Source organism: Sinomonas sp. ASV486 (genome assembly GCF_030908215.1).
GTDB classification, from domain to species: domain Bacteria; phylum Actinomycetota; class Actinomycetes; order Actinomycetales; family Micrococcaceae; genus Sinomonas; species Sinomonas puerhi.
This window is the reverse complement of sequence record NZ_JAVFJK010000002.1, coordinates 1-56,591: the sequence shown is the minus strand read 5'-3', so window position 1 is coordinate 56,591 and position 56,591 is coordinate 1. Positions and strand designations below refer to the sequence as shown.

The 56,591-nt window shown below is 68.4% G+C and carries 48 protein-coding genes, 2 rRNA genes and 2 pseudogenes (1 of these 52 running past the window's edge); 35 read left to right on the top strand and 17 right to left on the bottom strand.

Going from position 1 to position 56,591, the window contains the following annotated elements:
- Nucleotides 1-929, bottom strand: the 5' portion of a protein-coding gene (locus RBS60_RS02985) for an alkaline phosphatase family protein (RefSeq protein ID WP_307956042.1). Its footprint begins 394 nt before the window's first position; 929 of the gene's 1,323 nt are visible here — the first part of the coding sequence; it begins with the start codon at nucleotides 927-929; the stop codon falls past the left edge of the window.
- A 119-nt stretch (nucleotides 930-1,048) separates the two neighbouring features.
- Between RBS60_RS02985 and RBS60_RS02980 the strand changes: the two are divergent.
- The 6 genes and pseudogenes from RBS60_RS02980 to RBS60_RS02955 form a co-directional block, all read left to right on the top strand.
- Nucleotides 1,049-1,522: pseudogene (locus RBS60_RS02980) on the top strand (MarR family winged helix-turn-helix transcriptional regulator); the annotation flags it as partial.
- 170 nt (nucleotides 1,523-1,692) lie between these two features.
- Nucleotides 1,693-2,460: pseudogene (locus tag RBS60_RS02975) on the top strand (SGNH/GDSL hydrolase family protein).
- Between the two features lie 80 nt (nucleotides 2,461-2,540).
- Nucleotides 2,541-2,945 (top strand): metalloregulator ArsR/SmtB family transcription factor, encoded by a 405-nt coding sequence (locus tag RBS60_RS02970; RefSeq protein ID WP_307956041.1) that lies wholly within the window; start codon nucleotides 2,541-2,543, stop codon nucleotides 2,943-2,945.
- Nucleotides 2,942-3,934: a TIGR03086 family metal-binding protein gene (locus tag RBS60_RS02965; RefSeq protein ID WP_307956040.1), complete on the top strand. Its 993-nt coding sequence runs from the start codon at nucleotides 2,942-2,944 to the stop codon at nucleotides 3,932-3,934. The genes RBS60_RS02970 and RBS60_RS02965 overlap by 4 nt, the downstream gene beginning before the upstream one ends.
- A complete protein-coding gene (locus tag RBS60_RS02960; RefSeq protein WP_307956039.1) occupies nucleotides 3,927-4,391 on the top strand; it encodes an SRPBCC family protein in 465 nt (154 codons plus the stop codon). Before RBS60_RS02965 ends, RBS60_RS02960 begins: the two co-directional genes overlap by 8 nt.
- A 56-nt stretch (nucleotides 4,392-4,447) precedes the next feature.
- On the top strand, nucleotides 4,448-4,891 hold the full coding sequence (locus tag RBS60_RS02955; RefSeq protein ID WP_307956038.1) for an SRPBCC domain-containing protein: 444 nt from the start codon (nucleotides 4,448-4,450) through the stop codon (nucleotides 4,889-4,891).
- 79 nt (nucleotides 4,892-4,970) lie between these two features.
- Here RBS60_RS02955 and RBS60_RS02950 read toward each other — a convergent pair whose 3' ends face one another.
- The 4 genes from RBS60_RS02950 to RBS60_RS02935 form a co-directional block, all read right to left on the bottom strand.
- Nucleotides 4,971-6,122 (bottom strand): FAD:protein FMN transferase, encoded by a 1,152-nt coding sequence (locus RBS60_RS02950; RefSeq protein ID WP_307956037.1) that lies wholly within the window; start codon nucleotides 6,120-6,122, stop codon nucleotides 4,971-4,973.
- Nucleotides 6,106-6,636, bottom strand: a complete 531-nt coding sequence (locus RBS60_RS02945) for an FMN-binding protein (protein WP_307956036.1) — start codon at nucleotides 6,634-6,636, stop codon at nucleotides 6,106-6,108. Before RBS60_RS02945 ends, RBS60_RS02950 begins: the two co-directional genes overlap by 17 nt.
- Nucleotides 6,633-8,087 (bottom strand): ferredoxin reductase family protein, encoded by a 1,455-nt coding sequence (locus RBS60_RS02940; RefSeq protein ID WP_307956035.1) that lies wholly within the window; start codon nucleotides 8,085-8,087, stop codon nucleotides 6,633-6,635. Before RBS60_RS02940 ends, RBS60_RS02945 begins: the two co-directional genes overlap by 4 nt.
- 206 nt (nucleotides 8,088-8,293) lie before the next feature.
- A complete protein-coding gene (locus tag RBS60_RS02935) occupies nucleotides 8,294-9,121 on the bottom strand; it encodes an enoyl-CoA hydratase-related protein (protein ID WP_307956034.1) in 828 nt (275 codons plus the stop codon).
- A 211-nt stretch (nucleotides 9,122-9,332) separates the two neighbouring features.
- Between RBS60_RS02935 and RBS60_RS02930 the strand changes: the two genes are divergently transcribed.
- Nucleotides 9,333-11,105 carry a DUF222 domain-containing protein gene (locus tag RBS60_RS02930; protein ID WP_307956033.1) on the top strand — a complete coding sequence of 591 codons (1,773 nt, stop codon included), beginning with the start codon at nucleotides 9,333-9,335 and terminating at the stop codon, nucleotides 11,103-11,105.
- An 81-nt stretch (nucleotides 11,106-11,186) separates the two neighbouring features.
- Here RBS60_RS02930 and RBS60_RS02925 read toward each other — a convergent pair whose 3' ends face one another.
- Nucleotides 11,187-12,503, bottom strand: a complete 1,317-nt coding sequence (locus tag RBS60_RS02925) for a nucleotide disphospho-sugar-binding domain-containing protein (protein WP_307956032.1) — start codon at nucleotides 12,501-12,503, stop codon at nucleotides 11,187-11,189.
- A 54-nt stretch (nucleotides 12,504-12,557) separates the two neighbouring features.
- Between RBS60_RS02925 and RBS60_RS02920 the strand changes: the two genes are divergently transcribed.
- Genes RBS60_RS02920 through RBS60_RS02905 form a run of 4 tightly spaced genes read left to right on the top strand, consistent with a single transcriptional unit; the run spans nucleotide 12,558 to nucleotide 16,214 of the window.
- Nucleotides 12,558-13,199, top strand: a complete 642-nt coding sequence (locus tag RBS60_RS02920) for a TetR/AcrR family transcriptional regulator (RefSeq protein WP_307956031.1) — start codon at nucleotides 12,558-12,560, stop codon at nucleotides 13,197-13,199.
- Nucleotides 13,200-13,255: 56 nt separating this feature from the next.
- Nucleotides 13,256-14,356, top strand: a complete 1,101-nt coding sequence (locus RBS60_RS02915) for a glutathione S-transferase C-terminal domain-containing protein (protein WP_307956030.1) — start codon at nucleotides 13,256-13,258, stop codon at nucleotides 14,354-14,356.
- Nucleotides 14,353-15,135, top strand: a complete 783-nt coding sequence (locus tag RBS60_RS02910; RefSeq protein ID WP_307956029.1) for a gamma-glutamyl-gamma-aminobutyrate hydrolase family protein — start codon at nucleotides 14,353-14,355, stop codon at nucleotides 15,133-15,135. Before RBS60_RS02915 ends, RBS60_RS02910 begins: the two co-directional genes overlap by 4 nt.
- Nucleotides 15,132-16,214: an enoyl-CoA hydratase/isomerase family protein gene (locus RBS60_RS02905; protein ID WP_307956028.1), complete on the top strand. Its 1,083-nt coding sequence runs from the start codon at nucleotides 15,132-15,134 to the stop codon at nucleotides 16,212-16,214. Before RBS60_RS02910 ends, RBS60_RS02905 begins: the two co-directional genes overlap by 4 nt.
- A gap of 15 nt (nucleotides 16,215-16,229) precedes the next feature.
- On the opposite strand, the gene RBS60_RS02900 is transcribed toward RBS60_RS02905, so the two are convergent.
- Nucleotides 16,230-17,147, bottom strand: a complete 918-nt coding sequence (locus RBS60_RS02900; protein WP_307956027.1) for an alpha/beta hydrolase — start codon at nucleotides 17,145-17,147, stop codon at nucleotides 16,230-16,232.
- A gap of 121 nt (nucleotides 17,148-17,268) precedes the next feature.
- Here RBS60_RS02900 and RBS60_RS02895 point away from each other — a divergent pair, with 121 nt between their 5' ends.
- On the top strand, nucleotides 17,269-17,931 hold the full coding sequence (locus tag RBS60_RS02895; protein ID WP_307956026.1) for a TetR family transcriptional regulator C-terminal domain-containing protein: 663 nt from the start codon (nucleotides 17,269-17,271) through the stop codon (nucleotides 17,929-17,931).
- Between the two features lie 57 nt (nucleotides 17,932-17,988).
- Here RBS60_RS02895 and RBS60_RS02890 read toward each other — a convergent pair whose 3' ends face one another.
- The 5 genes from RBS60_RS02890 to RBS60_RS02870 form a co-directional block, all read right to left on the bottom strand.
- Nucleotides 17,989-18,849, bottom strand: coding sequence for a hypothetical protein (locus tag RBS60_RS02890; RefSeq protein ID WP_307956025.1), 861 nt, complete (start codon nucleotides 18,847-18,849; stop codon nucleotides 17,989-17,991).
- Between the two features lie 135 nt (nucleotides 18,850-18,984).
- A complete protein-coding gene (locus RBS60_RS02885; protein WP_307956024.1) occupies nucleotides 18,985-20,598 on the bottom strand; it encodes an aldehyde dehydrogenase family protein in 1,614 nt (537 codons plus the stop codon).
- A complete protein-coding gene (locus RBS60_RS02880; protein WP_374049217.1) occupies nucleotides 20,595-21,866 on the bottom strand; it encodes an acyl-CoA dehydrogenase family protein in 1,272 nt (423 codons plus the stop codon). Before RBS60_RS02880 ends, RBS60_RS02885 begins: the two co-directional genes overlap by 4 nt.
- A 157-nt stretch (nucleotides 21,867-22,023) precedes the next feature.
- Nucleotides 22,024-23,211, bottom strand: a complete 1,188-nt coding sequence (locus RBS60_RS02875; protein ID WP_307956382.1) for a CoA transferase — start codon at nucleotides 23,209-23,211, stop codon at nucleotides 22,024-22,026.
- 197 nt (nucleotides 23,212-23,408) lie between these two features.
- Nucleotides 23,409-24,872: an aminotransferase class III-fold pyridoxal phosphate-dependent enzyme gene (locus RBS60_RS02870; protein WP_307956022.1), complete on the bottom strand. Its 1,464-nt coding sequence runs from the start codon at nucleotides 24,870-24,872 to the stop codon at nucleotides 23,409-23,411.
- A 144-nt stretch (nucleotides 24,873-25,016) separates the two neighbouring features.
- On the opposite strand from RBS60_RS02870, the gene RBS60_RS02865 reads away from it, so the two are divergent.
- From RBS60_RS02865 to RBS60_RS02845, 5 genes are all read left to right on the top strand, one after another.
- A complete protein-coding gene (locus tag RBS60_RS02865) occupies nucleotides 25,017-26,438 on the top strand; it encodes a PucR family transcriptional regulator (RefSeq protein ID WP_307956021.1) in 1,422 nt (473 codons plus the stop codon).
- A gap of 150 nt (nucleotides 26,439-26,588) precedes the next feature.
- Complete coding sequence (locus RBS60_RS02860; protein ID WP_307956020.1) at nucleotides 26,589-28,106, top strand: MFS transporter; 1,518 nt, start codon at nucleotides 26,589-26,591, stop codon at nucleotides 28,104-28,106.
- A 57-nt stretch (nucleotides 28,107-28,163) separates the two neighbouring features.
- Entirely contained in the window at nucleotides 28,164-29,429 is a 1,266-nt protein-coding gene (locus RBS60_RS02855; RefSeq protein WP_307956019.1) for an amidohydrolase, read from the top strand.
- Nucleotides 29,430-29,603: 174 nt separating this feature from the next.
- Nucleotides 29,604-30,374 carry a GntR family transcriptional regulator gene (locus tag RBS60_RS02850; protein ID WP_307956018.1) on the top strand — a complete coding sequence of 257 codons (771 nt, stop codon included), beginning with the start codon at nucleotides 29,604-29,606 and terminating at the stop codon, nucleotides 30,372-30,374.
- 15 nt (nucleotides 30,375-30,389) lie between these two features.
- The gene (locus tag RBS60_RS02845) at nucleotides 30,390-31,094 is read left to right on the top strand and encodes a cache domain-containing protein (protein WP_307956017.1); all 705 of its coding nucleotides are present in this window, start codon (nucleotides 30,390-30,392) and stop codon (nucleotides 31,092-31,094) included.
- A gap of 68 nt (nucleotides 31,095-31,162) precedes the next feature.
- Here the strand turns inward: RBS60_RS02845 and RBS60_RS19605 are convergent, their stop codons facing one another.
- A complete protein-coding gene (locus RBS60_RS19605) occupies nucleotides 31,163-31,393 on the bottom strand; it encodes a three-helix bundle dimerization domain-containing protein (RefSeq protein ID WP_374049203.1) in 231 nt (76 codons plus the stop codon).
- 179 nt (nucleotides 31,394-31,572) lie between these two features.
- Between RBS60_RS19605 and glgX the strand changes: the two genes are divergently transcribed.
- A complete protein-coding gene (gene glgX, locus RBS60_RS02840) occupies nucleotides 31,573-33,732 on the top strand; it encodes a glycogen debranching protein GlgX (protein ID WP_307956016.1) in 2,160 nt (719 codons plus the stop codon).
- A gap of 584 nt (nucleotides 33,733-34,316) precedes the next feature.
- Nucleotides 34,317-35,813 (top strand): amino acid permease, encoded by a 1,497-nt coding sequence (locus RBS60_RS02835; RefSeq protein ID WP_307956015.1) that lies wholly within the window; start codon nucleotides 34,317-34,319, stop codon nucleotides 35,811-35,813.
- A 91-nt stretch (nucleotides 35,814-35,904) separates the two neighbouring features.
- Here RBS60_RS02835 and RBS60_RS02830 read toward each other — a convergent pair whose 3' ends face one another.
- On the bottom strand, nucleotides 35,905-36,684 hold the full coding sequence (locus tag RBS60_RS02830) for an IclR family transcriptional regulator (protein ID WP_307956014.1): 780 nt from the start codon (nucleotides 36,682-36,684) through the stop codon (nucleotides 35,905-35,907).
- A gap of 132 nt (nucleotides 36,685-36,816) precedes the next feature.
- Here RBS60_RS02830 and RBS60_RS02825 point away from each other — a divergent pair, with 132 nt between their 5' ends.
- From RBS60_RS02825 to RBS60_RS02795, 7 genes are all read left to right on the top strand, one after another.
- Complete coding sequence (locus RBS60_RS02825; RefSeq protein ID WP_307956013.1) at nucleotides 36,817-37,653, top strand: ABC transporter ATP-binding protein; 837 nt, start codon at nucleotides 36,817-36,819, stop codon at nucleotides 37,651-37,653.
- Entirely contained in the window at nucleotides 37,650-38,501 is an 852-nt protein-coding gene (locus RBS60_RS02820) for an ABC transporter permease (protein WP_307956012.1), read from the top strand. The genes RBS60_RS02825 and RBS60_RS02820 overlap by 4 nt, the downstream gene beginning before the upstream one ends.
- Nucleotides 38,502-38,541: 40 nt before the next feature.
- Entirely contained in the window at nucleotides 38,542-39,657 is a 1,116-nt protein-coding gene (locus tag RBS60_RS02815) for an ABC transporter substrate-binding protein (protein ID WP_307956011.1), read from the top strand.
- Complete coding sequence (locus tag RBS60_RS02810) at nucleotides 39,638-40,945, top strand: CaiB/BaiF CoA-transferase family protein (RefSeq protein ID WP_307956010.1); 1,308 nt, start codon at nucleotides 39,638-39,640, stop codon at nucleotides 40,943-40,945. Before RBS60_RS02815 ends, RBS60_RS02810 begins: the two co-directional genes overlap by 20 nt.
- Entirely contained in the window at nucleotides 40,942-41,934 is a 993-nt protein-coding gene (locus RBS60_RS02805; RefSeq protein WP_307956009.1) for a hydroxymethylglutaryl-CoA lyase, read from the top strand. The genes RBS60_RS02810 and RBS60_RS02805 overlap by 4 nt, the downstream gene beginning before the upstream one ends.
- Nucleotides 41,935-42,020: 86 nt before the next feature.
- A complete protein-coding gene (locus RBS60_RS02800; RefSeq protein WP_307956008.1) occupies nucleotides 42,021-42,428 on the top strand; it encodes a cation:proton antiporter in 408 nt (135 codons plus the stop codon).
- Nucleotides 42,350-43,591, top strand: coding sequence for a cation:proton antiporter (locus RBS60_RS02795; RefSeq protein WP_307956007.1), 1,242 nt, complete (start codon nucleotides 42,350-42,352; stop codon nucleotides 43,589-43,591). The genes RBS60_RS02800 and RBS60_RS02795 overlap by 79 nt, the downstream gene beginning before the upstream one ends.
- 78 nt (nucleotides 43,592-43,669) lie before the next feature.
- On the opposite strand, the gene RBS60_RS02790 is transcribed toward RBS60_RS02795, so the two are convergent.
- Nucleotides 43,670-45,718 carry an acyl-CoA dehydrogenase family protein gene (locus RBS60_RS02790; protein WP_307956006.1) on the bottom strand — a complete coding sequence of 683 codons (2,049 nt, stop codon included), beginning with the start codon at nucleotides 45,716-45,718 and terminating at the stop codon, nucleotides 43,670-43,672.
- 91 nt (nucleotides 45,719-45,809) lie between these two features.
- The gene (locus RBS60_RS02785) at nucleotides 45,810-46,550 is read right to left on the bottom strand and encodes an alpha/beta fold hydrolase (protein WP_307956005.1); all 741 of its coding nucleotides are present in this window, start codon (nucleotides 46,548-46,550) and stop codon (nucleotides 45,810-45,812) included.
- A gap of 118 nt (nucleotides 46,551-46,668) precedes the next feature.
- Here RBS60_RS02785 and RBS60_RS02780 point away from each other — a divergent pair, with 118 nt between their 5' ends.
- Nucleotides 46,669-47,154, top strand: coding sequence for an SRPBCC family protein (locus RBS60_RS02780; protein ID WP_307956004.1), 486 nt, complete (start codon nucleotides 46,669-46,671; stop codon nucleotides 47,152-47,154).
- Between the two features lie 107 nt (nucleotides 47,155-47,261).
- On the opposite strand, the gene RBS60_RS02775 is transcribed toward RBS60_RS02780, so the two are convergent.
- Nucleotides 47,262-47,906, bottom strand: a complete 645-nt coding sequence (locus RBS60_RS02775; protein WP_307956003.1) for an NAD(P)-binding domain-containing protein — start codon at nucleotides 47,904-47,906, stop codon at nucleotides 47,262-47,264.
- Between the two features lie 179 nt (nucleotides 47,907-48,085).
- Between RBS60_RS02775 and RBS60_RS02770 the strand changes: the two genes are divergently transcribed.
- From RBS60_RS02770 to RBS60_RS02735, 8 genes are all read left to right on the top strand, one after another.
- Entirely contained in the window at nucleotides 48,086-48,439 is a 354-nt protein-coding gene (locus RBS60_RS02770) for a metalloregulator ArsR/SmtB family transcription factor (protein WP_307956002.1), read from the top strand.
- On the top strand, nucleotides 48,432-48,920 hold the full coding sequence (locus RBS60_RS02765) for an SRPBCC domain-containing protein (RefSeq protein WP_307956001.1): 489 nt from the start codon (nucleotides 48,432-48,434) through the stop codon (nucleotides 48,918-48,920). Before RBS60_RS02770 ends, RBS60_RS02765 begins: the two co-directional genes overlap by 8 nt.
- A gap of 232 nt (nucleotides 48,921-49,152) precedes the next feature.
- Complete coding sequence (rpmB, locus tag RBS60_RS02760; protein ID WP_307956000.1) at nucleotides 49,153-49,389, top strand: 50S ribosomal protein L28; 237 nt, start codon at nucleotides 49,153-49,155, stop codon at nucleotides 49,387-49,389.
- Entirely contained in the window at nucleotides 49,389-49,559 is a 171-nt protein-coding gene (gene rpmG / locus RBS60_RS02755; protein WP_307955999.1) for a 50S ribosomal protein L33, read from the top strand. The genes rpmB and rpmG overlap by 1 nt, the downstream gene beginning before the upstream one ends.
- A 4-nt stretch (nucleotides 49,560-49,563) precedes the next feature.
- Nucleotides 49,564-49,869: a 30S ribosomal protein S14 gene (gene rpsN, locus RBS60_RS02750; RefSeq protein ID WP_307955998.1), complete on the top strand. Its 306-nt coding sequence runs from the start codon at nucleotides 49,564-49,566 to the stop codon at nucleotides 49,867-49,869.
- A 139-nt stretch (nucleotides 49,870-50,008) separates the two neighbouring features.
- A complete protein-coding gene (locus RBS60_RS02745; RefSeq protein ID WP_307955997.1) occupies nucleotides 50,009-50,656 on the top strand; it encodes an MBL fold metallo-hydrolase in 648 nt (215 codons plus the stop codon).
- Nucleotides 50,657-51,299: 643 nt separating this feature from the next.
- Nucleotides 51,300-52,830: ribosomal RNA gene (locus RBS60_RS02740) — 16S ribosomal RNA — on the top strand.
- 543 nt (nucleotides 52,831-53,373) lie between these two features.
- Nucleotides 53,374-56,493: ribosomal RNA gene (locus RBS60_RS02735) — 23S ribosomal RNA — on the top strand.
- Together the 16S and 23S rRNA genes form the textbook arrangement of a ribosomal RNA operon.
- Nucleotides 56,494-56,591: the final 98 nt, after the last annotated feature.

Genomic DNA, 56,591 nt, shown 5'->3' with positions numbered 1-56,591 from the left:
GGGACGTGGTCATAGCAGCCGCCGTGCTCGTCGTAGGTGACGATGAGGAGCGTCTTGGCCCAGCCGGGCCCCGAGCGGAGCGCATGGTAGGTGTCGAGGATGAGCTGCTCGCCTGCGGCCATGCTGTAGTTGGGGTGCTGGCTGTTGCCAGTCGAGCTCCAGCTGGGTTCCACGAAGGCGAAACCCGGGAGCGTCCCCGCCGCAGCGTCGGCCTGGAAGTCCTTGAATAGGCCGATGTTCGCTGCCGGGGCCTTCTGGGTGTCGGGGAAGTTGAGGCGCGTGAGCGGCGGCTTGCTGTATCCGTAGATCTTCCACGGGATGCCGTGCTGGCCGAGGAGCCCGAAGATGCTGGGGACGGTGTAGGACTTGGTGACGTCGTCCATGTGGCCCTGGCTCGTCCCGGCACAGGTGAAGGCGCGGTTCGGCATGGTCTCGGTAGGCACGGAGCTGAACCAGTGGTCGCACACGGCGAATCCGCGCGCGAGCCCGCTCAGCACCGGCAGGGTGTCCGGCGCGTAGCAGCCCATGATCCAGTTCGGCGCCGTTCCCGGGACCACGTACCACTTCTTCGCCTGGTTGTCCTTGATGGCCTGGGCGTAGTCGGTGACGAATCCGGTCATCGTGGGGGCGGCACCGGGGGCCGGCTGCGTGGTCCCGAAGAGCTGGCTGTTGGCCTTCGCGAACCCTTCGCCCGGGTCCGCGCCGGGCATGAAGTACGCGTCCGGGGTGGTCGGGGCGATGGGGTAGACGGGCACGGGCTTGCCGTCTGTGCCAGGGCAGCTCTCGGTGCCCGTGAGCCCCTCGAACGGCGCCCCGCTCGGCGAGACGTTTCCCGAGCCGTGGTAGAGGTAGCCGAGCATGTGGTCGAACGATCTGTTCTCGAGCATGAGGACCACGATGTGGTCGATGCCGGCGAGTCCTGGAGCCATGGCTGTTCCTTCGCGCTGGGGTCGGTGGAGCCTGCGACGTCAGGCTAGGGCCCGCGGCAGCCCGCGCGGAACGGTCCGCGCAGCCGGTTCAGGATGTTCACAGCCTATGCTTGGTATCCGTGACGGAACCCCGTTGGCTGACCGCCGAAGAACGCCGGGCCTGGCTGGCCCTGTTGAGCGTGAGCACCCTCCTGCCTGCTGCACTGGATGCCCACTTGACCCAGCTGAACAAGCTCTCCCTGTTCGACTACAACGTCCTCGCGATGCTCTCCGAGGCCGAAGGGCGTCTGCTCCCGATGAAGGAGCTGGCATCGCGCACCTCGTCGTCGCTGTCGCGGCTTTCGCACGTTGTGACCAAGCTCCAGGCACGCGGCTGGATCGACCGCCGCCCCTCGCCCGACGACGCCCGCGTCACCACCGCCCATCTGACCGACGCCGGGTGGGAAACCATCGTGGACCTCGCCCCCGACCACGTGGAGCGGGTGCGGCAGATCGTCCTCGACCCCCTCGACCCGCAGGACGTGGCCCGGTTGGCCGAGATCGCGGAGAAGATTGTTGGCAAGCTGCAGGCGGACCACTGGATCTTCCGGGACCAGGTCCGGATCGAGGGCGAGCGTCCCAAGGCTGCGCAGGCTGGGGCGACAGAGCCAGCCGGGAGGGCGGCGCCGGCTGGGGCCGCCGAGCTGACATCTGGGACGACAGCGCCCGCCGGGACGACAGCGCCCGCTGCCGAAGCCGAGACGCACGACGGCGAGGCCACACCGTGAGCGTCGACTTCACCACTCGCTTCGTGGCTCTGGGCGACTCGTTCACCGAGGGCGTGGGCGATCCGGACGCGTCCCGCCCGAACGGCGTGCGGGGCTGGGCCGACCGGGTTGCGGAGCAGCTCCAGGCTGCGGACCCTGCAACCGGCTACGCGAACCTGGCGATCCGCGGACGCAAGATCCGCGCGATCCTGGCCGAGCAGATCGAGCCGGCGCTCGCGCTGCGGCCCACGCTTGTGACGCTCTATGCGGGCGGGAACGACATCCTGCGGCACAAGGTAGACATCGACGCGCTGCTGGAGGACTACGACGCGGCGGTCGCCCGGCTCGTCGGGGCGGGGGTCCGCGTGCTCCTCTTCACTGGGTTCGACGCAGGCTCCTCGAAGGTCTTCGGAGCCATGCGCGGACGGACCGCGATCTACAACGAGCAGGTCCGCTGGATCGCCGAGCGCCACGGCGCAGCGCTGGTTGACTACTGGCGGTTCCATGAATTCCAGGACTGGCGCATGTGAGACACCGACCGCATGCACATGTCCTCCCTCGGCCACGCGACGATGGCCAACCGGGTACTCAGCGTCCTCGAGCACGAGGGCCTCGCCGACGTCCCAGAGATGCCGGAGCTGCCCGTCCTCAGCCGTGTTGAGCAGCTGAGGGCCAATGCCGTGTGGGTCCGCGAGTTCGCGGGGCCCTGGGTCATGCGCCGGCTCACGGGCCGCTCCTCGGGCGACGGCCTGAGCCCGAAGTACCCCATCCTCACCCGCCTGTAGAGCTCATTCCAGGCACTGGACCGAAGGCATGTCCCTCCGACCCGTTGACTTAATACGTTAGTGATGGCTAACGTATATTCATGCCCGATCTCCTGGAAGTCGCTGCGGAGCCTACGCGCCGCCGCATCCTCCAGCTGCTCGCGGCAGGGGAGTCCGCGGTCACGCCGCTGTCTGATCGCTTTGCGGCGACGCGATCCGCCATCTCCCAGCACCTCCTCCTCCTCGCGGAGGTGGGCCTCGTCGAGGTCCGCAAGGAGGGCCGCAACCGGCTCTATCGGCTATCGGCCAAGGGCATGGCCCGCCTGCACGAGCAGGTAGCCGTGTTCTGGACGAACGAGCTCAACCTCCTGGTCGCAGACGCGCACGCCCTCGCGGCGTCCGGTCCGGCTCCAGGGCCTACAGGCCAAACCGCATCAGAAGGCCAGACCCCATCCGAAGGCCAGAACCTATCCGAAGGCCAGACCCCATCCGAAGGACCGTCATGACATTCGCACAGACCGTGTTCCTGCCCGTCACTCCGGACGAGGCGTTCGGCCTCGTTACCCAGCCCGAGCGCCTGCGCCGCTGGATGACCATCACCTCCCGCATCGACCTGCGCGCAGGCGGGGACTTCCGCTGGACCGTTGTCCCCGGCGCCTACGCCGCAGGCACCGTCACCGAGGTCGAGCCCGGGCGCCGGATCGCCTTCGCCTTCGGCTGGGAGGGCCACGGAGAGGTGCCGCCCGGGTCCTCGGACCTCACCATCACGCTCGAGCCTGCCGAGGGCGGCACGAACCTCACCCTCGTCCACGCTGGTTTGAGCCCAGCGCAGGAGGAGGATCACGCCCAGGGGTGGACGCATTACCTCGGCCGTCTTGCGGCACTTGCAGGGACGGGCGATGCAGGCCTCGACGTGTGGGTCCAGCCCGAGCACTTCGACCAGATCGCGGGCGCGGACGCATCGTTCGCCGTCCTCGACCGGGTACTCGCCGCCGTGACGCCCGACGCCGCCGCGCGCCCCACGCCGTGCGAGGACTTCAACGTCGCTGCCCTCACCGACCACCTGCACGGGAGCATCGTGAGCATCGGTACGGCCATAGGCGCCCAGTTCCCTGCTGAATTCCCGTCCTCGTCGGTGACGTTCGACGCCGAGGCGCGCCTCGCCGTCGTCATCCAGCCGACGCTCGAGGCGCTCGCGCACCGCGGCCTTGACGGCACGGTTGACATGGGCTTCGCCGTGATGCCCGCGACGAGCGTGGCCAACATCCTCAACATCGAGCTGCTCGTGCACGCGTGGGACTACGCGTCGGCGCTCGGGCGAGACCTCGAGGTCTCCGCCGAGCTGTCCCAATACGTCCTCGGGCTCGCCGAGGAAACCATCACGGACCAGGTCCGGGCGAGTGGCTCGTTTGCCGGGGCCAAGCTCGTCGACGAGTCCGCTCACGCACTCGACCGCCTCGTTGCCTTCACCGGGCGGGTGGCCTCCCGTGGCTGAACGTCTCGCTGGCCGCCGGGTCGATGTCGAGGTCGCGACGACGATCGCGCGGCCGTGCGCCGTCGTCGCCGCCTACGCCGCGGATCCGGACAATGCGCCCGAGTGGTACGCGAACATCCGCTCCGCAGTATGGCGTACACCGAAACCACTGGCGGTCGGAAGCGAGATCGACTTCCGCGCCCGGTTCATGGGCCGCGACCTCGCGTACACGTACCGCGTCGAGGAGTTCGTGCCCGGTGAACGACTCGTCATGGCGACCGCGCAGGGGCCGTTCCCGATGCGCACCACCTACACGTGGGCCGTTGACCACTCCGGAAGCACGGTCATGACGCTCCGCAACGACGGCGCGCCGCGCGGCTTCGCGGCCCTCACGGCTCCGCTCATGGAGGCGATGATGCGGCGCGCCAATGTCAAAGACCTCGCGCGGATCAAGGACATCCTCGAGGCGCGGGGATAGCCACCAAGGGACCCACGACCAAGAGAGGGCCCCACGCAGAGAAGAAGGACACGGAAATGGTCGACATCCTGCATCGCATCGGAGTTGCCAAGTCGTCGCCGGACGACGTCTACGCGGCGCTCACAACGATCGAGGGGCTCTCCGGCTGGTGGGCCCGCAACACGACGGGAAAAACGGACGTGGGCGGCGTGATCGCCTTCCGCTTCGTCCCCGGTGGCTTCGACATGAAGGTCATCGAGTCGGTGCCCGGGAAGAAGGTCCTCTGGGAGGTCGTGGACGGCCCGGCGGAATGGATCGGCACCCATGTGAGCTGGGACCTCAGCCAGGCCGGCGACTACACGATCGTGCTGTTCGCCCACGAGGGCTGGGCAGAGCCGGTCGAGTTCATGCACCACTGCAGTACCAAGTGGGCCACCTATCTGCTCAGCCTCAAACAGCTGCTCGAGTCCGGTGCCGGTTCGCCCGACCCGGACGATCAGCAGATCAGCGACTGGCACTGACCCGCCCGAACCCCGGGCCTTTCTGGTCACGGTCGGCAGTCAGGCCGGCGCCTCAGCCGGCGCGTTGCACCGACACGCCCTACGCCGCGCTCGGGGCGCGGAATCCAGGCGTGGCGAGCAGCGCGCCGTCGTGCGTGACGACGAGCACGTCCACGTCCCAGCGGGCGGTGACGGTATCGAGGGTCGCGCGGCCGCCGGCCACGATGGCGGTGGCCAGGACATCGGCCGTGACGACGTCCGACGCCGCGACGCTCACCTGGACGAAGTCCGGGCGCTGGGCGCCGCCTCCAGCGCGGCGGATGCCGACCGTCCAGATGTGGTCGCCGCGCTCGGCCGAGCCAGATGTCGCGAGGGCCAGCCGCGGCGCGCGGCCGGACACTGCGCGGCCGGACAGCGCGCGGCCGGACAGCGCGCGGCCGGACAGCGCGCGGCCGGACACCGCGGGGCTGGTTCCCATGCCTGGGGCCGCGCCCATGACCGCGTCCATGACCGAGTCCGGGGCCGCCCCCGTTCCACCCAGCGGGTAGGCGCCCAGGAGTGTGCGCCTATCCCCTGGGTCCACGATTCCCGCGAGCCACGCGGAGGCCCCAGCGCCCCCGCGTGGCCCGCCGTCCCGGGAGATCGGCGGTCGAGGTGTCGGCGAGCCGGACACGAGCACGTCCCCACCCGCGTTGAGGCACCAGTCCGTGAGGCCGAGGGCCGCGAGGGACCGCCCCGCCTCGGCGATCGCATAGCCCTTGACGAGTCCGCTGAGGTCCAGGAGCCCGTCCGGCCGCTCGGGCGTGAACGCACCATCGGTGCGCCGCCGCCAGCGGATGGCGTCCGCATACAGGTCCCGCATGAGCGGACTCGCTTCCATGAGCGAGAGCTCACCGCGCGCGATCCGGCTCGCCTCTGAGGTGGGCTTGTAGAGGCTGAACTGCGCGTCGAGGCCGGCGAACTGGTCCTCGACGACGGCTGTGGCCGCTTCGAGCCGGTCGACGACGGCCTGCGCGTCGCGCGCGGCGGCAGAGCCGGCGGTAGAAGCCTTAGAACCCGTGTCGGTGTCGCCTGACAGCACAGGACGAACAGCCGAGCCTGCATCCGCTGCACCGGCCCCCACGGGGATCGTGAGGCTCACGACCGTCCCCATGCACACGAACGTCCTGGCCTGCAGGGCGGGCTCTCCGGAACCGGGGAGGGACGGCTCGCCGGGAGCCTGCACGGGCGTGGGATCAGAGATGGGCTGCATCGAGGGCCGCCTGGAGGGAGGTCAGGTAGGCATCGGAGGTGATGGTTGCCCCGCTGACGGTCTGGACGTTTGCCGACTGTGCCTGCAGCACCTCGGAGCGCAGGATCGGAGCGGCCGTGGCGCTGATCATCTGCGACCTCATCTCCGCGTCGGTGAGGTGGAGGGCCGTGACCTCGGTAATCTTGCCGCTCTGGACGGTGATCTGCACCTGGACATTTCCGAACCTGGTCGAGACGGCCTTCCCGGCATACGTCGTCTGGGCCTTGGCCTGAGAGCCGGTCGTCTGGCTCGCGCTCGTGCCGGACGAGGTCCCCGAAGAGGCGGAGCCCGAGGTGCCGGACGCGCCCGAGGTGCCGGACGCCGTCGTGCTTCCGGTGGTTCCCGTCGTGCCTGTCGTCCCTGCGGCCCCGCCGGCGGTTGCCTGCGCTTCGAGGGCCTGGGCTCCGGCCTGCCAGCCGACGGCGAGGATGCCGAGGGAGGCGAGGGAGGCTGAGATTGCTGCTCGTGTTCTCACCAGTCGAACCTTTCGCGATGGAGCTGGGCATCTGCGGCGCCGGAGGCCTTCGCGTCCGCGAGGACGGCGTCGGACCAGTCGCGGGGCCCGCAGACGTAGATGTCGGAATCAGTGAGTGGGGGTGCGCCTTCGGGGAGATAGTCAGTCAGGTGCAGGCCCGACTGGTGGCGGGGGAGCCATGACTTGCCGCGGGCGCGGTGCCCCACGAGCTCGTAGAGCACGGCCCCGCGCGCCCGGCAGAGGGCGGCGATCTCGTCGCGGAGGTAGAGCCGGCTCGGGTCGCCGCCGCGCAGGATCACGGTCGCGTCACCGGGGGCGAACTCGGCCCGCTCGAGGAGCGCGCGGATCGGGGTGATGCCGATGCCCGAGCCGACCATCACGAGGCCGGGCCGGGTGCGGGACGAGTGGGCGAAGTTGCCGTAGGGGCCTGCGAGAGCGACCTTGGTTCCCGGCCGGATCCGCAGGAGTGCCGCCGTGCCGCGGCCGAGGTCGCGGACCGTGATCCGGATGCCGTAGGGAGCGCCGCGGCCGCTCGGTTCTGCGGAGAGGCTGAACGGGTGCGCGTGCCACCACACGCCCGGGGCGAGGAAGCGCCAGATGAAGAACCTTCCGCCCTCGCCCGTAAGCTCGGCCAGGCGCAGGCCCGTCATCTCGATGCTCACGACGCCGGGGGCTTCCTCGATCACGCGGGTCACCGTGAGCTGGTGCCTCCACGTGCGGACCAGCGGTGCCACGACGCGGAACCCGACGAGGGCCACGACCACTGTCCAGTAGAAGAGCTCCCAGTAGAGCCGCTGCCAATGGCCCTCGGCGAACAGCCCGCCCACGCTGAACTGGTGGGGGAGGCCGGTCAGGACCGCGGCGTAGGTGAGGAGGTGGATGGCGTGCCAGAACTCGTACGGCATCTTGCGCCGCACAGCGACGAGCGAGGTCACGACCACTGCGATGAACAGTGCTATGGAGACGAACGCGAGCCACATGTCCGGAACGAGGTTCCACAGGGACACGGCCTCGGCGATCGGGTTGAGGCCCTCGGAGGCGCCGTAGCCGAGGAGCAGGAACACCATGTGGGCCAGGATGAGGTACAGGGAGGGCTTGCCGAGCTTTCCGTGGACCGACATCGCGTGGTCGTGCCCGATGGCCCGGTCGATCCACGGGAGGCGCGCCGCGAGGAGCATCATCACGAGCACCAGGTCGGTGCCGATGAGTCCGGCGATGATTCCGATCGCCGTGAGTGCCTGGGGCACGGTGCCGAACTGCCCGGCCGCGCCGTCCGCAAGGTAGAGCGCGACGGCAGCTGCCGCCGAGCCCCACGCCGCGACCGAGAGCAGATCGGCACCGAGCAGACGACGCCGGCCCCGCGCCCTGAGCTCACGGCCCAGAGCCGCGCGTCCGGTCGCTAGGGGAAGCGCCTGGGTGGGTGGCTGGGGGGTGGGAAGTGTCGCCGTCATGCCTACAACTCTGCTGCCGCACCCTTTCGATTTGCTGTGGGGGGGCTTGTTGTCGGCAATGGGTGCTTGAATCGTCAACCGCTGCCCGCTGGGCTTGCGGTCGGGTGTGAGGGGTTGCATCCGGCGGGTCCACGGCCATCCGGAGCGTCTGTGACGGCGAGCCGCGGCCTGAGCCAGAGCCCCCCGCGCCCCCACCTCCGGGGCGCCTACCTTCCGATGAAGACGGCCTTCCTCTTCTCGAGGAACGCCGCGGTGCCCTCCCGCATGTCGGCGGTCGTGAAGGCCTCGCGGAACGCCTCGGCTTCGACCTCGAGTCCCTTGCTGGTGCGGCGGCCCACGGCCCCGGCGATCGACTGCTTCGAGAGTCCGACGGCGAGCGGGGCCTTCCCGATGACCTCGGCGAGCGTGGCGCGCGCCGCCTCGAAGAGCTCGTCCCGCGTGGGAAGGACGCGGTTCACGAGCCCGAGGCGCAGCGCCTCGGCGGCGTCGACCTGGCGTCCCGTGTAGATGAGCTCCCGGGCGGGACCGAGTCCCACGCGCTGGGGGAGACGGACCGATCCGCCGAAGCCCGGCACGAGGCCCAGATTGACCTCGGGCTGGCCGAACCGGGCGGCTTCGGAAGCGTAGATGAAGTCGCACGCGAGAGCCAGCTCGCAGCCGCCGCCAAGCGCGAAGCCGTCAACCGCAGCGATGACAGGGACCGGGACCTTCTCGAGGAGGAGGGTGACGGCGTGCATCGACCGGCCGTATTCGGAGGCGGTGTCAGGATCCATCGCTGACATTTCACGGATGTCCGCGCCTGCAACGAAGGCCTTGCCCCCAGCGCCGGTGACGATCACGCCGCGAACCGGCCACCCGGCGTCGTGCGTGCAGGAATCCTGAATCGCAGTGAGCGCCTTCCATAGGTCCGCCACGACCTGCTGGGACAGCGCGTTGAGTGCCTTGGGGCGGTTCACCGTGAGCGTCAGGACATGGTCCGTGAGATCGAGTTCGAGGGTTTCGTAGGTGCCCAGGTCAGGGGTGCTGGCATTCATGGTCAGGTCCTCGCCGTTGATTCCTGTGGTCCACGTCCCACGCTAGCGGGCGGGGCCCTGTCCGTGAAACTGGGTCTCACCGCTCTCTGATCAGGGCGCTCTGATCGACGCACTGCGGACGGCTTCCGCTGGGTGGGACCGCCCGGATCGGGTTCGTTCAGGGATGGGCGGGGCGCTGAGAAATGTCGGACCCCAGTGGTGGGATCGAGTCATGGACAGGTTCACGGGTTCGGCGCACGACGGCGGGTGGTCGCCGCGCAATGTCGGCGCACCCGCGCTCGGGCCCGTTCCCGAGGATTCATGGGCGAGCGCGTACCCGTGGCCTTCATACCTCGACGATCCGGCGGCAGATCCGGGGCGCGCGGACTTCGATGAGTGGGCCGCGGAGGCGGAGGCGCAGACTTCTGAGGCGCGGATTCCCGCGGCGCGGACGGCCGCCGGGCTCGAGGAGCGCGGCTCCGAGGGCTTCGATGTGGCGGATCTCGAGGAGGCCGGGGCGCTCTACACGGTTGTTGATGCCAACGGACGCGACGTGACCGGGTTCGGTCCCGAGAGCCTCGACCCGGCGGCGGTCGATCCCGCGCTGGCCGAGGAGCTCCCTCCGGCCGCGCTCCGGGCCGAACTGCGCGTCCGGCGGGTCGAGATGCTCGTGGGCGGGCTGTCCCGGCATCAGGCCACCGAGGCCCAGATTCACGCTGATCGGGCCCGGGACGTCCGTCGGATCGCCATCCTGCTGGGCGCAGAGTCCGAGGATCCCCACGAGCGCGTCCAAGCTCCGTCACTGGCCGCGGCGGAGGTCGCCGCCGAGCTGTCCCTGCCTCCGCGGGCCGCGAGAGCGCTCGTGGCCGAGTGTCTGGCCCTGACCGAGACCTACGCCGCACCGCTCCTCGCCGCGATGGACGATGGCGAGCTGGATCGTCCTCGCGCTCAGACCATCCTGCGGGCGGCCGTGGCTGTTCCGGTGTCCGCAACCTTGGAATTCATGACGCGCGCGGTGGCACTTGCGGTGGCTGGCGGCGAGGACGGGCCGCTCCCTTCACTGCCTGCCCTTCAGTGTGCCGTACGCCGGCTGGCTCAGAAGTACTCGTCCGAGACGTTCGAGGAACGGGCACGCATTGCGCGTGATCATCGTCGGGTCGACATCGAGCCCGCTGACGACGGCATGTGCCATCTCTCCGCCTGGCTTCCGCTGGAAGATGGGGCGGCGATCGACACCCGTCTTCAGGCGATTGCGCGCAACCAGCCCGCCGACGACCCCCGCACGGTCACGCAGGCCCGTCTCGACGCCTTCACCGCCCTTCTCCTCGCCCTCACCGGTCCCGATGCGGGTGGAGGTGCGCCGTCCCCGCGAGGAGGAGTGCGCACCGAGCTCGTGGTCACCGTTCCATTGGCCACCGTGGTGCCGGTGGTCCGCCGGCGTCAGCCGCCCGAGGCCGGTGTTGAGGAGGGACCACGCGGGGCCGGTGTTGAAGAGGCATCACGCGAGGCCGATCCTGACGGAGCATCACGCGCGGCCCGTGCTGAGGAGGCGTGGGAGGTCGCGTTCGACCGCGAGCCCGGCGAGATCCTCGGCTATGGGCTCATCTCCGCGGCGGCGGCTCGACGCCTCGCCGCCCGAGCCAGCACGTGGCTGCGCATGCTCGCCGACCCGGACACGGGCGAGCCTCTGGCCCTCGGGCGAAGCCGATATACCCCGCCGCCCGTGCTCCGAAGACAAATCGTGCTTCGGGATGCGAACTGCCGTTTCCCGGCGTGCGATCGCCCCTCCGCGCACACCGAAGTGGACCACACCCTCGAATGGGCACGGGGCGGCAGCACAGAGCTGACCAATCTCGCACTCTTGTGCCCCGAACACCATCGACTCAAGACGATTGGTGTGTGGAACGCGGAACAGGGTTCGCACGGCGGCACGATCACGTGGACGTCTCCCCTGGGCCGCACCCACGTCACCACCCCCGGTGAGCCCAAACCGCCGCCCTTCTGATCTGCCTCACGTCGTGCGCCATCTGACCGCTTCCCACGGTGCGACATCCGCATCGCGTGTTCAGACGCGTCATAACGCAGATCAGTTCGGCTGGCTTGAGCCATCCCAGGCGCCCCGGATGACCGGGCTTTGCGTCCGGCCGAGCTGCTCGAGGAGGTCCGCACCCTCCTCGGCGGGACGATGGGAGGCCATGTCGTCGGCGATGCGCCGGCCGTTGGCTCGGTAGTGGGGATCGGTGTCAAGGGCCTCGAGGGCCCGGCGCATTTCTGCGGCGGAAGGACGCTGGGGAAGACGGATGCCAGCCCCGGACCACGCAACGCGCGCGGCCACTTCAGGCTTGTCCTCGGAGCCGGCGGCGACCACGATCGGCACGCCTTGGGCCAGCGCCCGCTGCACGCCGCCATAGCCGCCGTTGGTGACATAAGCGGTCACGTGGGGCATCAGTGCCGCCATCGGGACGTAGCCTTCGATACGCACATTCGAGGGGAGCGGGTCGGGCAGCGGGAGCGAAGCGTCCGCTCCTGCAACGATCACGAGCGGGTCCTTCCCTGCGAGGGCCTCGACCGTGGCACCGATGAGATGGTCATCGACATTAGTCACGGTTCCTTGGGTCACGAGCACCACCGGCCTGCCCGACGTTGCCTCGTCCCACCATTGCGGCCGTTTGGGCAGCGTCCGATCCGCGGTCAGGAGGGGGCCGATGAAATGGACCTGTGGAGGCAGGTCTGAGCGGGGATACTCGAACGACTCAGCCGTGTCCTGGAGGTACAGGTAGGGGGTGGCGAAGGTGTCCACCATGTCGCGTCCCTGTCGCGGCAGCCCCACCGACGACCGGACGTCGTCGAGGTGCCGGCTCACGGGACCGAAGATGATCCGGCGGTGCGCAGCGGTGAGCACGGCGTTGCGGGCCCGGCCGATCGGGCCCGGCAACGGCGGGAGCCCCAGGCCCATTGGCGCGGTGTCTCTGCTGTAGATGCCCAACACCGTTGTGCCGATGTTCGCGTGGGGCACGCCGTGCAGCTCGCTGAACCAGCGCGCCGCGAACGAGAGCGCATTGCCGAGGACCACCTCGGCGCGGAAGCCCGCGTGGATCTCCCCTAGGTCGGCGAGGGCCGGCGGAGCGCCGTCGATGAAGAGCTTCGAGAACGCCGTGCGGACTTGGGCGACGCCGCGCGTGGTGCGCAGTTCAGGCACGACGTCGTACGGCTTGGTCACGCTCCAGTCCGGGCCGCTCCGAAGGGGGAACCACTGGGCGCCGGAGCCCTCGACCAAGGTGCGGAAGGCCGCCCCCGTGTACCACGCGACGTCGTGCCCGCGGCGGACGAGCTCGGCGACCAGCACCGATGTAGGAAGCATGTGGCCCGTCACGGGGGTGACTGCTACCAGGAACCGTGTCATCGCGACTATCCTCGTTCCATATCTCTCTATTTAATATAAATGATTGGATCGAATATGGTCGAAGTCAAGGGGCGACGAGACTACAACAGCAGCCGGCGCCGCGAGCAGGCCGAGCAGACGCGGCGCGACATCATCAATGCGGCCCGTGGGGAACTGTTCGCCAACGGCTACACGGGGACGTCCGTGGCGGGAGTGGCGGAGGCCGCGGGGGTGTCCCCGCATACGGTATACAAGGCGTTCGGCGACAAGGCAGCCCTGGTGAAGACCGTGATCGACGTCGCCATGGCCGGAGACTTCGACGAGACGCCGGTGCCTCAGCGCGAGCGTGCGCAGCGGATCTTCGCGGAGCCGGACCCGGCGGCCAAGATCGATCTGTACACGCGCGGCCTCGCCGAGACGCTTGGGAGATCCGGCCGCCTCCACCTCATGGTGAAATCGGCCGCCGAGGCCGATCCCGCCGTGCGGGAGCTGTGGAACAGGCTCCAATCCCAGCGCCTCGCCGGAATGCGGCGGCTCGCGCAGCACCTGGCCGAGGCGGGCTGCCTCGCCGACGGGGTCATCGCCGAGGACGCCCGCGACGTCCTCTGGGCCTATAACTCGCCGGAGCTGTTTGAGCTGCTCGTTGTCAAGCGCGGTTGGGACCTCGACCGCTATCGCGACTGGGTTGCGAAAGCTCTCATTGCGGCCCTCCTCTGAGCCGACCGCTTCCCGCGGTCGCGAAGACTGTCAGCCCATGGCGTTAGGCTGACCGCATGGCGACGGAGCAGCCCCAGACCCGCAGCGAGTTCAGCACCAAGGGTGCCTACGTGCATTCGGGCGAGGAGTTCACGCGGGACACGAACTACATCGAGGACCGGATCACCCGCGACGGGACCTTTCCTCCGGGCAGCCCCGCGCCCGACGGCGCATTGGCCTGGCCCGTCGAAGCCGGCCGCTACCGCCTCGTCGCGGCGCGTGCCTGCCCGTGGGCCAACCGGACCGTCATCGTCCGAAGGCTCCTGGGTCTGGAGGACGCCATCTCGCTGGGCCTCCCTGGCCCTACCCACGACGTCCGCTCCTGGACATTCGACCTCGACCCGGACGGCCGCGACCCCGTGCTCGGCATCGAGCGCCTCCAGGAGGCCTACTTCCGCCGTTTCCCCGACTACCCGCGCGGCATCACCGTGCCCGCCATCGTTGATGAGGCCAGCCGCGCCGTCGTGACCAACAACTACCCGCAGATCACCCTCGACTTCTCGAGCGAGTGGTCCGCGTTCCACCGGGACGGTGCGCCGGACCTCTACCCGGATGCTCTCCGCGAAGAGATCGATGAGGTCAACGCGCGCGTCTTCACGGAGGTCAACAATGGCGTCTACCGCTGTGGCTTCGCGGGGTCCCAGGCCTCCTATGACCGCGCCTACGCCCGACTCTGGGACGCGATGGACTGGCTCGAGGACCGACTCATGGGTCAGCGCTACCTCGTCGGGGACACGATCACCGAGGCGGACGTGCGCCTCTTCACGACGCTTGCGCGCTTCGACCCGGTCTACCACGGCCACTTCAAGTGCAACCGCAACAGGCTGACCGAGATGCCGGCCCTGTGGGCCTATGCTCGCGACCTGTTCCAGACGCCGGGCTTCGGCGACACGATCGACTTCGTACAGATCAAGCAGCACTACTACATCGTCCATGAGGACATCAACCCGACGAAGATCGTTCCCGCCGGCCCGGATCTGGCGAACTGGCTGACCCCGCACGGCCGTGAGGCTCTGGGTGGCCGCCCCTTCGGCGACGGCTCTCCGCCAGGGCCGCCGCCCGCGGGAGAGCGCATCGCCGCAGGCCACAACCCGTTGTATCCGGGCGACCGGGCATGACCGCGGACAGCCAGCGCGCTCCGCGAATCGCGGTCACGTGGGCGGCCACCGCGGCGTCGCACGAGCCATGGTTCCACGAGGAACTCGCCACCTTGACCGCCAATGCCGTGGCGGGCCTTGAAGCGGCGGGCGGCGACGCCGTCATCCTCGACGCGGCGGCGGGCGGCCTGCCGGACGCGGAGACGTTCGACGGCGTGCTGGTCATGGGCGGCGGCGACGTGGACCCCGCGCTGTACGGGGGCGATGCCGCGCACCCCACGATTGATGGCGTGGACCGCGCGGCGGACGACGCCGAGGCTCGCCTCGTGCGCGACGCCCTCGCCGCGCGCCGCCCGGTCTTAGGAATCTGCCGGGGGCTCCAGCTCATCAACGTGGCCCTGGGCGGGACGCTGCACGAAGATCTCGGCGCGGGGGGACCGCACCGCAACCACGCCAACCCCCAGGGGCCGATGGTGCTCCACGACGTGGCGATCGAACCGGGCACGAGGCTGTGGGGGATGCTCGGGCACACGGCGACCGTCGTGTCCGGCCACCATCAGGCGGCCGCTCGCGTCGGCGCCGGGCTGCGCGTGGCGGCCACGGCGCCTGACGGGGTGATCGAGGCGCTCGAGTCCACTGATCGGGACTCGTGGCTGGTCGCCGTCCAGTGGCACCCCGAGGACGCCCAGACTGCGGCTGATGAAGGGGCGGCCGAACCCGCCCAGCTCGCCGCGATCGTAGGCGCGTTCGCCAGCGCGTGCCGGGAGCGCTCGGTGCGGGGTCGGGAGGCGGTGCGATGAGCCCGCGAAGCCTGGTCCAGCGCATCCGAACCGAGGTCCGGGGCCCGCTGGGCATCCTCACCCTCGACCGGCCGAGCGCCCTCAACTCCCTCGACCACACCATGGTTCTGAACATGGGGCACGCCCTCGAGGAGTGGGCCGATGCGCCCGAGGTCCGGGGCGTCGTCGTGCGCGGTGAGGGACGTGGACTCTGTGCGGGCGGCGATGTGCGGACCCTCCGGACGGGGCACGACGAGGACGCCGTCGCGTTCTGGGGTGATGAGTACCGGCTCAACGCGCTTATCGCGGAATACCCGAAGCCATATGTGGCTCTCATGGACGGGATCACGATGGGCGGCGGCCTCGGGATCTCGGCGCACGGCTCGGTGCGGGTCGTGACCGAGCGGACGAGGGTCGCGATGCCGGAGGTCCGCATCGGCTTCACGCCGGACGTCGGCATGGCGAAGCTGCTCGCGGCCGCGCCGGGGGAGGTCGGGATCCACCTCGCGCTCACGTCGTCGACGGCGACCGGCGCCGATGCCCTGTACTTGGGTTGGGCCGACCACTTCGTGCCGTCCGAACGCCTCGGCGAGCGCGGAGAGGAACTCATCGCGGCGCTCGCCGCGCGCCTCGCCGAGTCCGACGCCGCCGGCCCGTCCGCCTTCTCGGTGACGCACGACGTCGTGCGGGGCCTGGCGTTGGATCCCGCGGATCCGCGGATGGCTGCCCCGCTGGCGGCCGAGCGCGAGTGGATCGACGAAGCCTACGCGGGCGGCGACCCACAGACGATCCTCGACCGGCTCGACGAGCTCGCGTCCGACGGGCAGGAGGGGGCGCGGGCGGCCGAGGAGGCGATACGCGCCGCCTGCCCGTTCTCCGTTGTGCTCACGCTCGAGTCCCTGCGCCGCGCAGCCGTCCTGGATCTGATCGATGTGCTTGCGCAGGACCTGCGGCTCGGCGCGTCGCTCATCGGGCGTCACGATATGCGCGAGGGCATCCGCGCCCTCCTCGTCGACAAGGACGGAGCGCCGCACTGGTCCCCGGCGCGGATCGAGGACGTCGATCCGGCCGAGGTCCGCGCGGCGTTCGGCGGGGACTAGCTCGACTCGCTGGGATCAGCCCGCGACGAACCGTGTGATCTCCGCGAGCACGCGCTCGTCGGCCAGAATCCGCTGGTGGCCGAGGCCGCGGGTCGAGAACTGCGAGGCGTGGCCCGCGTTGGCGGCGACCAGACGATCGGCCTCGGTCAAGGGCACCCGGCGGTCGGCGGCGTCGTGCACGACGAGCAGCGGAACCGACGCGGGGAGAGGACGCTGCACCGCGGAGAACCGCCCGTAGACGTCGGGCTCGAGCGGGAAGATGCGCCGGGCGAAGCGCTCGCGGAGGGCGGCGGCCGCCGCCGGCCCCAAGCCAGCGGCAGCGGCGAAGGACGCGACCAGGTGGTCGGCGTCGCCCATCCCGGAGACCGTGACGACGCGATCGGCCACCAGCCCTTCCGAGATGGCTACGAGGGCGGCGAGGGAACCGAAGGAGTGGGCGACGACGGCGCGGAACGGGCCGTGCCTCCGTTCGAGCTCCGCCATGGCTCCGATGAAGTCGAGGATGTACGTGCCACGGCCGGGCGCGTCGCCGTGCGCCGGTGCGTCAAAGGCGACTGCCGCCACACCGGCGTAGCGCAGCTCCTGCACGAGCGCCGCGAACTGCGAAGCGCGGCCGCCCCACCCGTGGACGAGGAGGACGGGCCGATCGCCCGAGCCCCACGCGTACGCGACGGCCTCCCCGCCTTTGCCGTGCAGCCCCGGCACCGGTATCCGGGACCGTTCGGAGATGAGGTGGGTCTGCTCCTCCTCGGTTTGGACTGTGCGACGGGGGCCGACGCTCATGAAGAACGGCAGTGCCGCTGCGGCCGCGGCCCTCGGTGGGAGCAGGCGGATCGCGTCCAAGGCCGACCTGAGCGCAGCTTCCCGGATAGTGGCGGGTCGGCGGACGGTGGCAGGGCCTGCTGCTGTTCCTGTGGCGGCTTGAGCGGACATGACACCCTCCCGAGTTGATAACTATACGGACGGTCGTGCTAATTTATTTCTGTACGGTCGATCGTACTCTTTAAGTGCGGATGTTCAAGAGCAGAATGCGGCGAATGCAGGGAGGCCGACCATGACGACGGTTGAAGGCACGGTCCACGTGGATGGCCGCCGAGCCCGCGGTGAGCAATCGCGTCGGGCTGTGCTCGCGGAAGCGATCAACCTGGCCTCGGTTGAGGGCCTCGAGGGCCTGTCGATCGGGCGGCTGGCGACGGCCGTCGGGGCCAGCAAGAGCGGCGTCGGCGCCCTGTTCGGGACGAAGGAGGCGTTGCAGGTCGCCACGGTCGGTGCGGCGCGCGAGATCTTCGTGGAGCGCATCCTCATGCCCGCCGGCGACGAGCCGAAGGGCCTGCGGCGACTGTGCGCCATCGTGCGCCTCTGGCTCGACTACTCGCGCAGCCGGGTGTTCGTGGGTGGCTGCTTCTTCCAGGCCACGGGGGTCGAGTTCGACTCGCAGCCAGGGCCGGTGCGCGATGCGCTTGCCGATGCCCTCCGGGACTGGGACTCCTATCTCGCCCATGCGGTCCAGACGGCGATGGATCTTGGCGAGCTGCCCGGTTTGGACGACGCCGCGCAGCTCGCCTTCGAGATCGATGCGGTGTTCAACGAGGCGAACAACCGCTCGCTGCTCCTGGACTCGAACGAGCCCTATGGGCGTGCGCTGAAGGCGATCGAGGCGCGGCTCGCCTCGGTTGGCGCTGACCCCGCAGCGCTCGCCGGGCTGAAGCTCGCCTAGATCCTGAGCGCGAACTCCCGAGAGCAGCCGCGTTCACCGGCCCCCACGCCGAGTTCCCTACTGCTCTCCCATGACCTGGGGCTCGGGCAGAGCAGCGAGGGCAGGATGGCTCCGGAGAGCATCGCGGCCCTGGAGCGATGCGGTCGCGAAGACGCACACGGAGGCACCCTCGTATCCGTGGAGAAGCAGCGGCGCCGTGTCGTGGAACTCAAGGATGAGTGTGGCCCCCAGTGGGTCCGGGTAGCTCGCGCTGACTGCTCCAAACGGGAAGCTCAGCCAGCGGCCGCCAGTTCGGCACATGACCCTGCGATCCGTGACAAGAGTCCGCACCGTCTGCTGCTCGCGCCACATGGCCTGCGCTGCAGCCTCCGCCCTGTTTCGGCGAACCGTGTTCCCCACGGCGTTCCCGATGAGAGCGGCGGCCACGAACGAAGGCTGGCCCACGGCGAACATCGATGACTGGGTGAAGCCTCCGTGGGTCCCATACCAGCGGGAGTACTGGAGGGGGACGTCCATGAGGAGCACTTCCCCTTCCCCGAGCATTACGTCCCACGGCTGGAGGCGCAGCGGCTGACCGCCGTCGGCGAGGGAGGCCTTGAGTGCCACAGCTCGTTCGAAGCCGCCGCGGTGCGCAGCCTCGTGATCCATGCGCAGTCTCTCAGCCCTCGTATGCCACCCGGCGCGCCTGCGTACCATCCCGAGGGCTTGGACGACGTGAACAGCCATCCAGACCGCGCAGACTGCCATGGCCGCCAGAATGGCCAGATATATCGGGTAGACCCAGAGTTCACGCGTGTCTTTCCCGACGATGTTCTCGATGGTCTGGCCGACCACGAAGAGCACGATGAGGGCTCCGAGCGGCCAGAGGAGCCAGAGCAGAAAACGAGCTGTTGTCCGGACTTTCGGTGTTTGTTCCATAGGGGCCCCCCGATGCAGTGCTTCCTTCGCTGAGGGCCGAGTGGCCCCGCTCGGATTCTCTCAGCCAGGGCGACGGGAGGCCTGTCACACGGCGCCGATGTGGATGACGTGCCGTGCCGGCCTCCCGTCGGGACGTCAGCCCCGCAGGTACACCGTCGTGGTGTGGGTGAAGAACTCCTTCGCTGCTCCGCCCTGCTCCTTGGGCCCGTAGCCCGACTTCTTCGCGCCGCCGAACGGGACGTGCGGGTCCGCGCCGGCGGACTCGGAGTTGACGTGGAGGATGCCGACGTCGAGCGTGTCCACAGCGTCGAGCGCAGTGGCGATGTCGCGGGTGAACAGTGCTGCCGTCAGGCCGAACTCGGAGTCCTCCGCGAGGGCGAAGGCCTCCTCGGTCGACGCGGCGCGCCGCACCGCGAGCACTGGGCCGAACAGCTCCTCGCGCCAGGCGATGTTGGCTGGCGCGGCGGCGGTATCGGGGGCGCCGGCGGAGTCGGTGGACGACGCCGCGTCGCCGACTCCCGCTGCCTCGCCCGGGATCTCGAGGATCGTCGCCGGGACGAACGCGGAAGGTGCGGCCCCGCCGTCGTGCGTCGCGGCTTCCGGAGCCTGGCCCCGGTACGCGACACGTGCGCCCTCGCGCTCGGCCGTGGCGACCGCGTCACGCACGCCCGCCGCGGCCGCTGCGGTGACGAGCGGACCCATATGCACGGCCGGGTCGCTCGGATTGCCGACACGCCAGGCGTCGAGCCGCGCGGCGAGCTTCGCGAGGAACGCGTCCGCGATCTCCTCGACCACGATGAGCCGGGACGTCGCGGTGCATTTCTGCCCGGTCGAGCGGAAGGCCCCGAAGAGGACCTGCTCGGCGGCGAGGTCGAGATCGGCGTCGGCGAGCACGATCGCGGCGTTCTTCCCGCCCATCTCGCCTTGGAACGGGACGCCGCGCGAGGCCGCCTCGCCCGCGAGCATCCGGCCCACGCCGGTCGAGCCGGTGAATGAAAGCCCGTCGAGATCCGGATGCCGCACGAGCTCTGTGCCGAGGGCCCCGGGTCCGATGATCAGGTTGAGCACTCCGGCGGGCAGCCCGGCCTCTGCCAATGCGTCCGCGAGCGCCTCCGCGAGGCGCATCGCGAGCAGCGGGACGGTCGAGGCCGGCTTCCATACCACCGCATTTCCGTACACGAGTGCCGGCGCGATCTTCCACGCCGGGATCGCGATGGGGAAGTTGAACGGCGTGACAATGCCGACGACGCCGAGCGGCTTGCGCGTCACGAGGATCCGCTCGCCGCGGCGCGGGGACGCGAAGTGCTCCCCGGCGGAACGATCGCCCTCGGCGGCGTAGTAGCGGAGGATCTGCGCCGCGCGCATTACCTCGCCCGTGCCCTCGGCGAGGGTCTTGCCCTCCTCGCGCGCCAGCTCTAGCCCGAGCTGCCCCGCGCGCGCCTCGAGGGCCGCGGCCGCGCGGGCCAGGACGGCGCCCCGCTCGTGGATCGGGGTCCGGGACCACTCGCGGGCTGCGGCGCGGGCAGCACGCATGGCGCGGTTGACGTCGGCCACGACGGCCTGGGTGCCCTCCGCCACCACCTCGTCGGGGCGCGCCGGGTTGCGCGAGGCGAGCGGCGCGCCGTCGCCCATCAGCCACTCGCCGCCGATGAGGAGACGCAGCGGGACGGGAGAGCTGGCGGCTGAGATTACACCGCCGAGCGGGGCGACCAGAGCGTCGTCGTGCTCGGTGACGGTACCCGCGCTCACCGGAACGCCGCCTCTCCGGTGAGCTGCTGGCCGAGGATGAGGGTGTGGACCTCGTCGGTGCCCTCATAGGTGCGCACGGACTCGAGGTTGTTGGCGTGGCGGAGAGGGGAGTGGTCGAGGGTGATGCCGTTGCCGCCCAGGATGGTGCGGGCCTCGCGGGCGATGGCGATGGCCTCGCGGCAGTTGTTGAGCTTGCCCACGGAGATCTGGTGGTGCTGGAGCTTGCCGGCGTCCTTGAGGCGGCCCAGGTGCAGGGCCAGGAGGAAGCCCTTGTTGATCTCAAGGGCCATGTCGACGAGCTTGGCCTGGGTGAGCTGATAGCTGGCGAGCGGCTTGCCGAACTGGAGGCGCTCCTTGGAGTACTCCAGGGCGTCCTCGAAGGCGTCGCGGGCCGCGCCCATGGCGCCCCAGATGATGCCGTAGCGGGCCTCGTTCAGGCACGAGAAGGGGCCCTTGAGGCCGACGGCGCCCGGCAGGATCGCGTCGTGGGGGAGGCGGACCTCGTCGAGGTCGATCTCGCACTGGATCGAGGCGCGCATCGAGAGCTTGGGCTCGATCGGGGTGGCCGTGTAGCCGGGCGTGGCGGTCGGGACGACGAAGCCGCGGATACCGCGGGCGTCGCCGGGCTCTCCCGTCTGGGCCCAGATGACGGCGACCTTGGCCACGTTCGCGAGGCCGATCCAGCGCTTGGCACCGGTGAGGATCCAGTCCGCGGTGGGGGAGTCGCCGTCGCGTCGGGCGCGGGTGGCCATCGAGGCCGGGTCGGAGCCGGCGGTGGGCTCGGTGAGGCCGAAGCAGCCGATCGCCTCGCCCGCGGCCATCTGCGGGAGCCATTCCTGCTTCTGGGCCTCGGAGCCGTGCTTGTGGATCGCGGACATGGCGAGGGATCCCTGGACGGAGACGAACGTGCGCAGACCGGAGTCGCCGGCCTCGAGCTCGGCCCCGGCCAGGCCGTACTCCACCGCGGAGCGGCCCGCGCAGCCGTAGCCGTGCAGGTGCATGCCGAGCAGGCCGAGCTTGGCGAGCTCGGGCACGATCTCGAGCGGGAAGTGCGCGTCCTCGTACCAGCGGGCGATGTTCGGCTTGATCTCTGCGTCCACGAACGCCCGGACGCGGTCTCGCAGGGCGAGCTCCTCCGTGCTGAGAAGCGAGTCGAAGGAGATCAGGTCCGCGGGGTCGGGGAGCCGGCCGGAGGATGGGGCAGAGCCGGAGGCAGAGTCGGAGGCAGAGTCGGAGGCAGCATCGTAGGCAACAGCGTCGGTGTCCATGCCCGCAAGGCTAGCGGTGGCAGTCATCGGTGGGTTTCCTTTCTGGTTGTGGGGTCTCTGGCGGGCGGTTGCGGGGTCTCTGGCCGAGACCAGAGACCCCACAACGCGCCGCCAGAGACCCCGCAACGGGGAGGGGCGGGTGAAGCGGAAAGTGCGGCTAGGCGCGGAGCCAGCGCACGACGTCGGCCGTGTCGGCTCCCAGCGCGGGTGAAGCTTGGGTGCGGGGCGGCAACGGGGGCGTCCAGGTGATCGGATGGCGGATCTGCCGTCCCGTGAAGGTTCCCGACCGGTCGTGCACGGAGATCGTTGGCTCGAGCCCGAGGGATTCGGCATAGTCGAGTCCCTCCCCGATCCCGGCCACACGCCCGCACGGGACTCCGAGGGGGGTGAGCTTGTCCTGCCACACCTCCGCCGAGGCGGTGGAGAGCCCGGCCTCGAGCAGCGGCACGAGCTCCGCCCGGTGTGCGACCCGCGCCTTGTTCGTCGCGAAGCGCGGGTCCGAGGCGAGCTCCGGAGAGCCGATCGCGTCGCACAGTCGCGCGAACTGTCCATCGTTCCCCGCAGCGACGGCGAGCGGCGCGTCCCCGGTGGCGAGCAGCTGGTACGGGACGATCGAGGGGTGGTCGTTGCCCATCCTGCCCGGCACCACCCCGGCGCCGAGGTACGCCTGCCCCTGGTTCGCGAGTGCGCCCTGCAGCGAGGACAGCAGGTTCACCTCGACTCGGTGACCGCGCCCGGTCCGGGCCCGCTCGGCCAGGGCCGCGAGGATGCCGATTGTGGCGTCCTTCGCAGTCAGGACGTCGACGAGCGCGACCCCTGCCTTCATCGGGCCGGCGCCCGGCTCGCCGTCCGGCGCCCCGGTGATGGACATGAGGCCGCCGAGGGCCTGGACGATGAAGTCGTACCCGGGCAGGTCGCGGCCGCCCACGGACCCGAACCCCGAGATCGACGCGTACACGAGCCCCGGGTTCTCCTCCACGAGCGACTCGTAGCCGAGGCCGAGCTTCTCGAGGCCGCCGGGCTTGAAGTTCTCCACGAGCACGTCGGCCCGCAGCGCGAGCTCCCGCGCGAGCTCAAGGTCCTGGGGGTCCGAGAGGTCCAGCTCCACGGACTCCTTGTTGCGGTTCACGCTCTCGAAGTACGTTGCGCCCGTCGCCGAGAACGGCGGGCCCCAGTGCCGCGTGTCGTCGCCGGTCCCGGGCCGTTCGACCTTCACCACGCGCGCTCCGAGGTCCGCGAGCGTCATCGTGGCCAGCGGCCCCGCGAGCACCCGCGAGAAGTCCGCAACGAGGATCCCCTCGAGCGGCGAGGTCCCCGCGGGGGCTGCGGAAGTACCGGCGTCCAGGGGCGAGGTCCCCGCGGGGGCCGCGGAAGTACCGTCCGTTTCGGTCTTTGCCCCGCGCTGGAGACGGTGGTTCTGTCCAAGAGCGGGGGTGCTTTCGGAGGAGCCGGCGGCGTACGACGGCGCGTGGTCGCCTTCCGCCGACAGGTTCGCCGCGTGATTCGGGCTGCTGCCCGTGGGCGGGTTGCCCGACTCTGCGTTCACGAGAGGGCCCCGCGGATGGCGGCCTCGAGCACCTCGAGCCCTTCCTCCAGTACCTCGGCTTCGATGCCGAGTGGCGGCAGGAGCCGGATGACGTTGCCGTGCGTGCCGCAGGTGAGCGTCAGGACGCCGGCGGCGTTCGCGGCGGCCGCCGCAGCCTTCGCGACATCGGCGCGCGGGCCTGAGGCGTCCGCGAACTCGATGGCCATCATGGCGCCCCGTCCGCGCACGGAGACGACGCCGGCGCGGGCGGTGCCAGTGGAGGCAGGGCTCTCGGCGGAGACCCCCATGATCCCAGCAGGTGAGGCCTGCCCGGACGCGGGCCCCGCGCCGTCGTGCGCGCCAGGGGCGAGCAGCGGCTCGAAGCGCTCCCTCACGGCCGCCTCGATGCGCTGCGCGCCGGCGAGGAGCGAGCCGTCCTCGAGGAGTTCGAAGACGGCGAGCGCGGCCTCGCACGCAACGGGATTGCCCGCGTAGGTGCCGCCGAGGCCGCCCGTGTGGACGGCGTTCATGAGCTCAGCGCGGCCCGTCACGGCTGAGAGCGGAAGCCCGGCCCCGAGGGCCTTCGCGGAGAGGGTGATGTCCCCGGCGATGCCTTCGTGCTCGGACGCGAAGAGGGCTCCCGTCCGGCCCATCCCGGCCTGGATCTCGTCGATCACGAGGACGATCCCGTGCTGCGTCGCAATCTCTCGGAGCCCGGAGAGGAAGCTGGCCGCGGGGACGATGAAGCCGCCCTCGCCCTGGATCGGCTCGATGACCATCGCCGCGAATGTCTCGGCGCCCGCCTCTGCCAGGACGGACTCGACGCCGGCCAGGGCCTGGGCGACGAACGCTCCTGAATCACCCGAAGGCACGAGATGCGCGGGCGCCGTCGGGCCTCGGAAGACCGAGCCCGGGAGCGGGCCGAAGTTCAGGCTGTACGGGTTCTCCTTGGCCGTCATCGCCATCGTGAGCTGGGTGCGGCCGTGGTAGGCCTCGTCGAAGACGAGGACGTTGGGCCGCCGGGTCGCCGAGCGGGCGATCTTGATCGCGTTCTCGACGGCCTCCGCGCCCGTCGAGAAGAGGGCGGTGCGCTTCTCGAAGCTGCCCGGCGTGTGCTCGTTGAGCCATGCGCAGACCTCGGTGAACGAGGAGTACTCGGTGACCATGAAGCACGTGTGCGTGAACCGGGACAGCTGCGCGGCGGCGCGCTCCGCCACCCGTGGGTTCGCGGCGCCCACGCTTGTCACAGCGATGCCGGAGGCGAAGTCGATGATGCGATTCCCGTCGACGTCGACGAGCAGCGAGCCCTCGGCGCGGTCGATGAACACCGGCAGCGTCACGCCGAAGCCCTCGGTGACGTGGCGGCGGCGCTCGGCCTCAAGCTCGCGGGAGCGCGGTCCGGGCAGGGCGGTCGCGAGGCGGCGCGCGCGCTGCGGGACGTCGGCAGGTGCGACGACGGCGGTATCGGTCGTGACGGTCATGGGTTCTCCCCCGTGGTTGAAAACGGTGTGGTCGAGGCTGAGCGTGTGGTTGAGACCACAGTAGGGACAGCCGCAGCTCGAGTCGTTGGATGATTCATCCCTTGTGAGCCTTTCAAGAGGCATTCCATCCACTACGATCTGTGAATGATCACCCTCGCCCAGCTCGCCGACGCCGCGCGCGGCGACCTTGTCCCGTACTGGCCCGTGCCGCTGCCACGGGTCGAGCTCACGGGTGTCCACGTCTCCGAGCTCGAGGATCCCACCGTGTTCCTGGACGGCGGGGAGCTCCTCCTGACGGTCGGGATGCAGCTCTCGGGAGGAGACGGCCCAGAACGCGAAGAGGCCGCGCGTGCCTACGTCGCGAGGCTCGTCAAGGGACGCGTCGCGGCGCTCGGCCTCGGCCTCGGATCGGGCCACGCCATGGTCCCGGACGAGCTCCGGGCCGCGTGCATCGAGGCCGGGATGCCGCTCCTGACCGTGCCTCGCGAGTCGCCGTTCCTCGCGGTGTCCCGTGCGTACTGGGAGATCGTGCGGCGCGGGGGAGAAGCCGAGCTCACGGCGCTGCTCGGCCTCCAGGTCGCGCTCACCCGTGCCGCTTCGAAGGGCGACGCAGAGCCCGCCATCGTGCGCGAGCTCGCCCACGCGCTTGGCACCTGGGTGGCCTACCTCCCCGACGGTGACGCCCCGGCGTCGTGCTCGGGGCGGGGGGGACCCGAGGACGCGCCGGCGGGTCTCCTCGACGAGCTGCGCCGCGAGGCAACGGCCCTTCGCGGGGCTGGCCGCGGCGCCACGGCGACCCTGCAGCTCTCCTGTGGCCCCGCGGCCCTCTACCCGGTCACGGACGGCGGGAGGGCCACCGCCTACTTGGCCCTGGGCCGCGGCGGTCAGCTCGCACCGGCAGAGCGGCACCTGTTCCTCACGGCCTCGACCCTGCTCGCCCATCGCGCCGCCGGGCTGCGCCGTGCGGAGGAGGAGCGTGCCCGCAGTGACGGGATGCTGGTTGCGCTGGTGCTTGCCGGGCACGACGACGCGGCCCGCCTCCTCGCCCGGCAGATGGACTGCGTCCTCCCGGAATCCGTGTACCTCGCGGTCCTGGATGCCGGTCCGAAGCGCGGCGAGTCGGCCATCGAGGCGGACGCGCTCGCCTTCGAGCTGGGTGGCCTCCTCTACGTGCTGCTGCCCACCGACGCTGCCCGGCCGCGCCTCGCGCCCGGTTCGCGCGGCGCCTGGGGCGGCCCAGTGCCGCTTCGCCGTGTCCGTGAGATGGTCGGCCAAGTGGCCGACGCCGCCGGGCAGGCTCCAGCGGGTCGCGTGGTCCGGGTGGGGCACGGACTCGAGCTTCCGGCTGACGAGTGGGCCAAGGTGCTCGCTGACGCGGGCGGCGAACTTCTGGCGACGGTCCGCGCGTATCTAGCGAACCGCGGCCAATGGGAGGCGACGGCCCGCGACCTGGGCGTGCACCGCAACTCCGTGCGGCACCGGATCGCCCGCGCTGCGGAGCTGCTCGGCGTCGACCTCGACGATCCCGACGTCGCCGCGCACCTCTGGCTCGCGCTCCGGGTGTGATGGCGGCGGGGGTCGAACGGCCCGTTGTGGACACCTGTGTGACGGACCAGACTTGGCATGGGACGGCAACACCGTCGTGGACGCCGCTTCCGAAGAGCATAGTTGAAGAATCAACTATTGATCTGTAGCTGCTCACAGCGAGGAGTTGTCATGGCAAGCATCGCCCCCCTACCCGCCCAGACCAGGTTCCAGGGCAACGACAAGCTGCTGTTGGGGATCGTGCTCGGCGTCATCACGTTCTGGCTGTTCGCGGGCACGATGGGAACCGTCGCCCCGAACATCCTTCTGGACGTCAACGGAGCGTACGCGGATCCCGTCAAGAAGACGTGGGCCAACCCGTTGGTCGCCGTCGATGCCATGAACCTCGCCGTGTCGATCACCGCGCTGTTCTCCGGCATGTTCATCGTGGTCGCGGGAGGTCTGGCCGACAGGATCGGCCGCGTCAAGATCGCGCTGACCGGGAACGGGCTCGGGATCCTCGGCTCGCTCCTCATCGTCTTCGCGACCGGCCCGGTGGCGCTGCCGCTCATGCTCGGAGGCCGCGCCATCCAGGGCCTCTCGGCGGCGTGCATCATGCCGGCGACCATGGCCCTCGTGAAGACGTACTGGGACGGGCCGGGACGGCAACGCGCCGTGTCGATGTGGTCGATCGGCTCGTGGGGCGGTTCGGGGCTGGCCGCGATCTTCGGCGGCTACATGTCAACGCTGGTGAACTGGCGGTGGATCTTCGTCGCCTCCATCGTCATCTCGGTCATCTCGATCCTGCTGATGTGGGGGACCCCCGAGAGCAAGGTCGCCCAGACGGGCCGGTTCACACTGGACGTCCCTGGCATCGGCGTCTTCATGGTCTCGATGCTCGCGCTCATGATCGTGCTGATCTTCGGCTCGAAGATCGGGTGGGGGTCGCCGATCACCATCGTGCTGGTCATCGTCGCCGTCGTGGGCCTCTATACCCTCGTGCGGATAGAGCGCCGGGCCAACAAGCCGTTCATCGACTTCGCACTGTTCCGGAACCGCACGTTCACCGGTGCCACGATCTCCAACTTCCTGCTCAACGGCACGATCGGCCTGCTCATCGTGACCCAGCAGCTCCTCCAGATCGGCGGCGGGATGAAGGCCTCGGACGCGGGCCTCCTGACGATCGGCTACGCCGTCGCGATCATCGCGTTCATCCGGCTTGGTGAGAAGCTCCTCCAGCGGTTCGGGCCCCGGCAGCCGATGATCTGGGGCTCCGCCATCGTGGGCGTCGCGACGCTCCTCCTCATGCCCACCAACCTCCTGCTGACGGAGTACCGCTGGCTCGCCGTCGCAGCCTACGCGCTCTTCGGCCTCGGCCTCGCCTTCTACGCGACGCCGTCCACGGACGCCGCCCTCGCCAATCTCCCCGCGGATCAGGCAGGCGCGGGGGCGGGCATCTACAAGATGGCCTCCTCGCTCGGCAGCGCGATCGGTGCCGCGATCTCCCTGGCACTCTTCACGGCCTTCAGCAGCTCCGGGGCCCAGTTCGTCGGCGACGTGCTCATCAACCAGGGCCGCACCGACAACACGGCGATCCGGCAGGCGGCCGTCGTCGCGCTCGTGTTCAATCTCGTGATGGTCATCATCGCGATTGTCTCGATCGTGGTCGCTGTGCCGAAGGGCAAGGAGTCGGTGGAGGCAGCGAAGTAGGCTTCGCGGGAAGAACCACAGGGATCAGCAGGAGCAGACGGCAGGAAGAGGAACACCATGGCATCCACCGAATCCGCAGGCAAGATCCTCGCAGGCCAGGGCGCGATCACCGGCTGGCAGGAAGACCTGTACAAGGACTTCCACAGAAATCCTGAGCTGAGCCACCACGAGGAGCGCACCGCAGGCATCATCGCGGACCAGCTCACAGGCTTCGGGCTCGAGGTCCACAAGAAGGTCGGCGGCACCGGCGTCGTGGGAGTCCTCGCCAACGGCGATGGACCTACGGTGCTGCTCCGTGCCGACATAGATGCCCTGCCAGTCAAGGAGGCGACCGGCCTCGACTACGCGAGCGCCGCCGTCGCCATCGATGCTTCCGGCGGCCAGACGCCCGTCATGCATGCGTGCGGCCACGACTTCCACATGAGCAGCCTGCTCGGCGCGGCCAAGCTGTTCGCCGAACAGCGCGACGCGTGGGCCGGGACCCTGATCGCCCTGTTCCAGCCCGCGGAGGAGCTCGGCGACGGCGCGAAGACGATGGTTGAGGGCGGTCTCATGGGGCTTGTGCCGAAGCCCGACGTCGCGCTCGCCCAGCACGTCCTCGTCCACCCCGCCGGGACGATCGGGCCCCACACAGGCCCGTTCCTCTCGATGGCGGACAGCGTCCGCGTCACGCTCCACGGGCGCGGCAGCCACGGCTCGATGCCGCACCTCTCGATCGATCCGGCGGTGCTCGCTTCGATGGTGGTGGTGCGGCTCCAGAGTGTCGTGGCCCGCGAGGTCCAGCCCGGGGAGTTCGCCGTGCTCACGGTGGGGAAGATCGCCGTCGGCGCCAAGAGCAACATCATCGACGACCACGCCGTGCTCGAGCTCAACATCCGGACGTACAGCAAGGCCATCCGCGACCAGCTCCTCGCTGCGATCGAGCGCGTCGCGAAGGCCGAGTCCGCGGCGTCGGGCTCGCCCAAAGAGCCGGATTTCGAGATCTACAACAGCTACCCGCTCACCGACAACAACGCCGACGTCACCGCGAAGGTCACGGCGGCGTTCGAGGAGTACTTCCCCGCGGAGACCGTGCAGGACTATGGACGGCAGACCGCGAGCGAGGACTTCAGCGACGTGCCCACCGCGTTCGGCACGCCGTACACCTACTGGGGTGTTGGGGGCATCGACCCTCAGGCCTACGCGGCCGCCGATGCCGCAGGCGCTGTCAGCTCGATCCCCGCGAACCACTCACCGATGTTCGCGCCCGTCATCCAGCCCACCCTCACCACCGGCACAGCTGCCCTCGTGGTCGCCGCGTCGGCGTGGCTCGGGAAGGACTGACTCGCCGGTTTTCTTACCCCCCCCCCCCGGGGGGCCCCCCCCGGCCCGGGGGGGCCCCCGCCGCGCGTAGCTCGTACCTTGAATCTAGAGCCCAGATGCGTAAAAATCTAGGTTTAGAGGATTTATCTCCCTGGCGCCACCGCAAAGTGCGGGCGCCCCGACAGAAGCAGGACCGTGGCCCCCTCGATCGCCTTCCAGTCCCAGATCTACCGGCCCCTGCCGGAGATGGAGCGCGCCGACTCGATCGTCGACCGCATCTCCAAGGCGATCACGCTCGGCATGCTGAGGGTCGGCGAGCGTCTGCCCACCGAGGCTGATCTGTCCGAGAAGTTCGGCGTCGCCGCCGCGACGCTGCGCGATGCGCTCGCCGAGCTGCGCGATCAGGGGATCGTCGAGACTCGGCGTGGCCGCAATGGCGGCACCTTCATCGTCAAGCAGCCCACGACGTCGCCCGACGAGATGCGCGTGCATCTCGCCAGCGTCTCGATCGCCGACATCAGGGACTTCGGGGACGAGCACGTAGCCGTCGCCGCTGAGACCGTACGCCTGGCCTGCGAGCGCGCCGAGCCGCACGAGGTAGAGCGGCTGCTCGAGCTGGGCCGTGCGCTCGTCTTCACTAACACGCCGGAGGGGCGCGCACAGGCCGACAGCCGCTTCCATATCGAGCTCGCCGTGACCGCCCAGTCGCCGCGGCTGACCTCGGCGGAGATCCGGCTCCAGGCCGAGTCCGTCCAGCTCCTCTGGGCGCCGCTTGCCCATGGATTCGACTCGGAGCAGGCCGCCGCGGAGCACCTCGCGCTCGTGCGTGCCGTCTCCGAAGACAGGCCCGACGACGCGCAGCGGCTCATGCGTCTCCACGTCCGGCGCGCGGTCCACCATCTCATCGACACCAAGCTTGCGCTCGAGTACAGCGCGGCCATGCCCAGCGACGACCTTGACGAGTAAAGGACCGAAGAACGCATGACTGTTGACGTGGGCCACGAGGGTGTGGCCAGGATCGCCAAGTGGTTCCAGCGGACTGGCGAGGACGTGGGCCGGCTCGCCCGCGACGTCGCCGCGGATCTCGCTGCCCGCTTGGGCGCCCGCACGAACGTCCGGCCCGGGGACCTCGCTGGCCTCGAAGGACTCTCCGCCGAGTTCCTCGACGCCCATCCCTTGGCCATCGGCGCCGGGGCGATCTTCTCGCCGGAGATCGTGTCTGACGGCGCGCGCGTCCTCGAGTGGTGGGTGGCGCAGCCGGACGCCCGCCCCACGAAGCTCATCCTCGACCTCACGCCGGGTGGCCCGCGCTACTACGACTACGAGAAGCTGCCCTTCTTCACGACCGCGCTCGCCACCGGACAGCAGACCATCTGGGGGCCGTATGTGGACTACCTCGGCTCGGACGAGTACATCCTCACGCACACGGCGCCCTTCGCCGTCGCGGGCCGCCTCGCCGCGGTGGCCGGCTACGACATGCGCATCCGCGACCTCGAGGCCGCCATCATGCCGGCTCTTCGATCGATTCCCGGCGATGCGGCGCTCCTGAATGCCTCGGGCAGAGTGGTGATCGGCAACTCGGGCCGCTACCTGGTCGGCGAGCGCGTGCGTAGCGAGCCCAGCGACTCGGTCCTCATCCCGCTTGACGTCCCAGGGCTTGGATACACGGTGCTGACGCCGCGCTGACCCCGTGTTCATCGCGGGGGGCAGCCGATGACGGCAGGGCTCTGACCGCGAGGGACCAAGTCCACGTCTCAGAACGGCCGACCGGATGCTTTCACGCTGGATTCCTGACGAAGCCGAGTCCTGGCCCCGTGTTCGATCAGGGTGGGAATGTAGGTCGTGATCCGACCCTCAGCCAGGGCATCGTATTCCTCCCCTACGATGCCTTCGAGATGTGGTCGCGGCACCATTGGAAATCGGGCCGAAAGGCGCCCTGCAACGGCGCGGACAATTGCGTCCTTATCGGTCTCAGTTTCGCTCACCACGCCAGTTTGAGCGGGGGCCTCAACCAGCGTCAAGCTATCCCGCGGCGTCGAAGGCAGTCCCCAGCATCGGCGACTATTCGGGTGGGGCCAGCGCCTCGATGACTGCCACGGCGCACCGTGTCGGGCATCATCCGCGCGGACTCCGACGGTTCACGTTCATCATGTACCGTGGCCCCGTGGAAGCGCTGGCGGAGGCCCCCGGCCATGCTGCCGCCCTTGGAGCGACGTTGACCGAGAGCGGCGCGGACTTCGCGCTTCTCTCCACGACAGCGGACGCGGTCGATCTGTGCCTGTTGGACGAGTCCGGGGTCGAGACCCGGTACCCGATGTCGGCGGACCGCGGGCTCTGGACCGCGCGTGTGCCAGGGGTCCGCGCGGGTCAGCGGTACGGTTACCGCGTCGACGGACCCTGGGACCCGAACAGGGGCCTGCGCCATAATCCCCACAAGCTCCTGCTGGACCCCTACGCCAAGGCTATCGACGGCCGGCTCCGGTGGGGACCCGAGATGTATGCCTTCGACCTCACCGACCCGTCCAAGCCGGACCGCGCGGACAACCGGGACAAGACGTTCCTGTCCGTCGTCGTCGACACCGCTTACGACTGGGGAAAGGAGACTCGCCCCAGGACCCCGTTCAACAGGACGGTGATCTACGAGGCCCACGTCAAGGGCCTGACGAAGCTGCATCCGGACGTCCCCGTCCAGCACCGCGGAACCTATGCCGGGCTTGCCCATCCATCGGTCGTGGCGCACCTCAAGCGGATCGGCGTGACGGCTGTGGAACTCCTTCCCGTCCAACAGTTCGTCAACGACGAGCCCCGCGACGGCAGGTCGAACTACTGGGGCTACAACCCCATCGGTTATTTCGCGCCCCACAACGCGTATGCGGCCGCTTGCGGCTCTAGAGAACCCGTCCCGGCCACCGGACGCGGCCCCGAACGCCGGGCAGCACCATGTGGCGGACAGGTCGCGGAGTTCAAGGACATGGTCAAGACCCTCCACGAGGCTGGCATCGAGGTCTTCCTCGACGTGGTGTACAACCACTCCGGCGAAGGGGGAGCCGACGGCCCCAATCTGTGCTTCCGCGGGATCGACAACGCGGCCTACTACCATCTGGTCCCCGGCGATGAGGCCAACTACGAGGACTACACGGGGACCCACAACACCCTCAACGTGGGGTCTCCGACGGTCCTGCGCATGGTGATGGACTCGCTCCGCTATTGGGTGCAGGAAATGCACGTGGACGGCTTCCGATTCGACCTCGCCCCGGCGCTGGCCCGCGCGTCCGAGCGGGTCGATATGCTGTCCACCCTTCTCGAACTGATGGACTCCGACCCGGTGCTCGAAGGGATCAAGCTGATCGCCGAACCATGGGACCTCGGCCCCGACGGCTACCAGCTCGGCAACTTTCCTCCCCGATGGGTTGAGTGGAACGGCAGGTTCCGCGACGTCGTCCGAGACTTCTGGCGGGGCAAGCCGGGGGTCGTGGCCGAGCTCGCCAAGCGCTTGACAGGCTCCGCAGACCTCTACCAGGACGACGGCCGGCAACCCAGCGCGTCCGTGAACTTCGTGACGGCTCACGACGGCCTCACGTTGCGGGACCTCGTCTCCTACAACAGCAAGCACAACGCGGCGAACGGGCAGGGGGACAGCGACGGCGAGTCCGATAACCACTCCTGGAACTGCGGCATTGAGGGACCCACCCAGGACCCCGAGATCACCGCGCTCCGCGCACGCCAGACGCGCAACCTGATGATCAGCTGCGTCCTGGCCCAGGGAGTCCCCATGCTGCGCCACGGAGACGAACTCGGCCACACCCAGGAAGGCAACAACAATGCCTACTGCCAGGACAACCCGATCTCCTGGATTGACTGGGCCTCGGCCGACGAAGACCTCATCGCGTTCACCTCGAAGCTCGTTCGGCTTCGCCACGACTACCCCGTGTTCCGGCGGCGAACCTTCTTCGACGGAAGGCCCGTGGCCCCGGCAGAGGGCATTCGGCTGCCCGACATCCTGTGGCTCAACGCGGACGGAACGCCGCGGACAGAGAACGAGTGGGGCGAGTCCTGGAGCAAGTCCTTGGCCTGCTACCTGAGCGGGAAGGCCGTGCGGACCCGCCCGAACGAACCCGAGAACGACTTCCTCGTCGTCCTCAACGCATCCTCCCGGTCCGTACTCCACCGGGCCCCGAATGAGTACTTCCCGGCAGAGTGGGAGGTCGTCCTGACAAGCTGGGACGGCCCGGTACCGACGCGGATTCTGGCCGGCAGCTCATACAGCGTGCCGGGACGCACCGCCTGGGTCCTCCGGTCCATAGCGGAGCCGGCGACCAGTTGACAAAGGGGCCGCCGTCGCGCGTCCTGACACGCACGACGACGGCCCCTGGCTGACGTGCCCGGCTCGCCTCAGCGGTGCGCGGGTTCTCCCGCCAGCGTGGGGGCACCGGCAGCCGCACGGGCCTGGGCGACGAACGCCGCGAACAGCGCGCGCCGGTCTTCGGCAGGGCCTTCGGGGTCCTCGGGCGGCCACACTGTCGCCGAATGAAAAAACTATAAACATGAATTATTTCTCAGCGCAAGACCCTGACTGACTGCGCCACTCCATGACGTCGCGTCTCCCGGCGGCCGGATCTGTCGGGTGGTTCTCTTGCGTGGGTAGACAGAAGATGGCTCGCGGACCCCTGAACCGTTTCCGGGTTACATATAAAAAGACAGGATTTACATTGGGCAGCCACAGAGGATTGCTTCATTCCATGCCGCACATCGATCGGCGTGCAGGGCGGGGCAAGAGGATGAACCGCACAGGCGATGATCCCGGGCCGGGACGGTTCATCCATCGCGCCATGCGACCAGGATCGCGCATCCTGACGGGGCACTGTGATCGGCACCACGTCGATCGCCCCGGATGGAACGGAGATCCGCATGCAGGCACCTGACAACCTGGCTGCGCCCCACCGAGAAGATTCAGCCGCCGATACCCTCGCGAGCCGGACAGCGGAGTCCGAGACCCGCGCGAGGCTCAGGCCGCGGCACCTGACCATGATCGCCCTCGGCGGCATCATCGGAGCGAGCCTCTTCGTGGGCTCAGGCTCGGTGATCCGCACAGTGGGCCCCGCCGCCCTCCTCTCGTACGCGATCGGCGGCGCCCTCGTCGTGCTCGTCATGCGGATGCTCGGCGAGATGTCCACGAACCGCCCCGTCGTGGGCTCCTTCATGGAGTACGCCCGGGACGGCCTCGGCAACTGGGCCGGGTTCACCATCGGCTGGCTCTACTGGTACTTCTGGGTCGGCGTCGTGGCCTTCGAGGCCGTCGTCGTCGGCCGGATCTTCCACGAGTGGTTCCCGAGCGTCCCCGACTGGACGTTTGCGCTCGCGGGCATGCTGGTCTTCACCTTCACGAACCTCATGTCCCTGCGCTCGTTCGGCGAGACCGAGTTCTGGCTCGCGTCCATCAAGGTCACCACCATCGTCGTGTTCCTCGGCGTCGGCACCCTCTACGTCCTCGGCATCATCCCCGGCTCAACGGGATCCCTCTCAAACATCACGGACCACGGGTTCATGCCCTTCGGCTGGACCGCGGTGCTCAACGGCGTCGCCGTCGTGATCTTCAGCTACTTCGGCACGGAGATCGTCACGATGGCCGCGGCCGAGTCCGACCAGCCGGCCAAGGGCGTCGCGAAGGCCACCAACACAGTGGTCTGGCGCATCCTGCTCTTCTACGTCGGCTCGGTCGCGATCCTGCTCATGGTGGTCCCGTGGGACGAGCTCCCGGCCAAGGTGAGTCCCTTCGCCTTCGCCTTCGGCCGCTTCGGGCTCCCAGGCGCCGAGCAGGTGATGAACGCCGTCGTGCTCACCGCCGCGCTCTCGGTGCTCAACTCCGGCCTGTACTCCGGCTCGCGCATGCTGTTCGCGCTCTCGAAGCACGGCTACGCGCCGCGATGGGTCGAGGACCGCAACCACGCGGGGGTGCCGTGGAAGGCGATCCTGCTCTCGACCGTCGTGGGCTACGCGGCCATCGGCGCGAATTACGTGGCCCCGAAGGACGTCTTCGACTTCATCATGAACTCCGCGGGCTGTGTCGCGCTCTTCGTCTACGCGTTCGTGGCCGTGACCCAGTGGCGCCTGCGCAACCGCATGAGCGCCGACGAGCGGGCGGGCCTCAAGCTCAAGATGTGGCTGCACCCCTGGCTCAACGCCGTGGTCCTCGCCGCCGTGGGGCTCATCGTGATCGTCATGGCCTTCGACCCCGAGGCTGCACCGCAGGTCTGGCTCAGCCTCGGTGCGCTCGCCCTGCTCCTCGTCGTGTACCCGTTCGTTCGGCGTCGTGCCGAGCGTGGCGGCAGGGCCGATCGGACCGACTCCGTCGCGAGCTCGGCGGACGACGCCGAGCTGTCGCCTTCCGTGGAGCACGTCGCCTGACGCTTCGCTGAGCAGGTGAACCAAGGGCGGCGGCACCCCCATCGGGATGCCGCCGCCCTTCGCGTTCAGCATTTTGGTGTTCACCACGCCGTCACGGGGACGCTGGGATGCGCCCTCCCAAGAGGCGCGTCGCCTCCTCTGCCGCGGCGAGGAGGGGCTCGACCCAGGACTGGCAGACGTCAAGGGGCATCCGGGCCGTGGGGCCCATGACGGTGAGGGCACCGTAGAGCTCAGCCTGAGGGCCGAAGATCGGTGCTGACATTCCGCTCGCGCTCGTGACCCGCTCGCCGGTGGTGATGGCGAATCCGTCGGCGCGGGTCTGGACGACGGCGAGCCGGAGGGCCTCGGGGCTGGTGATGGTCTGGTCCGTGATCGCGTCCAGGCCCCAGGAGTAGACCTCCTCCGCGAGCTCCGGGGTCCACGCCAGGATGACGCGGCCGGCGGATCCCACGTGGAGCGGCATGATGCTCCCGACTTCGACGGCGCGCCTGAGCATGTGCCGGGTCTCGGCGAGTGCGATGCATACCCGCTTGCCTCCCGAGGCGCGGAACACGCACACGGTCTCCGTGAGCTCGTCCCGCAGCCGCTGAAGCACCGGGGTGATGAGCTCGAGGTAGTCGAGACCTTGGGTTGCGGGCGCCGCCCAGCGGGCCACCTTGAGTCCCACTCTGTACCGGTCGTCGTGCCGGTCAAGGAGGCCCTCCTGGACCATGTTGGCCACGAGGCGCTGCACGGTCGAATGCGGGATGCCGGTGGAGGCGCGGATGTCCGCGAGGCCCAGCTCCGGCCGTGAGAGGGAAAAGGAGCTGAGGATCGCCGTGATCTTCTTCAGCACGAGGAGCGGAGCTGCTCCGGAGTCCCGGTCCGTCATGGCTTGAGTGTAGGGGCGGCTCGCGTGCGCGTCGATTGCGGTCTCCGGGGTTGAGAGTGATGCACACCACTGCTAGGGTCGGCCCATAATCTGAACTCGAACCCACAATGTGGTGGGGTGAGGGGGAATGTGATGCTCCGGCAGACATCTGTCGACGAGTACGCGGTGGACCTTGAGGGCTGCACCAAGGAGTTCACCACTCCGAGCGGCGAGACCTACGTTGCCGTGAGCGACATCAGCCTCAGGGTCATGCCCGGACGCTTTGTGTCCGTGGTCGGCCCGACCGGATCCGGCAAGTCCACGATCCTGAACATGGCGGCGGGGCTCCTGTCCCCGACGCAGGGAACGGCGCGCAGCTTCGGGGAGCCGGTGAGGGGGGTGAACCGGCGTGCGGCCTACATGTTCCAGCAGGATGCCCTCCTGCCGTGGAAGAGCGTCATCGACAATGTGAGCCTGGGGCTCACCATGGCCGGGGTGAGCAAGGCCGATGCCCGGGATGAGGCCCGCAGGTGGCTTGAGAAGGTCGGGCTCAGGGACTTCGCCGACCGCTATCCGCACCAGCTCAGCGGCGGCATGCGCAAGCGCACCGCGGTGGCGCAGGCGTGGATCGTGAACCCTGACATCCTGCTCATGGACGAGCCGTTCTCGGCCCTCGACGTCCAGACGCGCCAGATCATGGAGAACGAGCTGCTGGCCCTCTGGCAGGAGTCTGGCAAGGCCGTCATCTTCATCACCCACGACCTGGACGAGGCCATAGCGCTCTCCGACGAAGTCGTCATCCTCGGCGCCGGACCGGGCAGCACGGTCGTGGGGTCCTACGAGATCACCATCCCGAGGCCGCGGGACCTGCTGGAGATCCGTGATGACCCCCAGTTCGTCGAGCTGCACCGCGAGATCTGGGGTCGCCTGCGCGTCGAAGTCTCCAAGACGTACCAGTCCTCGCCCGTCTCGGGAGGTGTGGCAGCATGACACTCGCAGGCGTCAATGGGCAGGCATCCGAGACCACGGCCAGCGCGCCCCGCCCCCGTCGCAGGACCCGCACGCGCGATGCGACGACTGCGGGGATGCGCGCGCTCCAGCTCGCGCTCGCCGTCGTCGTGCTCGTCGTGTGGGAGCTCCTCGTCCGCGCCCACGTCATCGATGAGTTCTTCTTCCCCCTGCCCTCGGAGATCTTCCAGACGGTGTGGGCGTGGGTGTCGTCGGGCTACGTCTTCCCGCACCTCTGGATCACGTTGGAGGAGTCGCTGCTCGCCTTCGTGGTCGGCGCGGCGGGAGGTCTTGGCCTCGGCTTCGCGCTGGCGCGGGTCGGCTTCCTGGAGCGGCTCTTCCAGCCGTTCCTCCAGATGTTCAACGCGCTCCCGCGCGTTGTCCTGGCGCCGATCTTCCTGCTCTGGTTCGGCCTCGGCATCTGGTCCAAGGTCGCCTTCGGCTTCACGCTCGTGTTCTTCATCGTCTTCTTCAACACTCTCGAGGGCGTCAAGAGCGTGGACCGCGTGCTCATCGACAACGCGAGGATGCTCGGGGCCACCGAGAAGCACCTCCTGCGCCATGTCTTCATCCCGAGCGCCCTGACATGGATCTTCTCGAGCCTTCACATCAGCGTCGGCTTCGCGATTACCGGCGCCGTCGTGGGTGAGTACCTCGGCGCCTCGGCCGGGATGGGCTATGCGATCGCCCAGGCGCAGGGCGTCTTCGACACGAAGGGTGTCTTCGCGGGGATGTTCATCCTCATGATCGTCGTGCTGATCGTCGACCTCGGCGTCAACCGCATCGAGCGCCACCTCCTCCGCTGGCGCCCGGCCCAGCGGTCCGCCTAGAACCAGCACGCAGCACCTGTCCAAGGAAGGACCAACATCCATGACCTCTTACGAATCGATGGCACACATCCCGGCAGTCTCCCATGGTTGGACGCGCCGCCGCGTCCTCTCTGCGGCGGGCGTGACTGCGGCCGGACTCGCGCTCGCGGCCTGCGGCGCCCCCGCGGCAGCGCCGCCGGGGCAGACCGGCACTGCCGGCGCCACCGGGGGCGCCGGAGGGGCGGGAACCAAGGTGACGATCGGCGTCGGCGGCCAGACCCTCCTCACCTACCTCCCCACCACCCTCGCCTTGCAGCTTGGCTACTACAAGGAAGAGGGCCTCGACGTTGAGCTCCAGGACCTGCAGGGCGGCTCGAAGGCGCTCACCGCCATGATCGGTGGCAGCACCCAGGTTACGAGCGGCTACTACGAGCACACGATCCAGATGCAGGCCAAGAACCAGGGCATCAAGGCCTTCGTGGACATGGGCCTCTCCTCGGGCCTCGCCCTCATCGTGGCACCCAAGAGTGAGGGCACCATCAAGGGGATTGCCGACCTCAAGGGCAAGAACGTGGGGGTGACGGCCCCCGGCTCCTCGACCGATATGTTCGTCAAGTACGTCTTGTCCAAGAACGGACTCCAGCCCACCGACGCCTCGGTCTCCGCCATCGGCGCGGGCTCGAGCGCGGTCGCCGCGGTGCAGAACAGCCAGGTGGACGCAGCCGTCATGCTCGAGCCGGACATCTCGGTCCTCGCCAAGCAGATCGGGAAGTCGCTGGTCATCCTCGAGGACGTCCGGACGGTCGAGGGGCTCAAGGGGGTATTCGGCGCTGACTCCTGGCCGTCCGCGTGCCTCTACGCCAAGACGGACTGGATCGAGAAGAACTCCGATACCGCGGGAAGGCTCGCCAAGGCGATCAAGCGCACCCTCAAGTACGTGGACCAGCATTCTGGCCAGGAGATTGCCGACAAGATGCCGGAGAAGTTCGCGGGCGGCGACAAGACCCAGTACGCGAAGGTCATCGACGACCTCAAGAAGACGCTTAGCAAGGACGGCGTCTTCACTGCCGACGGCACGGAAGCCGTGCTGAAGACGCAGCGTGTGGCCAACCCCGAGGTCGGGAGCAAGGACATCGACCTGAGCAAGACGTACAGCAATGACTACGTCAAGGCCTGACGCAGGCAAGGGCGCCGGCGAGCGCCCGGCGACGAGCGCCTCTGACGGCCACTTCCCGGCGCCCCTTGCAGGAATCCGGGTCCTCGAGCTGGGCAACTACATCGCGGCCCCCACCGCCGGGCGGATGCTCGCGGACTTCGGCGCCGAGGTCATCAAGGTCGAGCGCCCCGGAACCGGCGACGAGCTGCGGAACTGGCGGCTCTACGAGGGCACCACCTCGATGCTGTTCAGGACCATCAACCGGAACAAGAAGTCCGTGGCGCTTGACCTCCGCTCGGACACCGGCCGCGCGCTGGTGCTGGACCTGGTCCGGCACTGCGACATCCTCCTCGAGAACTTCCGCCCAGGGACGCTCGAACGCTGGGGCCTGGGCCCGGAGGTCCTCAATGATGCGAACCCGGACATCATCGTCACCAGGCTGTCTGCCTACGGCCAGAGCGGCCCGATGTCCGACCGCCCGGGGTTCGCCGCCGTCGCGGAGGCGATGGGAGGGTTCCGCGAGCTCGTGGGGGACCCGGACCGGCCGCCGGTGCGCGTGGGGATCTCGATCGGGGACTCGATCGCCGGCCTCTATGCGGCGTTCGGCTCCGTAATGCTCCTGTTTCAGCGAGAGCGTGACAAGGGTTCGCAGACGAGCCGACCGCTGTCCGATCGACTCGTCGACGTCGCGCTGAATGAGGCGATGTTCTCGATGATGGAGTCGCTCATCCCGGACTTCGAGGCCTATGGGGTCCGGCGCGAGCGCACCGGCGGCCGCATGGAGGGGATTGCGCCCAGCAATGCGTACATGTGCAGGGGCGGCGGCAGCATCGTGATCGCGGGCAACGGCGACTCGATCTTCCAGCGGCTCATGGAGATCATCGGCCGCCCGGACCTCGCTGCGGATGCGACCCTGGCCAGCAATGCGGGCAGGTGGGAGCGCCGGGACGAGCTCGACCAGGCCATCGGCGCGTGGACCTCCACGATGGCCCAGCCCGAGGCGCTCGCGGTGCTCGACCGGGCCGGGGTCCCGTCGGGTCCCATCTACACGGCGGAGGACATCTGCAACGACCCGCAGTACGCGGCGCGGCGCATGATCCAGGAGTTCGACGTCTCGACGGGGGAGCGCATCATCCCGGGTGTCGGATTCCCCGGGATCGTGCCGGTTCTAGGCGCCGCGTCGCTTCCGATCCAGTCCCTCGGGCCCGACCTAGGGGAGCACACCGAGGAAGTGTGCCGCAACCTCCTGAAGAAGTCGGACGAGGAGATCCGCGCCATCCTGCGGGAGGCCGAAGGGGTGGCGGCATGACCGACTCCTTTGCCCCCGCCGCCCGCCTGCGGGACGTGACGCTCCGCGACGGCCTCCAGCTCACGGGGAAGCTGCTGCCCACGGACCGGAAGGTCGAGATCGTGCGCAGGCTCCTCGGGCTCGGCGTCCCGGCACTCGAGATCGGCTCGCTGGCCAGGCCGGACAAGGTCCCGCCGATGGCGAATACGCTCGACGTCGTGCGCTCGCTCACGCCCGACGAGCTCGCCGCGTGCTGGCTGTGGGTCGCGACGCCCAAGCACGTCGAGCTCGCCCTCGAGGCAGGCGCCCGGAATCTGCAGTACTGCTTCTCGGCCACGGACGCCCACAACCAGGCGAACATCGGCCGCACCACGGACGCGAGCCTTGAGGCGATGCCGGCCGCGATCGGCTTTGCGAGAGAGGCGGGCGCGGCCGTCGAGCTGTGCATCGCAACATCCTTCACCTGCCCGTTCGACGGCCCGGTGGCGCCGGAGAGGGTCATCGCGATCGCCAACGACCCCAGGACCGAGGGCGCCCAGGGGATTGTCATCTGCGACACCCTCGGCCAGGCCGTCCCCGCCCAGGTCTCTGCCCTGATCTCGCGCGTTCGGGACGAGACTCCGGAGCGCGAGATCGTCTACCACGGACACGACACGTGGGGGCTGGGCGTGGCCAACACTCTTGCCGCGATCCAGGCGGGCGTCACGATGGTCGACGGCGCGCTCGGTGGCCTGGGCGGGTGTCCGTTCGCGCCGGGCGCGAGCGGCAACACCTCCAGCGAGGACATCCTCTTCGCAACACGCCCTGACTGGTTCACGCCGGAAACGCTGGGCCAGCTCGTCCGAATGTCGGAGTCGCTCCTCGCCGACCTCGACGAGCCGAACCGATCGCGAACTGCCCAGGGCGCCAGGTCCCGCGCCCGCGCCTTCGAGTGGGTGATCGGCGAGCCGGAGAAAGGCGAGACCGCGCACGACGGCGAGCGGTCGGCGTCGTCCGGGCCGCTCGCCTGAGCAGGGGGGCGCCGAGCCGACGGCGCCGCTCTCCTCGCCCTTCAGGCCGCGCAGCGTGAAAAAATGCTCCTGACCCAAGGAGGGGCATGCAATTTCTGCTGCTGGTTGTCGGCCTGCTGTTCGGGACGGTGTTCATTGTGGGGATCGGCGAGCGGATTCGCCTCCCGTACCCGATTCTCATGCTCGTCTTCTCCCCCCTTCTCGCGTCCCTGCCCTTCGTCCCGGACGTTCACATCGAGCCGGACTTGATCCTCCCGCTCTTCCTGCCTCCGCTGCTCTTCGCGGCCGCCCAGCGCTCGAGCTGGTCGATGTTCCGGCTGCGCTGGCGCTCGCTCGTGCTGCTGGCCGTCCTGCTGGTCGTCGCGACGGTCGCCGCCGCGGCCGCGGTGACATCCTGGCTCGTCCCAGCCGTCGGGTGCCGCTCGCGATTGCGCTCGGGGCGATCGTCGCGCCGCCGGATCCGGTCGCGGTCGAGGCGATCGCGGGCAACGTGAGGATGCGGCGCCGCCTCCTCACGGTGCTCCAGACTGAGGGTCTGTTCAACGACGCGATGGCCATCGTGATCTTCCAGGCCGCCGTGACCGCGACAGTCAACGGCGGAGGGGTTGGATGGGACGTCGCGCCGCGGTTCCTCCTCGGCGCAGCCGGGGCCGTCCTGCTCGGGCTCGCGATGGCCTGGCTCGTCGGTGCGCTCACCCGGTTCGTCCCCAACCTCGTGGCGCGAAGCGCGGCCACCCTCGTTGCGCCCTACACCGTGTACCTGCTGGCGGATGTGGTCCACTGCTCAGGGGTCGTCGCCGTCGTGGTCACCGCCGTCGAGCTGGGGCGGCGGGCGCGCCCCCAGGATTCCGAGGAGCGGCTGACGCGATCCGCCTTCTGGCAGGTGCTCGAGCTCCTCACCACCGGGGTGGCGTTCGGGCTCGTCGGGATCGAGATGCGCTACGTGGTCGAGGCCGAAGGCCCCAACCTCCTCACCTTCGTCCCGGGCATCACGGCGATCTGCGCGACGGTTGTCCTAGTGCGGTTCGTCTGGATGTACGCGCTGTACAGGATGGGCGGTGCCGAGCGGCGGGAGAGGGCCCCCGGGTCGGTCAGAGAGGTCGTGGTGCTCACGTGGTGCGGGATGCGCGGCCTCGCGACCCTCGCGCTGGCTCTCGCGCTCCCCTCGACGCTCGCGGACGGCTCGCCGACGCCGGGGCGGAACTTCGTGGTCGCCGCGGCTTGCTCTGTCCTGGTGTTCACCCTCGTGCTGCCCGGCCTCACCCTCCCGTGGCTCATCCGCGTGCTCAAGCTGCCCGACGACCATCAGGCCGAGGGACGCGCCCAGCGTGCCCTCGCCCACCGGGCGGAGCGAGTGGCGCTCGAGGCCATGCGCACCTCGCCAGCCGCGCAGAAGCTCCCGGAAGGACGGCGCAAGGCCCTCACGAGACGGATGTCCTCGCTGCACACAATCCTCGAGGCAGACTACGGAGAGGACCCCGAGAAGATGCGCAGGCTCCAGGCCATGCTCGCCGTCATGGACCGCGCGCAGCGCGACGCCTTGGACGCGGCGCGCGGCGAGATGCTCGCGGCGCGCAATGAGCCGGGAATCGACCCGGAGCTGGTCGACCGCGTGCTGCGCCGCCTCGACCTGCGCACCGTCACCCTAGACCGCTGAGCCGGGCGTCATGACGCGGGCAAGCCCCGGTGGTTCTGCCGCGTCGTGTGCCCGGGGTGCGGTGTGCCCGCGCCGGGCCTAACTGACTTTGCGGCGCAGGTCCGCCTTCGTGCTGTGCCCCTCGGGGCGGGGGGCGATCCATGGGCCGGTCCCCTCGGAAGGATCGAGCACCCCGGCCTCGAGCCAAGTGAATTCCCCGGCGAGGACGCGGCGCGCGAGGTGCCGGTCGGCGTCGTCCGTGTTGTCCCACAGCGCGTTGAAGAGCGCCTCGACGCGGCGGCGGGACTGCTCGCAGAACGCCTCCGCGAGGTCGCGGGCCGTGTCGGCACCATCGGCGCCGACGATCCGCAGGTGCTCGGACCAGCTGCACGCGGCCGCCATCGCGAAGAGCTCTGCGCCGATGTCGACGATGCGCCCCAGGAAGACCTGCCGGCGCTCGAGGGCGGCCTGCCAGCGGCCCATGCCGGCGAAGGTGTGCCGCGCGAGCCGGCGCGAGGCACGCTCGATGTAGCGCAAGTGCTTCCCGAGCGCGCCGAACTCCCGATAGGCACGCGGGTCGTTGCCCTCGCCGGCGAGGAGCTTGGGCAGCCACTTGGCGTAGAAGCCCGAGGCGTCCTTCGCGGCGCGGGCCTTCTCGGCGAACGTCGCGTCCGCGCGCGCGAGGTCCCCGGCGGCCGCCAGATGGGCGTCCACCGCCTCGCGGGCGATGAGCAGCCGCATGATCTCCGTGGACCCCTCGAAGATCCGGTTGATGCGCAAGTCCCGCACGAGCTGCTCGGCCGGGACCGCGCGCTCGCCGCGGGCACGCAGCGACTCGGCCGTCTCATAGCCGCGGCCGCCACGGATCTGCAGGAGCTCGTCCGCGATGGTGTAGGACATCTCAGAGGTCCAGAGCTTCGCAAGCGCCGCCTCGATGCGCACGTCCTTCATGCCTGCCTCGGCGGTCGCGGCGTACACCTCGAAGACCGCCTCGAGGGCGAAGGAGGTTGCGGCGATGAACGCGATCTTGCTGGCAACGGCCTCGTGCTCGCCGATCGGCTGCCCCCATTGGACGCGCGCGGCGGACCACTCGCGGGCGATCTTGAGGGACCACTTCCCGCCGCCTGCGCACAGCGCGGGGATCGAGAGGCGGCCTGTGTTGAGGGTCGTGAGCGCGATCTTGAGCCCCTGTCCCTCGCGGCCCACGCGGTTCGCGGCCGGCACCCGCACGCCGTCGAACCTCGTCACGCCGTTCTCGAGGCCCTTGAGCCCCATGAAGGAGTTGCGGTTCTCGACGGTGATTCCGGGAGAGTCCATCTCGACGACGAACGCGGTGATGCCGCCCTTGCCGGCAGGAACGGTGTCTGGTGCCGCGCCGGCGGCCTCATGCGGGAGCACCTTGGCCATGATGACCACGAGCTCTGCGATGACCCCGTTCGTGGTCCACAGCTTCGACCCGTTGAGGATGTAGCTCTGGCCGTCCTCGGACAGCTGCGCGGTCGTCGTGAGCCGCGCGGGGTCCGAGCCCACGTCTGGCTCCGTGAGGAGGAACGCGGTGACGGCGCCCGCGGCACACCGGGGGAGGAATTCCTGCTTCTGCTCGGCCGAACCGAACATCTTCACCGGCTCCGGCACGCCGATCGACTGGTGTGCCGAGAGCAGCGCGCCGATGGACGGGTGCACCGACCCCAGGAGCATGAGGGCACGCCCGTAGTACGCGAGCGGGAGCCCGAGCCCGCCGTACTCCACGGGGATCTTCATCCCGAACGCGCCGATGTCGGCGAGCGAGCGGAGGTACTCGTCGGGAATCCGGTCCTCGGCCTCGATGCGTGAGCCGTCCATCGTCCGGGCGAGCTCCTCAAGGCTGCGGAGGAAGGCATCGCCACGCTCGACGTCCCCCGCCGAGGACTCGGGGACCGGGTGGATGAGGTCCCACTGGAAGTCCCCGAGGTAGAGGGCCTTGGCGAAGCTCGGGCGCTCCCATTCCGTCTGGCGGCTGGCCTCCATGACGGCGCGGGACTCCTCCGGGCCAGACGGTTTGCGGGCTGGCTCGGCGGGGAGAGGTCCGGCGGGTGAAGGCGCGCTCGTGACAGGTCCGGCGGTGGTAGACGGGGCCGAGGCGGCGGCCGGGCCGATATCCGTGGTCATGGCGGTTCCCTTCGCATCCCGGGGCCGCCGCGGGCCGGTGACCCTTGAGCTCTTTTTTCATGGTACTCCGAGTACCTACTGGCGGGTAGGCCTAAAGTCCCTCGGCCAGCGACGCGAGCGCAGACGCGCACGCGTCCGGGGCCTCCCACTGCACCATGTGGCCGGCGTCCGGGACCGTCGTCAGCGACCAGTCCGGGTGGGCCGCGAGGAGGCGTTCGACGTCCTCGGGCGGCCGGGTGCGGTCATTCGCTCCCAGCACGACGGCGACTGGCCCGGTGAGCGTCTCGGTCACCCCGGGCTGCACGCCGCCGAGCGCAGCCCGTAGGGAGCCGCGCAGCACGGGTCCGGGCACGCCGAAGGCCGTCTTGAGCTCGGCGGCGAGCCCCGGATCCTCCGGGACTGTGCCGTACCAGGCCGCCAGGCACGCCTCGATCGCCTCGCGTGAGGGTGGGCCCTCGGACCCCAGGAACATTCTCGAGAGGCGCTCGGCCGTCGCGGCGCCCGGGGGTACGGGAACCATCCCGACGAACGCCACGGCGGTCACGAGCTCGGGTCGGAGCGCGGCAACGGTCGCCGCCACGGACCCGCCCAGAGAATGGCCGGCCACGACGGCGGGTGAGCCGGCACGCTCGAGAACGCGTGCGACGTCGTGCGCGGCGGCCTCGAGGGTCCAGGCTCGCTCCTGAAGACGCGACGGGCCTGGCCCGTATCCGAGGAGTTCGGGGACCACCACGTGGTGCCCCGCGGCGGTGAGGCGCTCCGCGACAGGCCTCCAGGTCGCGGTCGGGCATGCCCAGCCGTGCAGGAGGACGAACGGCGCGGCGGCGGTCATGCGCCCACGATAGCCACCGCAGCGAATCACCGACCAGCGTCCGACTCTGCGGCGCACGACGCCGGTTCCGCGCCTGCGCTCGCTTTCCGGATTCGGCATGGACTGCTTGACTGGCGCCATGACAGATTCCCCCGAATCCGAATCCGAATCCGAATCCACTGAATCCCGTGCCGTGGCCTACGAGCGTGTGGTCAACGCGCCCGCTGCTGCCATCTTCGAGCTCATCGCTGACCCTGCGGCCCAACCCCGCTGGGACGGCAACGAGAACCTTCGCGAGGCACCGACCGGCCAGCGCGTCACCGCTGTGGGCGATGTCTTCACCATGACCCTCACGAAGGACGCGGTCCGTGAGAACCACGTGGTCGAATTCGATGAGGGCCGCCGCATCGCATGGATGCCTGCCGAGGAGGGCAGGCCCCCGATCGGCCAGCTGTGGCGCTGGGAGCTCGAGCCGCGCGGCGAGGCGCAGACGCTCGTGCGCCACACCTACGACTGGACCCGGCTGGAGGACCCGCAGCGTCTCCCGCGCGCCCGCGCGACGACGGCCGACAAGCTCCAGGCATCCGTGGATCGGCTGGCGGCGCTCGCGGAACAGGAGCGGTAGACGGCAGGAAGACAACAGAGGGGGGTAGACGGCAGGACACGCGGAAGGCGGCCGGCCAGATCAGATCTGGCGGGCCGCCTGCCGGGCCTGGCGTTGTGCGGGGAGGCTCAGACGGCCGGGAGGAACTTCAGGGCCGAGTTCCACTGGTAGGCGGGGAGGGCCTCGTTGGCGGAGAGCAGGATGTTCAGGAAACCGGTCTGCTCGAGCTGCTGGGCGCGACGCAGCGGGCCGACCTCGACCGGGTTGAGGCTCGCGGCGGAGGCGAAGTCGGAGACGGCCTTGACGGCAGTCTCGTCGTCGCCGGCGATGAGGACGTCAAGCTGCTGCCCGGAGACGGCGCCGGAGACGAGTGTGCCGCCGAACGTCGTGTTGAACGCCTTGACGACCTTGGCCGGGGTGACCTTCTGGAGTTCCTCGGCGGCGGAGGTGCCGGCAGGGACGGCCAGACCGTCGAAGGTCGAGAAGTCGACGGGGTTCGTGATGTCCACGTAGACCTTGCCCGCGAGCGAATCGCCGTACTGGGTCGCGATGGTCTTGGAGGCGTCGAAGTAGATGGCCGGGATCACGATGGAGCCGTCGATCGGGTCGCCGACCACGCCGGTGGTGAACGTGCCGCCGAGCTCGGAAGCGATCGACTCTGCCTTGGCCTTGTCCTCGTGGGCCAGGAGCTGCACGCTCTTGCCGGCGGCGACGGCGCGGGACGCGAGACCGCGGGCCATGTTGCCGGTGCCGATGATAGTGATGTCGCTCATGTGGTTCTTCTTTCCAAAGAGGCGGGACAGGAAGCTCACTGCTCGGGCTTTCGTCGTCGGGCGGGCCTTCTCGGCCCTTACTTGAAGTTACAACTAAGCAAGGGGCCGATCTATTCCGCCCGTCGATGGCCGGGCGCAAGACCTTGACGTGTAGGTTTTTTCCTACGTAATGTCGACTCATGCCCCGCCAGAGCAAGGAGACCCCCACGGACCATGTGTTCGCGGCGCTCGCGCACCCCGTGCGCAGGGATCTCCTCGCCGCGCTCCTCGACGGTGCGCAGACTGCGCAGGCGCTCGCGGACCGCTACGAGATGGCCCGCCCGAGCGTCGCCGAACACCTCAAGGTGCTGCGCGGCGTCGGACTCGTCGACGAGCGGCAGGCCGGCCGCCATCGCTACTACTCCCTCACCCCCGAGCCGCTCCGGCTCCTACGCGTGTGGCTCGAACCCTACGAGCAGTTCTGGCGTGGGCGGGTCCCGCGCCTTGCAGCTCTCCTGCAGAAGGACAAGGACAAGGACAAGGACTATGACTGACACGATTGACGCCGCAAGCGCTGAGAACCCCACCGAAGTACGCGTAGTGGACTTCCTCGCCGAGCCGCCGGCTGCCGTCTGGCGCGCCCTCACCACGCCGGAGCTCCTCGCGGAGTGGCTCATGCCCAACGACTTCGCGCCCGTCGTCGGCCACCGCTTCCACTTCAGCACCGAGCCCATTCCCCCGACCCGCTTCTCCGGGGTCATCGCGTGCGAGGTCCTCGAGCTCCGCGAACCCGAGCTGCTCGTCATCTCGTGGGCGGACGATTCGGAGGAAAACGACATGGCGACGACCGTCACCTTCCGGCTCGAGGCGCACGACGGCGGCACTCGCCTTACCGTGGTCCAGGCCGGCTACCGTGCGGGTCACTCCGGTGACCAGATGGCACGCCGGATCATGGGCGGCGGCTGGGGCGGTAGGATTGTCCCGCGGCTCAAGGAAGTCTTGGGTCGCGAGGTTCTGGGTCGCGAGGCCCGCTGATTTGCGGCTCCTGCGCGCGGCGCCTAGTATTTAAGGCTGTCGTATGCAGTGGAGTCCACTCTCGGCACTGAAGTCACCGTATTGCCCGCGGCGAGGAACTTCGGCTGGTTCTCACCCCGCCTGGTCACCCTCCGGAAAGCTGCAGAACGAACGGTGCATCGAGGTGGCGGGACGCATCTGCGGACCGCCATTTTTACTGCAACTGTTTGACTACACCTTGGAGGAGCGAAACATGGCAGCACATTGCCAGGTGACCGGGGCATCGCCCTCGTTCGGTCACAGCATTTCCCACTCGCACCGCCGCACCAAGCGTCGGTTCGATCCGAACATCCAGAAGAAGCGCTACTGGGTCCCGTCCCTGCGCCGCAACGTCACCCTGACCGTTTCGGCCCGCGGCATCAAGACCATTGACGTCCGCGGCATCGACTCCGTGGTCGCCGAGCTGCTTGCGAAGGGTGTGAAGCTCTGATGGCCAAGAAGGACAAGGACGTACGTCCGATCATCAAGCTCAAGTCCACGGCTGGTACGGGCTACACCTACGTGACCCGCAAGAACCGCCGTAACGACCCCGATCGTCTTGTCATGAAGAAGTACGATCCGGTCGTCCGCAAGCACGTCGACTTCCGAGAGGAGCGCTAAACACATGGCCAAGAAGTCCAAGATTGCCCGCAACGAGCAGCGCAAGGCCATCGTTGAGCACTACGCCGCGAAGCGCGCCGAGCTGAAGAAGACCCTCGTCGACGAGAGCGCGACGGACGAGGCACGCGAGGCCGCACGCCTCGGCCTGCAGAAGCTGCCCCGCAATGCTTCGCCGGTCCGCCTCCGCAACCGTGACCAGATCGACGGGCGCCCGCGCGGCACGTTCCAGAAGTTCGGCATCTCCCGCGTCCGCTTCCGCGACATGGCGCACAAGGGTGAGCTTCCGGGCGTCACCAAGTCGTCCTGGTAAGCCTCAGCTGACCACCGTCCGAAGGGGCGGCACCCACCACGGGTGCCGCCCCTTTGGCGTCTGCGGTGGTTGAGCAGAGTCCCACGCATGCGCCGGCCCGATGCTGGCGCAATTCCGCTGGAGGTGATGCGATGGGGCCGTGCAAAGTGTGTACCCGGGCGTCTTCCGACTCCAGAGCAGTTTCGGCTCGAACACCTATGTGGTGCGTGCCGGATCGAGCACTGCCGTGATCGATCCTGGGCTGGCGTTGAACGCCGGGCGCATCGTCGAGGAGTTGCGGGAGGCTGGCCTCCTTGGGTCCGTGACCCACATCCTCTTGACCCACCACGATTTTGACCACGTAGGTGCCGCGCCTCGCCTTCAGGATGAGACGGGCGCTGTGGTCAGGATCGGCGCTGCTGATGCCGAGGTGCTTGCGGGCAAGCGGCCAGCAGGAACGTGGCCCCGTCAACTCATGGCACGGGTGCCGGCCCGGCGGCTGAACGGCCCCATCCGGGGAATCGTCGGCGCCGAGGAAGTGTTCCCAGGCGTCACATCTGTTCCAACGCCCGGTCACACGGACGGGCACGTGGCCTTTCTTGCCGGCGAGGTCCTCTTCGCCGGCGACGCCATCCGTGCCAAGTCCACTCGGTCGCCGGGTGGGGCGGAGATCATCCAGTTCCGACTCTTCCCGCAGGCCCTCACGAATGATCGCGCGGAAGCGGTCCGATCGGCAGAGATCCTCCGCGGTCTTGACTCGCGGTGGCTGTGCCCCGGCCACGGTCGCGTTCGGGAGATGGCGGCGTAGGCGAGACATCGCGGCCCCCAGTCAGAAGAGCGGTCGGGGTCGGGCGGAAGTGCGCGGAGTGCGCCAGACGGGGATCGGGCTGCAGGGCGAGGAGAGTGCCGGGAGGGGAACGGGCAGCAGCGCGCGAAGCGTAGCTGCCAGATCTGGCGAGGGGACGGGCCCCAGTGCCAGAGCGGCGGCGACACGCCCGGGGGACAGCCGATTTGCCCAGCGCACCCCATCCCGGTAAAGTCTTCTGAGTCGCCGGGACCGCCGCGGAAACGCGGAGGGCAAGGGCGGCCAAACCCCAATCAAACCGACCGGAAACGGAAGCGCTGACGCGTCTTCGAAAGCGGTGGGCAGGGACTTTAGAAACCGAAGCGAATTCCCATAAAGGAATTTGTGCGGGAAGAGAAGCTCTGGTAGGTTTGAGAAGTTGCTCCGCGGGGATGTGAACGGCTCGAAGTCGGGTTGGGATCGTTACGTGTGGGGGCCTGTTGTTTGAGAACTCAATAGTGTGCCAAGTTTTGTTGATGCCGTTTTTTTGGTGTCTTTTGTCCGGTGCTGTGCCGCCCCTGTGGTGTGGTGCCGGGTTGTTGATGCCGGATCATTTTCTGTCGGCCTGGCTGCTCTATTTTCCTGGGGTGCCGGGTCGGCGTTGTTTTTGACGGAGAGTTTGATCCTGGCTCAGGATGAACGCTGGCGGCGTGCTTAACACATGCAAGTCGAACGATGATGCCCAGCTTGCTGGGCTGATTATGATTAGTGGCGAACGGGTGAGTAACACGTGAGCAACCTGCCCTTGACTCTGGGATAAGCCTGGGAAACTGGGTCTAATACCGGATATGACCCCTTTGCCGCATGGTGGGGGGTGGAAAGCCTTGTGCGGTCTTGGATGGGCTCGCGGCCTATCAGCTTGTTGGTGGGGTGATGGCCTACCAAGGCGACGACGGGTAGCCGGCCTGAGAGGGTGACCGGCCACACTGGGACTGAGACACGGCCCAGACTCCTACGGGAGGCAGCAGTGGGGAATATTGCACAATGGGCGGAAGCCTGATGCAGCGACGCCGCGTGGGGGATGACGGCCTTCGGGTTGTAAACCCCTTTCAGCAGGGAAGAAGCGCGAGTGACGGTACCTGCAGAAGAAGCGCCGGCTAACTACGTGCCAGCAGCCGCGGTAATACGTAGGGCGCGAGCGTTATCCGGAATTATTGGGCGTAAAGAGCTCGTAGGCGGCTTGTCGCGTCTGCTGTGAAAGCCCGGGGCTCAACCCCGGGTCTGCAGTGGGTACGGGCAGGCTGGAGTGCAGTAGGGGAGACTGGAATTCCTGGTGTAGCGGTGAAATGCGCAGATATCAGGAGGAACACCGATGGCGAAGGCAGGTCTCTGGGCTGTTACTGACGCTGAGGAGCGAAAGCATGGGGAGCGAACAGGATTAGATACCCTGGTAGTCCATGCCGTAAACGTTGGGCACTAGGTGTGGGGGCCATTCCACGGTTTCCGCGCCGCAGCTAACGCATTAAGTGCCCCGCCTGGGGAGTACGGCCGCAAGGCTAAAACTCAAAGGAATTGACGGGGGCCCGCACAAGCGGCGGAGCATGCGGATTAATTCGATGCAACGCGAAGAACCTTACCAAGGCTTGACATGTGCCGGACGGTCCCAGAGATGGGGCTTCCCTTCGGGGCCGGTTCACAGGTGGTGCATGGTTGTCGTCAGCTCGTGTCGTGAGATGTTGGGTTAAGTCCCGCAACGAGCGCAACCCTCGTTCCATGTTGCCAGCACTTCGGGTGGGGACTCATGGGAGACTGCCGGGGTCAACTCGGAGGAAGGTGGGGACGACGTCAAATCATCATGCCCCTTATGTCTTGGGCTTCACGCATGCTACAATGGCCGGTACAAAGGGTTGCGATACTGTGAGGTGGAGCCAATCCCAGAAAGCCGGTCTCAGTTCGGATTGGGGTCTGCAACTCGACCCCATGAAGTCGGAGTCGCTAGTAATCGCAGATCAGCAACGCTGCGGTGAATACGTTCCCGGGCCTTGTACACACCGCCCGTCAAGTCACGAAAGTCGGTAACACCCGAAGCCGGTGGCCCAACCCCTTGTGGGGGGGAGCCGTCGAAGGTGGGACTGGCGATTGGGACTAAGTCGTAACAAGGTAGCCGTACCGGAAGGTGCGGCTGGATCACCTCCTTTCTAAGGAGCCCCTCGCGCTGTTCGGTGCCGGCCTGCATGGGCTGGTGCCGGTGGTGCCAGGCGAGAGCCCGTTTCGTGCCCGTTCGTGGTGCGGCGGGTGCTCATGGGTGGAACATCGGCAGGATTCGTGGCCCGTGCCCTGTGCGCGGTGCCCCGGGCAAGTACGCTCCGGCCCCCTTGGGGGGGCTGGTGCTGGAACGCCGGGGGTGCTGTTGCGCAGGGGTGGGGTCCTTGGCACACTGTTGGGTCCTGGGACAGCAGTCCCCGCGCCCTCCTTCACGGCCCTTGCCGTCCTCTCCTTCCCCCCCTTTGTTGTGGGGTGGCTGGTGGGGGCGGGGTGCCGGGTGTGGGGGGTGTGTGGTGCCCGCCTTCCCCTGTCTGCCGCCTCCGGCGGTGTGTGGGGGTTGTGGGGGTTGTTGTTTGAGAACTGTATAGTGGACGCGAGCATCTAGCAATTTCGTCTTTGAGACGATTTATTTTTTTGCTGTAGGACAGCGTGCGCGCCGTTTGTGGCGTGTGTGTGTGTCCTTGGTTTCTTTGCGTGTTGAAGTTTCCAAGGGCGCACGGTGGATGCCTTGGCATCGGGAGCCGATGAAGGACGTGGGAATCCGCGATAGGCCTGGGGGAGTCGATAACCGGACTTTGATCCCAGGGTCTCCGAATGGGGGAACCCCGCCGCACTTGATGCGGTGACCCGCCGTTGAACGCATAGACGGTGTGGAGGGAACGCGGGGAAGTGAAACATCTCAGTACCCGCAGGAAGAGAAAACAACAGTGATTCCGTCAGTAGTGGCGAGCGAACGCGGATGGGGCCAAACCGTGCGTGTGTGATACCCGGCAGGGGTTGCGCGCATGGGGTTGTGGGGCCTTGCTTCGACTGTCTGCCGGCGGTCGGGGGTGTGGTGCAGTGGTGTAGGCGAACGGTCTTGAACGGCCGGCCGGAGAGGGTGTGAGTCCCGTAGCCGCAATGCCAGCTGCCGCCCTTGCGAGTGTCCCCAAGTAGCACGGGGCCCGAGGAATCCCGTGTGAATCTGTCAGGACCACCTGATAAGCCTGAATACTACCCGATGACCGATAGCGGACTAGTACCGTGAGGGAAAGGTGAAAAGTACCCCGGGAGGGGAGTGAAACAGTACCTGAAACCGTGCGCCTACAAACCGTCAGAGCGGGCTTGCTCCCGTGATGGCGTGCCTTTTGAAGAATGAGCCTGCGAGTCAGTGCCACGTCGCGAGGTTAACCCGTGTGGGGGAGCCGTAGCGAAAGCGAGTCTGAACAGGGCGTTCAGTGGCGTGGTCTGGACCCGAAGCGGAGTGATCTACCCATGGCCAGGTTGAAGCGACGGTAAGACGTCGTGGAGGACCGAACCCACTTCAGTTGAAAATGGAGGGGATGAGCTGTGGGTAGGGGTGAAAGGCCAATCAAACTCCGTGATAGCTGGTTCTCCCCGAAATGCATTTAGGTGCAGCGTTGCGTGTTTCTTGCCGGAGGTAGAGCTACTGGATGGCCGATGGGCCCCACAAGGTTACTGACGTCAGCCAAACTCCGAATGCCGGCAAGTGAGAGCGCAGCAGTGAGACTGCGGGGGATAAGCTTCGTAGTCGAGAGGGAAACAGCCCAGACCACCGGTTAAGGCCCCCAAGCGTGTGCTAAGTGGGAAAGGATGTGGAGTTGCGAAGACAACCAGGAGGTTGGCTTAGAAGCAGCCACCCTTGAAAGAGTGCGTAATAGCTCACTGGTCAAGTGATTCCGCGCCGACAATGTAGCGGGGCTCAAGCACACCGCCGAAGCCGTGGCAGTCCCACGATACCCAAGCCGTCATGGTTCAGGGGTGGGGCTGGGTAGGGGAGCGTCGTGCGGGCAGTGAAGCCCCGGAGTGATCCAGGGGTGGAGGCCGCACGAGTGAGAATGCAGGCATGAGTAGCGAAAGACGGGTGGGAAACCCGTCCGCCGGATGATCAAGGGTTCCAGGGTCAAGCTCATCTGCCCTGGGTAAGTCGGGACCTAAGGCGAGGCCGACAGGCGTAGTCGATGGACAACGGGTCGATATTCCCGTACCGGCGAAGGACCGCCCATGCCGGACAGCCGATGCTGACCGCCCGAGCCCCACGCCGTGCCTCCTTCGGGAGGCGCACTGTGGGGGGAGCGCGGGGACCAGAGCTGCGAGGCAAGCGTATTAACAGGTGTGACGCAGGAAGGCAGCCCGGCCAGGCGATGGTAGACCTGGTCCAAGGATGTAGGGCGCGCGGCCGGCAAATCCGCCGCGCACGAAGCCTGAGATCCGACGGGACCCCCTCACGGGGGGATCGGGTGATCCTATGCTGCCTAGAAAAGCATCGACGCGAGGTCCCAGCCGCCCGTACCCCAAACCGACACAGGTGATCAGGTAGAGAATACCAAGGCGATCGAGAGAATCACGGTCAAGGAACTCGGCAAAATGCCCCCGTAACTTCGGGAGAAGGGGGACCCGGGCCCACATCCGCACGCGCTGCGGGGAAGGGGCCTGGGTCGCAGAGACCAGGGGGAAGCGACTGTTTACTAAAAACACAGGTCCGTGCGAAGTCGCAAGACGATGTATACGGACTGACTCCTGCCCGGTGCTGGAAGGTTAAGAGGACCCGTCAGCCGCGAGGCGAAGCGGAGAATTCAAGCCCCAGTAAACGGCGGTGGTAACTATAACCATCCTAAGGTAGCGAAATTCCTTGTCGGGTAAGTTCCGACCTGCACGAATGGAGTAACGACTTCCCCGCTGTCTCGACCGTGAACTCGGCGAAATTGCACTACGAGTAAAGATGCTCGTTACGCGCAGCAGGACGGAAAGACCCCGAGACCTTCACTATAGTTTGGTATTGGTGTTCGGAGCGGCTTGTGTAGGATAGGTGGGAGACTGTGAAGGGGGCACGCCAGTGCCCGTGGAGTCATCGTTGAAATACCACTCTGGTCGCTTTGGACACCTGAACCTCGGCCCGTGATCCGGGCCAGGGACAGTGCCTGACGGGTAGTTTAACTGGGGCGGTTGCCTCCCAAAGAGTAACGGAGGCGCCCAAAGGTCCCCTCAGCCTGGTCGGCAACCAGGTGGCGAGTGCAAGTGCACAAGGGGGCTTGACTGTGAGACAGACATGTCGAGCAGGGACGAAAGTCGGGACTAGTGATCCGGCGGCACCTCGTGGAAGGGCCGTCGCTCAACGGATAAAAGGTACCTCGGGGATAACAGGCTGATCTTGCCCAAGAGTCCATATCGACGGCATGGTTTGGCACCTCGATGTCGGCTCGTCGCATCCTGGGGCTGGAGTAGGTCCCAAGGGTTGGGCTGTTCGCCCATTAAAGCGGTACGCGAGCTGGGTTTAGAACGTCGTGAGACAGTTCGGTCCCTATCCGCTGCGCGCGCAGGAGATCTGAGAAGGGCTGTCCTCAGTACGAGAGGACCGGGACGGACGAACCTCTGGTGTGCCAGTTGTACCGCCAGGTGCACGGCTGGTTGGCTACGTTCGGATGGGATAACCGCTGAAAGCATCTAAGCGGGAAGCCCGCTTCAAGATGAGATCTCCATCCACCGCAAGGTGGGAGAGGCCCCCAGCAGACCACTGGGTTGATAGGCCGGACGTGGAAGACAGGACTGAAGACTGTCGAAGCCGACCGGTACTAATAGGCCGACAACCTCAACACACCACACCCACCACCCCACACACGGGGCGGCCCGGGTGCGGAAACGGAACCATGCTACGCGTCCACCATACGGTCCCCAGACAACAAACCCCAGGGAA

What these genes read in the sequence shown, in the direction of transcription:
- RBS60_RS02770 (WP_307956002.1), top strand. Translation starts at nt 48,086, where the DNA reads ATGCCCCGCCAGAGCAAGGAGACCCCCACGGACCATGTGTTCGCGGCG.
- RBS60_RS02915 (WP_307956030.1), top strand. Translation starts at nt 13,256, where the DNA reads ATGGCGACGGAGCAGCCCCAGACCCGCAGCGAGTTCAGCACCAAGGGT.
- RBS60_RS02890 (WP_307956025.1), bottom strand. Translation starts at nt 18,849, where the DNA reads ATGGAACAAACACCGAAAGTCCGGACAACAGCTCGTTTTCTGCTCTGG.
- rpmG (WP_307955999.1), top strand. Translation starts at nt 49,389, where the DNA reads ATGGCCAAGAAGGACAAGGACGTACGTCCGATCATCAAGCTCAAGTCC.
- RBS60_RS02970 (WP_307956041.1), top strand. Translation starts at nt 2,541, where the DNA reads ATGCCCGATCTCCTGGAAGTCGCTGCGGAGCCTACGCGCCGCCGCATC.
- RBS60_RS02900 (WP_307956027.1), bottom strand. Translation starts at nt 17,147, where the DNA reads ATGTCCGCTCAAGCCGCCACAGGAACAGCAGCAGGCCCTGCCACCGTC.
- RBS60_RS02775 (WP_307956003.1), bottom strand. Translation starts at nt 47,906, where the DNA reads ATGAGCGACATCACTATCATCGGCACCGGCAACATGGCCCGCGGTCTC.
- RBS60_RS02810 (WP_307956010.1), top strand. Translation starts at nt 39,638, where the DNA reads ATGACTACGTCAAGGCCTGACGCAGGCAAGGGCGCCGGCGAGCGCCCG.
- RBS60_RS02835 (WP_307956015.1), top strand. Translation starts at nt 34,317, where the DNA reads ATGCAGGCACCTGACAACCTGGCTGCGCCCCACCGAGAAGATTCAGCC.
- RBS60_RS02935 (WP_307956034.1), bottom strand. Translation starts at nt 9,121, where the DNA reads ATGAATGCCAGCACCCCTGACCTGGGCACCTACGAAACCCTCGAACTC.
- RBS60_RS02780 (WP_307956004.1), top strand. Translation starts at nt 46,669, where the DNA reads ATGACAGATTCCCCCGAATCCGAATCCGAATCCGAATCCACTGAATCC.
- RBS60_RS02895 (WP_307956026.1), top strand. Translation starts at nt 17,269, where the DNA reads ATGACGACGGTTGAAGGCACGGTCCACGTGGATGGCCGCCGAGCCCGC.
- RBS60_RS02805 (WP_307956009.1), top strand. Translation starts at nt 40,942, where the DNA reads ATGACCGACTCCTTTGCCCCCGCCGCCCGCCTGCGGGACGTGACGCTC.
- RBS60_RS02815 (WP_307956011.1), top strand. Translation starts at nt 38,542, where the DNA reads ATGACCTCTTACGAATCGATGGCACACATCCCGGCAGTCTCCCATGGT.
- RBS60_RS02825 (WP_307956013.1), top strand. Translation starts at nt 36,817, where the DNA reads ATGCTCCGGCAGACATCTGTCGACGAGTACGCGGTGGACCTTGAGGGC.
- RBS60_RS02765 (WP_307956001.1), top strand. Translation starts at nt 48,432, where the DNA reads ATGACTGACACGATTGACGCCGCAAGCGCTGAGAACCCCACCGAAGTA.
- RBS60_RS02925 (WP_307956032.1), bottom strand. Translation starts at nt 12,503, where the DNA reads ATGACACGGTTCCTGGTAGCAGTCACCCCCGTGACGGGCCACATGCTT.
- RBS60_RS02930 (WP_307956033.1), top strand. Translation starts at nt 9,333, where the DNA reads ATGGACAGGTTCACGGGTTCGGCGCACGACGGCGGGTGGTCGCCGCGC.
- RBS60_RS02820 (WP_307956012.1), top strand. Translation starts at nt 37,650, where the DNA reads ATGACACTCGCAGGCGTCAATGGGCAGGCATCCGAGACCACGGCCAGC.
- RBS60_RS02870 (WP_307956022.1), bottom strand. Translation starts at nt 24,872, where the DNA reads ATGACCGTCACGACCGATACCGCCGTCGTCGCACCTGCCGACGTCCCG.
- RBS60_RS02940 (WP_307956035.1), bottom strand. Translation starts at nt 8,087, where the DNA reads ATGACGGCGACACTTCCCACCCCCCAGCCACCCACCCAGGCGCTTCCC.
- RBS60_RS02950 (WP_307956037.1), bottom strand. Translation starts at nt 6,122, where the DNA reads ATGCAGCCCATCTCTGATCCCACGCCCGTGCAGGCTCCCGGCGAGCCG.
- rpmB (WP_307956000.1), top strand. Translation starts at nt 49,153, where the DNA reads ATGGCAGCACATTGCCAGGTGACCGGGGCATCGCCCTCGTTCGGTCAC.
- RBS60_RS02860 (WP_307956020.1), top strand. Translation starts at nt 26,589, where the DNA reads ATGGCAAGCATCGCCCCCCTACCCGCCCAGACCAGGTTCCAGGGCAAC.
- RBS60_RS02800 (WP_307956008.1), top strand. Translation starts at nt 42,021, where the DNA reads ATGCAATTTCTGCTGCTGGTTGTCGGCCTGCTGTTCGGGACGGTGTTC.
- rpsN (WP_307955998.1), top strand. Translation starts at nt 49,564, where the DNA reads ATGGCCAAGAAGTCCAAGATTGCCCGCAACGAGCAGCGCAAGGCCATC.
- RBS60_RS02785 (WP_307956005.1), bottom strand. Translation starts at nt 46,550, where the DNA reads ATGACCGCCGCCGCGCCGTTCGTCCTCCTGCACGGCTGGGCATGCCCG.
- RBS60_RS02865 (WP_307956021.1), top strand. Translation starts at nt 25,017, where the DNA reads ATGATCACCCTCGCCCAGCTCGCCGACGCCGCGCGCGGCGACCTTGTC.
- RBS60_RS02790 (WP_307956006.1), bottom strand. Translation starts at nt 45,718, where the DNA reads ATGACCACGGATATCGGCCCGGCCGCCGCCTCGGCCCCGTCTACCACC.
- RBS60_RS02880 (WP_374049217.1), bottom strand. Translation starts at nt 21,866, where the DNA reads ATGGACACCGACGCTGTTGCCTACGATGCTGCCTCCGACTCTGCCTCC.
- RBS60_RS02845 (WP_307956017.1), top strand. Translation starts at nt 30,390, where the DNA reads ATGACTGTTGACGTGGGCCACGAGGGTGTGGCCAGGATCGCCAAGTGG.
- RBS60_RS02855 (WP_307956019.1), top strand. Translation starts at nt 28,164, where the DNA reads ATGGCATCCACCGAATCCGCAGGCAAGATCCTCGCAGGCCAGGGCGCG.
- RBS60_RS02920 (WP_307956031.1), top strand. Translation starts at nt 12,558, where the DNA reads ATGGTCGAAGTCAAGGGGCGACGAGACTACAACAGCAGCCGGCGCCGC.
- RBS60_RS02830 (WP_307956014.1), bottom strand. Translation starts at nt 36,684, where the DNA reads ATGACGGACCGGGACTCCGGAGCAGCTCCGCTCCTCGTGCTGAAGAAG.
- RBS60_RS02910 (WP_307956029.1), top strand. Translation starts at nt 14,353, where the DNA reads ATGACCGCGGACAGCCAGCGCGCTCCGCGAATCGCGGTCACGTGGGCG.
- RBS60_RS02965 (WP_307956040.1), top strand. Translation starts at nt 2,942, where the DNA reads ATGACATTCGCACAGACCGTGTTCCTGCCCGTCACTCCGGACGAGGCG.
- RBS60_RS02955 (WP_307956038.1), top strand. Translation starts at nt 4,448, where the DNA reads ATGGTCGACATCCTGCATCGCATCGGAGTTGCCAAGTCGTCGCCGGAC.
- RBS60_RS02905 (WP_307956028.1), top strand. Translation starts at nt 15,132, where the DNA reads ATGAGCCCGCGAAGCCTGGTCCAGCGCATCCGAACCGAGGTCCGGGGC.